This window comes from Streptomyces sp. NPDC058812, assembly GCF_042744565.1.
Classification (GTDB): Bacteria; Actinomycetota; Actinomycetes; order Streptomycetales; family Streptomycetaceae; genus Streptomyces; species Streptomyces thinghirensis.
In genome coordinates this window covers 227,606-282,957 of record NZ_JBHYOB010000004.1, presented here as the reverse complement: position 1 = coordinate 282,957, position 55,352 = coordinate 227,606, and the positions used below count along the sequence as shown (strand labels likewise).

At 71.3% G+C, this 55,352-nt stretch carries 55 protein-coding genes, 3 tRNA genes and 1 riboswitch (2 of these 59 running past the window's edge); of the genes, 37 read left to right on the top strand and 21 right to left on the bottom strand.

Going from position 1 to position 55,352, the window contains the following annotated elements:
• From ACFW48_RS10860 to ACFW48_RS10845, 4 genes are all read left to right on the top strand, one after another.
• Positions 1-784: the final stretch of a lipopolysaccharide biosynthesis protein gene (locus ACFW48_RS10860; RefSeq protein WP_386312636.1), read on the top strand. The gene continues 1,748 nt to the left of window position 1, outside the view; 784 of the gene's 2,532 nt are visible here — the last part of the coding sequence; its start codon lies off the left edge, out of view; its stop codon occupies positions 782-784.
• A gap of 291 nt (positions 785-1,075) precedes the next feature.
• Positions 1,076-2,917 (top strand): glycosyltransferase, encoded by a 1,842-nt coding sequence (locus tag ACFW48_RS10855; RefSeq protein ID WP_386312633.1) that lies wholly within the window; start codon positions 1,076-1,078, stop codon positions 2,915-2,917.
• Positions 2,918-2,936: 19 nt separating this feature from the next.
• Positions 2,937-3,446 (top strand): hypothetical protein, encoded by a 510-nt coding sequence (locus ACFW48_RS10850; protein WP_386312631.1) that lies wholly within the window; start codon positions 2,937-2,939, stop codon positions 3,444-3,446.
• Positions 3,443-4,582, top strand: a complete 1,140-nt coding sequence (locus ACFW48_RS10845) for a glycosyl hydrolase (protein ID WP_386312628.1) — start codon at positions 3,443-3,445, stop codon at positions 4,580-4,582. The genes ACFW48_RS10850 and ACFW48_RS10845 overlap by 4 nt, the downstream gene beginning before the upstream one ends.
• A gap of 6 nt (positions 4,583-4,588) precedes the next feature.
• Here the strand turns inward: ACFW48_RS10845 and ACFW48_RS10840 are convergent, their stop codons facing one another.
• The 4 genes from ACFW48_RS10840 to ACFW48_RS10825 all read right to left on the bottom strand — a co-directional run bounded on the left by ACFW48_RS10840 (position 4,589) and on the right by ACFW48_RS10825 (position 8,414).
• A complete protein-coding gene (locus ACFW48_RS10840; protein WP_386312625.1) occupies positions 4,589-5,344 on the bottom strand; it encodes a polysaccharide deacetylase family protein in 756 nt (251 codons plus the stop codon).
• A 302-nt stretch (positions 5,345-5,646) separates the two neighbouring features.
• On the bottom strand, positions 5,647-6,978 hold the full coding sequence (locus ACFW48_RS10835; RefSeq protein ID WP_386312622.1) for a glycosyltransferase: 1,332 nt from the start codon (positions 6,976-6,978) through the stop codon (positions 5,647-5,649).
• A gap of 29 nt (positions 6,979-7,007) precedes the next feature.
• A complete protein-coding gene (locus tag ACFW48_RS10830) occupies positions 7,008-8,072 on the bottom strand; it encodes a GNAT family N-acetyltransferase (RefSeq protein ID WP_386313056.1) in 1,065 nt (354 codons plus the stop codon).
• Between the two features lie 135 nt (positions 8,073-8,207).
• Positions 8,208-8,414 (bottom strand): hypothetical protein, encoded by a 207-nt coding sequence (locus ACFW48_RS10825; RefSeq protein ID WP_386312619.1) that lies wholly within the window; start codon positions 8,412-8,414, stop codon positions 8,208-8,210.
• Here ACFW48_RS10825 and ACFW48_RS10820 point away from each other — a divergent pair.
• Positions 8,413-9,222 (top strand): HAD family hydrolase, encoded by an 810-nt coding sequence (locus tag ACFW48_RS10820; RefSeq protein ID WP_386312616.1) that lies wholly within the window; start codon positions 8,413-8,415, stop codon positions 9,220-9,222. The two genes, ACFW48_RS10825 and ACFW48_RS10820, sit on opposite strands and share 2 nt — an antisense overlap.
• Before the next feature lie 58 nt (positions 9,223-9,280).
• On the opposite strand, the gene ACFW48_RS10815 is transcribed toward ACFW48_RS10820, so the two are convergent.
• Positions 9,281-9,781 (bottom strand): transglycosylase SLT domain-containing protein, encoded by a 501-nt coding sequence (locus ACFW48_RS10815; protein ID WP_386312614.1) that lies wholly within the window; start codon positions 9,779-9,781, stop codon positions 9,281-9,283.
• Positions 9,782-9,786: 5 nt separating this feature from the next.
• A riboswitch (cyclic di-AMP (ydaO/yuaA leader) is annotated at positions 9,787-9,954 on the bottom strand.
• A gap of 690 nt (positions 9,955-10,644) precedes the next feature.
• Here ACFW48_RS10815 and ACFW48_RS10810 point away from each other — a divergent pair.
• The 4 genes from ACFW48_RS10810 (at position 10,645) to ACFW48_RS10795 (ending at position 15,142) form a co-directional block, all read left to right on the top strand.
• Positions 10,645-11,655: a polyprenyl synthetase family protein gene (locus ACFW48_RS10810; RefSeq protein ID WP_121748595.1), complete on the top strand. Its 1,011-nt coding sequence runs from the start codon at positions 10,645-10,647 to the stop codon at positions 11,653-11,655.
• A gap of 234 nt (positions 11,656-11,889) precedes the next feature.
• On the top strand, positions 11,890-13,137 hold the full coding sequence (locus tag ACFW48_RS10805; protein WP_386312611.1) for an outer membrane lipoprotein carrier protein LolA: 1,248 nt from the start codon (positions 11,890-11,892) through the stop codon (positions 13,135-13,137).
• Positions 13,138-13,194: 57 nt separating this feature from the next.
• Positions 13,195-14,181 (top strand): ABC transporter ATP-binding protein, encoded by a 987-nt coding sequence (locus ACFW48_RS10800; RefSeq protein WP_386312608.1) that lies wholly within the window; start codon positions 13,195-13,197, stop codon positions 14,179-14,181.
• On the top strand, positions 14,168-15,142 hold the full coding sequence (locus ACFW48_RS10795) for an ABC transporter permease (RefSeq protein WP_386312605.1): 975 nt from the start codon (positions 14,168-14,170) through the stop codon (positions 15,140-15,142). The genes ACFW48_RS10800 and ACFW48_RS10795 overlap by 14 nt, the downstream gene beginning before the upstream one ends.
• A 22-nt stretch (positions 15,143-15,164) precedes the next feature.
• On the opposite strand, the gene ACFW48_RS10790 is transcribed toward ACFW48_RS10795, so the two are convergent.
• Together ACFW48_RS10790 and ACFW48_RS10785 are read right to left on the bottom strand one after the other, a co-directional pair.
• Positions 15,165-15,767, bottom strand: coding sequence for a flavodoxin family protein (locus ACFW48_RS10790; protein ID WP_386312602.1), 603 nt, complete (start codon positions 15,765-15,767; stop codon positions 15,165-15,167).
• A 97-nt stretch (positions 15,768-15,864) separates the two neighbouring features.
• Positions 15,865-16,437: a DUF6668 family protein gene (locus tag ACFW48_RS10785; RefSeq protein WP_386312599.1), complete on the bottom strand. Its 573-nt coding sequence runs from the start codon at positions 16,435-16,437 to the stop codon at positions 15,865-15,867.
• Between the two features lie 227 nt (positions 16,438-16,664).
• Between ACFW48_RS10785 and ACFW48_RS10780 the strand changes: the two genes are divergently transcribed.
• The gene (locus tag ACFW48_RS10780) at positions 16,665-17,891 is read left to right on the top strand and encodes a tetratricopeptide repeat protein (RefSeq protein WP_386312596.1); all 1,227 of its coding nucleotides are present in this window, start codon (positions 16,665-16,667) and stop codon (positions 17,889-17,891) included.
• A gap of 229 nt (positions 17,892-18,120) precedes the next feature.
• On the opposite strand, the gene ACFW48_RS10775 is transcribed toward ACFW48_RS10780, so the two are convergent.
• Both ACFW48_RS10775 and ACFW48_RS10770 read right to left on the bottom strand, forming a co-directional pair.
• Complete coding sequence (locus tag ACFW48_RS10775; protein ID WP_386312593.1) at positions 18,121-19,080, bottom strand: M28 family metallopeptidase; 960 nt, start codon at positions 19,078-19,080, stop codon at positions 18,121-18,123.
• Between the two features lie 172 nt (positions 19,081-19,252).
• A complete protein-coding gene (locus ACFW48_RS10770) occupies positions 19,253-19,723 on the bottom strand; it encodes a VOC family protein (RefSeq protein ID WP_386312590.1) in 471 nt (156 codons plus the stop codon).
• Positions 19,724-19,759: 36 nt separating this feature from the next.
• Between ACFW48_RS10770 and ACFW48_RS10765 the strand changes: the two genes are divergently transcribed.
• Positions 19,760-20,395, top strand: a complete 636-nt coding sequence (locus ACFW48_RS10765; RefSeq protein ID WP_386313053.1) for a CGNR zinc finger domain-containing protein — start codon at positions 19,760-19,762, stop codon at positions 20,393-20,395.
• A gap of 29 nt (positions 20,396-20,424) precedes the next feature.
• On the opposite strand, the gene rarD is transcribed toward ACFW48_RS10765, so the two are convergent.
• The 7 genes from rarD to ACFW48_RS10730 form a co-directional block, all read right to left on the bottom strand.
• Positions 20,425-21,471: an EamA family transporter RarD gene (gene rarD / locus ACFW48_RS10760; RefSeq protein WP_386312587.1), complete on the bottom strand. Its 1,047-nt coding sequence runs from the start codon at positions 21,469-21,471 to the stop codon at positions 20,425-20,427.
• Positions 21,472-21,613: 142 nt separating this feature from the next.
• Positions 21,614-22,468, bottom strand: coding sequence for an SDR family oxidoreductase (locus ACFW48_RS10755; RefSeq protein WP_386312584.1), 855 nt, complete (start codon positions 22,466-22,468; stop codon positions 21,614-21,616).
• 202 nt (positions 22,469-22,670) lie between these two features.
• Complete coding sequence (locus ACFW48_RS10750) at positions 22,671-23,768, bottom strand: 2-oxoacid:ferredoxin oxidoreductase subunit beta (RefSeq protein ID WP_386312581.1); 1,098 nt, start codon at positions 23,766-23,768, stop codon at positions 22,671-22,673.
• Entirely contained in the window at positions 23,761-25,698 is a 1,938-nt protein-coding gene (locus tag ACFW48_RS10745; RefSeq protein ID WP_386312578.1) for a 2-oxoacid:acceptor oxidoreductase subunit alpha, read from the bottom strand. The genes ACFW48_RS10750 and ACFW48_RS10745 overlap by 8 nt, the downstream gene beginning before the upstream one ends.
• A gap of 280 nt (positions 25,699-25,978) precedes the next feature.
• A complete protein-coding gene (locus ACFW48_RS10740; RefSeq protein WP_121748685.1) occupies positions 25,979-26,650 on the bottom strand; it encodes a response regulator transcription factor in 672 nt (223 codons plus the stop codon).
• 379 nt (positions 26,651-27,029) lie between these two features.
• Positions 27,030-28,397, bottom strand: a complete 1,368-nt coding sequence (locus tag ACFW48_RS10735; RefSeq protein WP_386312575.1) for a sensor histidine kinase — start codon at positions 28,395-28,397, stop codon at positions 27,030-27,032.
• A gap of 163 nt (positions 28,398-28,560) precedes the next feature.
• Complete coding sequence (locus tag ACFW48_RS10730) at positions 28,561-29,790, bottom strand: sensor histidine kinase (RefSeq protein ID WP_386312573.1); 1,230 nt, start codon at positions 29,788-29,790, stop codon at positions 28,561-28,563.
• Between the two features lie 186 nt (positions 29,791-29,976).
• Here ACFW48_RS10730 and ACFW48_RS10725 point away from each other — a divergent pair, with 186 nt between their 5' ends.
• The 14 genes from ACFW48_RS10725 (at position 29,977) to ACFW48_RS10660 (ending at position 43,378) form a co-directional block, all read left to right on the top strand.
• A complete protein-coding gene (locus ACFW48_RS10725; RefSeq protein WP_386312570.1) occupies positions 29,977-30,372 on the top strand; it encodes an NADH-quinone oxidoreductase subunit A in 396 nt (131 codons plus the stop codon).
• Positions 30,363-31,094, top strand: a complete 732-nt coding sequence (locus ACFW48_RS10720) for an NADH-quinone oxidoreductase subunit B (protein ID WP_386312567.1) — start codon at positions 30,363-30,365, stop codon at positions 31,092-31,094. The genes ACFW48_RS10725 and ACFW48_RS10720 overlap by 10 nt, the downstream gene beginning before the upstream one ends.
• The gene (locus tag ACFW48_RS10715; RefSeq protein ID WP_386312565.1) at positions 31,091-32,800 is read left to right on the top strand and encodes an NADH-quinone oxidoreductase subunit C; all 1,710 of its coding nucleotides are present in this window, start codon (positions 31,091-31,093) and stop codon (positions 32,798-32,800) included. The genes ACFW48_RS10720 and ACFW48_RS10715 overlap by 4 nt, the downstream gene beginning before the upstream one ends.
• On the top strand, positions 32,797-33,765 hold the full coding sequence (locus ACFW48_RS10710) for an NADH-quinone oxidoreductase subunit H (RefSeq protein WP_375913296.1): 969 nt from the start codon (positions 32,797-32,799) through the stop codon (positions 33,763-33,765). Before ACFW48_RS10715 ends, ACFW48_RS10710 begins: the two co-directional genes overlap by 4 nt.
• A 2-nt stretch (positions 33,766-33,767) precedes the next feature.
• The gene (locus ACFW48_RS10705; protein ID WP_386312562.1) at positions 33,768-34,370 is read left to right on the top strand and encodes a 4Fe-4S binding protein; all 603 of its coding nucleotides are present in this window, start codon (positions 33,768-33,770) and stop codon (positions 34,368-34,370) included.
• On the top strand, positions 34,367-35,098 hold the full coding sequence (locus tag ACFW48_RS10700; RefSeq protein ID WP_386312559.1) for an NADH-quinone oxidoreductase subunit J: 732 nt from the start codon (positions 34,367-34,369) through the stop codon (positions 35,096-35,098). Before ACFW48_RS10705 ends, ACFW48_RS10700 begins: the two co-directional genes overlap by 4 nt.
• Positions 35,098-35,490, top strand: coding sequence for an NADH-quinone oxidoreductase subunit NuoK (gene nuoK / locus ACFW48_RS10695; protein WP_310871773.1), 393 nt, complete (start codon positions 35,098-35,100; stop codon positions 35,488-35,490). The genes ACFW48_RS10700 and nuoK overlap by 1 nt, the downstream gene beginning before the upstream one ends.
• Complete coding sequence (locus ACFW48_RS10690) at positions 35,487-37,481, top strand: NADH-quinone oxidoreductase subunit L (protein ID WP_386312556.1); 1,995 nt, start codon at positions 35,487-35,489, stop codon at positions 37,479-37,481. The genes nuoK and ACFW48_RS10690 overlap by 4 nt, the downstream gene beginning before the upstream one ends.
• A gap of 6 nt (positions 37,482-37,487) precedes the next feature.
• Complete coding sequence (locus ACFW48_RS10685) at positions 37,488-39,062, top strand: NuoM family protein (RefSeq protein WP_386312553.1); 1,575 nt, start codon at positions 37,488-37,490, stop codon at positions 39,060-39,062.
• Positions 39,059-40,594, top strand: a complete 1,536-nt coding sequence (locus tag ACFW48_RS10680) for an NADH-quinone oxidoreductase subunit N (protein WP_386312551.1) — start codon at positions 39,059-39,061, stop codon at positions 40,592-40,594. Before ACFW48_RS10685 ends, ACFW48_RS10680 begins: the two co-directional genes overlap by 4 nt.
• Before the next feature lie 263 nt (positions 40,595-40,857).
• Positions 40,858-41,721, top strand: coding sequence for a zinc metalloprotease HtpX (htpX, locus tag ACFW48_RS10675; protein ID WP_210957975.1), 864 nt, complete (start codon positions 40,858-40,860; stop codon positions 41,719-41,721).
• Positions 41,718-42,134 (top strand): YccF domain-containing protein, encoded by a 417-nt coding sequence (locus ACFW48_RS10670; RefSeq protein ID WP_386312548.1) that lies wholly within the window; start codon positions 41,718-41,720, stop codon positions 42,132-42,134. The genes htpX and ACFW48_RS10670 overlap by 4 nt, the downstream gene beginning before the upstream one ends.
• A gap of 74 nt (positions 42,135-42,208) precedes the next feature.
• A complete protein-coding gene (locus ACFW48_RS10665; protein ID WP_386312545.1) occupies positions 42,209-42,802 on the top strand; it encodes an SMI1/KNR4 family protein in 594 nt (197 codons plus the stop codon).
• Between the two features lie 309 nt (positions 42,803-43,111).
• Entirely contained in the window at positions 43,112-43,378 is a 267-nt protein-coding gene (locus ACFW48_RS10660; protein WP_386312542.1) for a GlsB/YeaQ/YmgE family stress response membrane protein, read from the top strand.
• Positions 43,379-43,515: 137 nt separating this feature from the next.
• Here ACFW48_RS10660 and ACFW48_RS10655 read toward each other — a convergent pair whose 3' ends face one another.
• Entirely contained in the window at positions 43,516-44,004 is a 489-nt protein-coding gene (locus ACFW48_RS10655) for a YajQ family cyclic di-GMP-binding protein (protein WP_386312539.1), read from the bottom strand.
• Positions 44,005-44,240: 236 nt separating this feature from the next.
• Here ACFW48_RS10655 and ACFW48_RS10650 point away from each other — a divergent pair.
• Positions 44,241-44,322, top strand: a tRNA-Tyr gene (locus ACFW48_RS10650).
• A 102-nt stretch (positions 44,323-44,424) separates the two neighbouring features.
• On the top strand, positions 44,425-44,643 hold the full coding sequence (locus ACFW48_RS10645; RefSeq protein WP_386312537.1) for a hypothetical protein: 219 nt from the start codon (positions 44,425-44,427) through the stop codon (positions 44,641-44,643).
• Between the two features lie 47 nt (positions 44,644-44,690).
• Here the strand turns inward: ACFW48_RS10645 and ACFW48_RS10640 are convergent, their stop codons facing one another.
• The gene (locus ACFW48_RS10640) at positions 44,691-45,347 is read right to left on the bottom strand and encodes an SDR family oxidoreductase (protein WP_386312534.1); all 657 of its coding nucleotides are present in this window, start codon (positions 45,345-45,347) and stop codon (positions 44,691-44,693) included.
• Between the two features lie 99 nt (positions 45,348-45,446).
• Positions 45,447-46,733, bottom strand: coding sequence for an amidohydrolase family protein (locus tag ACFW48_RS10635; RefSeq protein ID WP_386312531.1), 1,287 nt, complete (start codon positions 46,731-46,733; stop codon positions 45,447-45,449).
• A 350-nt stretch (positions 46,734-47,083) separates the two neighbouring features.
• On the opposite strand from ACFW48_RS10635, the gene ACFW48_RS10630 reads away from it, so the two are divergent.
• The 9 genes from ACFW48_RS10630 to ACFW48_RS10590 all read left to right on the top strand — a co-directional run bounded on the left by ACFW48_RS10630 (position 47,084) and on the right by ACFW48_RS10590 (position 52,773).
• Positions 47,084-47,156: transfer RNA gene (locus tag ACFW48_RS10630), tRNA-Thr, on the top strand.
• Positions 47,157-47,202: 46 nt separating this feature from the next.
• Positions 47,203-47,275: transfer RNA gene (locus ACFW48_RS10625), tRNA-Met, on the top strand.
• 91 nt (positions 47,276-47,366) lie between these two features.
• Positions 47,367-47,531 (top strand): 50S ribosomal protein L33, encoded by a 165-nt coding sequence (gene rpmG / locus ACFW48_RS10620; RefSeq protein WP_003948671.1) that lies wholly within the window; start codon positions 47,367-47,369, stop codon positions 47,529-47,531.
• 117 nt (positions 47,532-47,648) lie between these two features.
• Positions 47,649-48,101, top strand: a complete 453-nt coding sequence (locus tag ACFW48_RS10615) for a MaoC family dehydratase N-terminal domain-containing protein (RefSeq protein WP_383552243.1) — start codon at positions 47,649-47,651, stop codon at positions 48,099-48,101.
• A gap of 7 nt (positions 48,102-48,108) precedes the next feature.
• Positions 48,109-48,537, top strand: a complete 429-nt coding sequence (locus ACFW48_RS10610) for a MaoC family dehydratase (protein WP_386312528.1) — start codon at positions 48,109-48,111, stop codon at positions 48,535-48,537.
• 170 nt (positions 48,538-48,707) lie between these two features.
• Positions 48,708-49,328 carry a dihydrofolate reductase family protein gene (locus ACFW48_RS10605; RefSeq protein WP_386312526.1) on the top strand — a complete coding sequence of 207 codons (621 nt, stop codon included), beginning with the start codon at positions 48,708-48,710 and terminating at the stop codon, positions 49,326-49,328.
• 51 nt (positions 49,329-49,379) lie between these two features.
• Positions 49,380-49,952 carry a TetR/AcrR family transcriptional regulator gene (locus ACFW48_RS10600; RefSeq protein WP_386312523.1) on the top strand — a complete coding sequence of 191 codons (573 nt, stop codon included), beginning with the start codon at positions 49,380-49,382 and terminating at the stop codon, positions 49,950-49,952.
• 124 nt (positions 49,953-50,076) lie between these two features.
• Complete coding sequence (locus tag ACFW48_RS10595) at positions 50,077-51,546, top strand: MFS transporter (protein WP_386312521.1); 1,470 nt, start codon at positions 50,077-50,079, stop codon at positions 51,544-51,546.
• Positions 51,547-51,717: 171 nt separating this feature from the next.
• The gene (locus tag ACFW48_RS10590) at positions 51,718-52,773 is read left to right on the top strand and encodes a UDP-N-acetylmuramate dehydrogenase (RefSeq protein WP_386312518.1); all 1,056 of its coding nucleotides are present in this window, start codon (positions 51,718-51,720) and stop codon (positions 52,771-52,773) included.
• Between the two features lie 233 nt (positions 52,774-53,006).
• On the opposite strand, the gene ACFW48_RS10585 is transcribed toward ACFW48_RS10590, so the two are convergent.
• Positions 53,007-53,639: an NAD(P)-dependent oxidoreductase gene (locus tag ACFW48_RS10585; RefSeq protein ID WP_386312515.1), complete on the bottom strand. Its 633-nt coding sequence runs from the start codon at positions 53,637-53,639 to the stop codon at positions 53,007-53,009.
• Between the two features lie 131 nt (positions 53,640-53,770).
• On the opposite strand from ACFW48_RS10585, the gene ACFW48_RS10580 reads away from it, so the two are divergent.
• On the top strand, positions 53,771-54,367 hold the full coding sequence (locus tag ACFW48_RS10580; RefSeq protein WP_386312512.1) for a TetR/AcrR family transcriptional regulator: 597 nt from the start codon (positions 53,771-53,773) through the stop codon (positions 54,365-54,367).
• 200 nt (positions 54,368-54,567) lie between these two features.
• On the opposite strand, the gene ACFW48_RS10575 is transcribed toward ACFW48_RS10580, so the two are convergent.
• Positions 54,568-55,352 carry the 3' portion of an adenosine deaminase gene (locus ACFW48_RS10575; RefSeq protein WP_337304278.1) on the bottom strand. The gene runs 247 nt beyond the window's last position, so 785 of the gene's 1,032 nt are visible here — the last part of the coding sequence; its start codon lies beyond the right edge, outside the window; the stop codon is at positions 54,568-54,570.

Here is a 55,352-nt window from a genome sequence, read left to right as displayed (position 1 = left end):
CCCCGGCTGCGGAGAGGGTGACGACGGCGGGGTCGGGGCGATCCCCGAGCGGCTTCTGCGGCCTGCCCTGTGGCTGCTGCTCGGCGTCGCCACCATCGTCTTCCTGGTGGCGTTGCGCGACTTGCCGTGGCTGGGTGGCACCTCCGAGGTCGGGGCCGAACTCACCGGGCAGGAGCTGCTGCGGGGGATTCCTCTGCCGGCGCTGGTCGCTGGGGCCCTGGTGCTCGTGGTGTTCGTGGCGTCCGTGACGTTGTGCGCCTCGCCCGACCCGTGGCTGCCCGGTGGCGCACTGGGCGTCGCCGTCCTGGCCCTGCACGCGGCGCCCGTGGCGCTCGGCCGGGAACCGGAGGCGGTCGGTGGGACGTTATACACCGAGACGGCAGGATTTATCGCGGAAGCGGTGGGGTTCGACGGGCCCGGCCCACTGCTGCGCTGGACTCCGCTCGTCCTGCATCTGCTGTGTCTCGTACCGCTGTGGCTGCTGCTCGCGAAGGCGGGCGGTCGGCTGCCGTGGCAGGGACGCTGGGGGGTTCTGTATCTCGTCGCCGTGGGGGGCTGGGTCTGGCGTCAGGAGCTCGCGCCGATCGCACCGCCGCTTCTCCTGCTGCTCGTCCTCGCCGTCCTGCTCCTGTCCCTGCGCCGCCCGTCCTTCGCGACGGACGCGACGGACGCGACGGACGCGACGGACGCGACGGTCGCGACGGTCGCGACGGTCGCGGCAGACGCGATAGACGCGACGGACCCCCCGCACCGCACCAGACCGAACGGCATGTCCAGGGACTGATCAAGCACAGAGCCGAATCGCCAGGGGGGAACCGTCGTGCGTCCGCCAGCAACTCCACGGGAGAGATCCGCACCAGAGCCCGCGCCCGGGCAGGAAACCCGGGACGCGTCGAACCGGGACGCGCCGGAGGCAGCCGGGGAGCCCCGCACCTCGCAGGAGCCGCCCCGCACTTCGCAGGAGTCGGCCACCACGACCTCGGACGAAGCGTCCGCCCGGCCGGGCCGGAGGAGTACCGCACGCGCCCACCGCCCCTCTACCCCGGAGCCCTCCGGCTCCGCCGCCGAGCTGCCCGTGACGGATCTGTCCGACCTCACTCCGGCCGCCTGGCCGGCCCGCGCGGCCGCCGCCTGGCCGGCCGTGCCCCTCCTCGTCGCCCTCGCCCTGTGGGGCTACGCGATGCGGCACACCGACGTGTCCGCCCTGGACGACTACGGCCTGGTCAGCGCCCTGCACCCCACTTTCTGGGCCGGCCTCGCCGTGCTCACCGCGGGTTTCTGGTGCACGGTCCGCGACCCGCGCCGTCCCAACGGCTGGTCCCTCGCGTACGTCCTGGGCCTGCTGGTGATGGAGCGGGCCACCCAGGCCGTTCTCTACCCGACCCCGCTCTACGCGTGGGCGTGGAAGCACGACGCGGTCATCGACCACCTGCTGACGTCCGGCGGTCTCCAGACCGCGGACCGGCTCGGCGACATGGCCGTCTACGACCAGTGGCCCGGCTTCTTCGCCGCCCAGGCGGCGCTGGTGCGGCTGCTGGGTGTGGACAACGCCGCGATGTACATGGCCTGGTGGCCGTTGGTCTCCAGCGTGCTGCTGCTGCTCCCGCTGCTGCTGATCTACCGGACCTTCACCGAGGACCGGCGGCTGATCTGGACCGCCGTGTGGCTGTTCTGCGTCGCCAACTGGGTGGGCCAGGACTACTTCTCCCCGCAGTCCGTCGCCTTCGTGCTGCACCTGGGCGTCATCGCGGTCGTACTGCGCCGCTACGGCCGCTCCGGCGGGCGGGACGGCCGGCAAGGGCAGGCCGTGTGGACCGTACTGCTCAGCGTGCTGGTAACCGCCATCGTCGTCTCGCACCAGCTGACACCCGGCATGCTCGTCGTCACGCTCGTCGCGCTGGCCTTCACGCGCCGCTACCGCCACTGGGTCCCGGCGGTCACGACGGTCGTGATCTTCCTGGCCTGGTGCCTCACGGCCGCGCTGCCCTTCCTGTCCGCCGCCATGCCGGACATGATTCGCTCCATCGGCGACGTCGGAGCCAACGTCGAGACCGGGTACGGGGCCACCCCCACCGGCACCGGAGCGGTGGCGACCTCCTGGGTGGCCCGGTTGCTTTCGGGTTCCGTGCTCCTGCTCGCGCTGGTGGGTGTGGTGCGCCAGCGGGTGCTGCGGCACCGGGCGCTGCCGCTGCTGCTGGTCGCCGCGGCGCCGCTGCCGATGTTCGTGGCGAGCAGCTACGGCAGCGAGATGATCTTCCGGGTCCTGATGTTCACGCTGCCCGGCGCGGCCTTCTTCGCCGCCGCCGCGCTGCTGCCCAAGGTCCGCACGCTGGCCGCCGACGCCGCCGCGCGGGAGACGGGCGGACGCTCGCCGGCCGCCGCGCGCTCGTCCGCCCGGCGCCGCCGCTTGCGACTGCCTTCCCTGCCCCCGCTGCGGTACGGCGCGTGGGTGCCGCTGCTCGTGCTGCTCGCCGGGACCCTCGCCTTCGTACCGAGTTACTCGGGCAAGGACCGCATCAACTACTTCCCGCCCCGCGAAGTCGCCCTCGTCCAGCAGCTCTTCGACCAGGCGCCCGACGACTCCCTGGTCGTCGCCGCCAACCGGAACTACCCGCTCGCCTACGAGCAGTACTGGAGAGTCGACCACTACTGGTTCCTCGACGACGACCGACGCCACGTCGACGAGATCGTCCGAGACCCGGCCGCCGTCCTGGCCCGCGACATGGCCGCCGTGGAAGCACCGGCACGCGCCTATTTCCTGCTCACCCAGGGGCAGACGGCCAACTCGGAGATGAACGGCCAGTTGGACGAGGCGCAGTTGGAGCGCGTACGGGAGTCCGTGGCGGCGTCACCGAGGTTCGAGCTGATCGCCGAGAACAGCGCCGGCGTGCTCTACGTCCTGAATCCGGCGAGCTGAGAAGGGGAGTGAGTCAGCCATGACATCGCAGGACGCCATGACATCGCAGGACGCCATGACACGGCAGGTCGCCGTGACACCGCAGGACCTCGTGATCCGTATGCTGCCCCCGTTCGCGGGCTGGCTGGCGCTCGCCGCGCTCGCCCTGCCCGGCGGCTCACCACTGCGCGGCGCGGCCGTCGCCGCGTTCCTGGCCGTCGGCCCGGGCGCCGCCCTGGTCGGGATCTGCGGCCCCGCGCTGCGGGCCCGCCGTGCCGAAGCCCCCGTCGAGCGCCGGGACGCGGACTTCGAACGCCACTCCGACCTGCTGGAACGGCTGATGCTTGCCGTCCTGCTGAGCGTGAGCGCCGCGATGCTCGTCGCCACGGTACTGATAGCCGCGCACGCCTTCAGCGGGGACCGCGTCCTGCTGACGCTCACCCTGCTGACCACGCTCGCCGCGTTCTGCCCGCGCCTGCGTGCCTCCCCGCCGACGCCCAGCACGGCGCCGGGGGCGGCGCCGAGGACACGGAAGGGTTCCACTCTGTGAGGTTCGCCCGTCCCGCTCGCCGCACGGCCGGAGACTCGACGACGACCGGACAGCACCGCCGGCCCAAGGCCCCCGGGGACCGCGGGGGACCGGGCCGGCGCCGACTGCTGATCACATCCATCACGGCCACCTGCGCGGTCCTGGTCGCGGTGCTCGCCCTGCGCGACGCCTCCGGCCCCGCCGACCCGGCCGACGACCCGAGGTGCCGCCCGACCGCGCTCCTCGAACCGCCCTGTGGCGCCTGGTTCGGCGCCTTCGTGCCGCACGACAAGTCCGACCTGGCCGAGAAGGTGCACGCGTACGAGAAGAACGTCGGGCGCGAGCTCGACATCGTGTACACGTACCACGACATGTCCGCGATCACGGACACCCGCCTGGAAGGTCAGCTCCTGACCGAGCAGGAACAGCGCGTCGGCGAGGACCGCATGCTGCTGCTGTCCTGGGAGAGCAAGTGGTGGGGCGGCACTAAGCAGCAGCAGCCCACCTGGAAACAGATAGCCGCCGGCGACCTGGACGACTCCGTGATCGACGTGCAGGCGCAGCGCGTCAAGGACTACGGGCAGCGCACGGGGAAGAAGGTCTTCCTCTCCTTCGACCTGGAGATGGACACCCGCACCCCGGACAACGGCACACCGGCCGACTACGTGCGGGCCTACCGGCACATCCACGACCGGTTCCGCGAGCTGGGCGTCGACAACGTCGTGTGGACCTGGATCATCACCGGCTACCTGGACCACGCCGACCTGTTCGAGAAGATGTACCCGGGGGACGAGTACGTCGACTGGATCGGTTACAACCAGTACAACTACTACCTCTGCCACAAGACGGACTGGCTGAGCTTCGCGCAGACGCAGCACGCCACCCACGACTGGATCCGCGCCAACCTCTCCGACGACAAGCCCCTGATGCTCTCGGAGTTCGGCAGTGCCTCCGACCCGAAGCGAGCGGACCGGCAGGCGGACTGGTACGCGCAGGTGCCCCGCGTGCTCAAGGAGCTGGAGGGCGTCAAGGCCGCCCTCCAGTGGAACTACCGCGACCCGGGACCGAACTGCGATCTGGCCGTGGCCAATGACCGGGCGTGGGCCAGCCTGCGCAAGATGGTCGCCGACCCGCACCTCAACCAGCCCCTCGAGTGACCGTGGTCAGCCGGCGAACTCGGGCCCCCGCACCATGGCACGCCCCCGCCGGTACCACCGCCACGCGACCGTCTTCGGCCCGTCGCGGTAGGGGGCGATCCGGACGCCCTCTCCCGTCAGCCACGCCTCGACGTCGGCGACCGTGTGGCTGCGCCGCACGATGAGCCGGGCGATGCGGTACCGCTCGTCGCGGTCGGAGCTGAGCGCGTGCCGCACGGCGGTCGCCGTCTCGTACCCGGCACGGGCCGACGACGACCGCACCTTCGCGCTGTTGTAGCCGTGCGGGTAGGCGAGGTGGCGGACCGGGTGCCCGAGGGCGTCCTCCAGCATGTCCTTGGACGTGCGCAGTTCGTACGCCAGCCCTTTGGCGGACAGCGTGTCGAGCTGGGCGTGGGTGACGGTGTGGCTGCCGATCTCCATGCCGGAACGTTCCAGCTCCGCCGCCGCGTCCAGGGTCATCATCGGGGCCGGGGGGAGCAGACTGCGACCGCCCGGGGCGATGGCCCCGGTGGTGAGATAGGCGGTGGCGGGCAGCGCGCGCTCGGCCAGCGCCTCGGCCGTGGGACCGGGCAGGTCGGCGAAGCCGTCGTCGAAGGTGAGCAGCACCGGCCGGGGCGGCAGGGGCGCCCGGCCGGCGAAGTGGTCGGCGAGCACGCTGATCGTGACCGGCGTCATGCCGCTGTCCACGATCGCGTCCAGATGGGCGGCGAACTCCTTCGGAGTGACGGTGAACTCGGCGATCCACGAGGGCGGATCGTCCATCACCGCGTGATAGAGGAAGACGGGTATGTGCCCACCGTTCCAACCCGGCTTGCCAGTCCCACCGGGCTCGCCAGTCCCACCGGTCCCGCCCGTCCCACGGGGCTCGCCCGTCCCGCCAGAATCGGCAGTCCCACTGGGCCCGGCCGTCCCACCGGTCCAGCCCGCCCTATCGGTCCCACCAGTCCCACCAGTCCCACCAGTCCCACCGGTCCCACCTGGCTCGGCCGTCCCGTCCAGCCGCCCGCCTGCCGCGGGGACCCCCTCCCGCGCCCCGGCCGCTCTCGGAGCCTCCGCCGCCTCGCTCATCGCGCCTCCAGCCCGACCGTACGCAGGGCGCGACGGGCCCGCAGATAGCCGACGGGGCCGTACAGCATGCCCCGGCGCTGCAACCGGGACAGGCGCCGCGGCCAGGGATGCGTACGGGAGTCGTGCCCGCCCGGCCCCTCCGCCGCCGCCTCCGCACCTTCACCGGTCGCGCGTACGGCGGTCAGCCCCCGCGCGTGCGCCAGTCCGCCTGGCACCCGGGCGAGGAAGGCCGGCAGCAGCGCGGGTCGGTTCACCAGGATCGCCGTGAGATACGCGGTGAGGCCCGCGCCGTAGCCATAGGCCTGGGTCTCCAGGTCCCGCCACGTCTCCCGGTGGTGGTGCCAGACCAGTGCGTGCGGGGTGTAGCGCAGTCGCTGCCCCTGGGCGAGGACGCGGACGAAGCCGTACAGGTCGTCGCCGCCCCGCGCGCGCGTGCCCGCGCCGGTCGCGGGGTCGAAGCCGCCGACCGCCCGCAGCACGGCCGTACGGAAGGCCATGTTGGCGCCGGAGCCGAACCGGCCCGCCGTGAACGGGAACAGCGGCTCGTCGGCGGGCGGGTGCTCGGGGTCGTACGTCCGCGGGGTGAACCCCTTCGCGAAGCCGCCGTGGCTCTCCAGGAGCACCTGGGCGGGGGTGCGCAGCCGCGCGGGCAGGATCAGCCCCGTGGCGCAGCCCAAGCGCGGGTCGGCGGCGAAGGGCGCGGTCAGCTCGGTGAGCCAGCGGGGGTCGGCGACCACGTCGTCGTCGGTGAAGGCGCTCACCTCGCCCCGTACGGCCGCGAGGCCCCGGTTGTGGGCGACGGCGAGTCCGGGCACCGGTTCGCACACGTACCGCACCCGCTCGCCGTACTTGCGCTCGACCAGCTCCCGGGTCTCCTCGGTCACCGGCGCGTTGTCGACGACGACGATCTCGAAGTCCGGGTGGTCCTGCGCGAGCAGCGAGTCCAGCGCGCGGGCGAGCTGGTCCGCGCGTTCCCGGGTGGCGACCACGACGCTGGCGGACGGCGGCCGGGGCAACGGCTCGGGCGGCGCCCCTTGCGGCAGTCTCCGGGCGAGCCCGGACAGCACCTCCGCGGGATCCGCGCCCTCGGGTATCTGTCCGAGCACGGTACCGACGGGTCGGCCCGCCCGTCTGACCAGGAGGAACACCGCGCCGGTCGTCACCGGTGGGCTGCCCGGACCGGGTCTCGGCTCCGCCCTCTCGGCACCCGCAGCCCTCCCGTCTTCCTCGGGGCCGAGATCCAGCTCGGCGACCTGTACCGGCCCGATGCTCAGGAACCCTTCTATCTCCTGCCGTGTCTCTCGCAACGCACGCCGCCCACCGGCCATGCGCCCACCCCCCTCGTGGTTGCCCTCCGTCACGACCGGCGCAGCCGGGCCGCGCCCCTCAACGTCCGTACCGCCAGCGACGCCAGCCGGGGCCGGTCGCGCACGAAGCCGTGCGCGCGGCGGGCCGGCTCGCGGCCGAGCCAGTGCAGCGCGGCGCCCGCCCCCACTCGCGTCGCCGCTCCCTCGTACACGGGCAGGTCACCGGTCTTCAGCGAGTCCTTGTACTCCGCCGGACCGCGACCCATGTCGAGCATGCCGATGCCCTCGGCGGCGGCGGCCTCGGCCATCCGCAGATGCAGTACAAGACCCGGCGAGTACTTGGCGAAGTCCGGGTCGTACGCCGGGAACCAGCACGCCAGGACCGTCGCCGAGCGCAGTCCGAAGTGGGCGGCGACCGGCCGGCCGTCGGCGTAGAGCGCGGACAGCGTGCCGGTGCACTCCGGTGCCCGGGTCCTGGCGAGCCGCCCCACGAGCCGGGTGATCCACTCCTGCGCGAACCGGTCCCGGCGTCCCGTCCTGCGGTACTGCGCCGACTTCCACGCCATGAGCGTGCGCAGCGCGGCCGGGTCCCGCTCGTCGAACACGAAGCGCACGTCCCCGACCTGACGGCCGAGCCTGCGTTCCTTGGCGAGGGTGGTCTTGAGGAACTTCGGCGACCGGTCGCGCAGCACGCTCTCGTACGCCTCGTACCCCTTCTCCACGTCGATGACGTAGGTGGTGTGCTCCTCTGCGGCGTGCGGCACGAACAGCCCCTGCTCCGCCTCCAGGTTGTCGAAGGCGAAGCTCGACAGGGAGCAGGCCCGCAGCAGTTCGCGGGTGTCCGGGGTGAGGCCGGGGCGCAGCACCGCGCCCTGGCAGTCCGACACCCCGAGTCCGATCGCCCGCCCCTGCCCCAGCGGTCCGCGCTCGTGCGGCAGGAATCCAGCCGCCTCACCGCCGTCGTACACCACCGCGACCCGTGCCCGCGGCCGCACCCGGCCCACGACATCGGTGAATTCCGGTTCCATGAACGGATTGCGTGGTGCCGCCGACTTGGCGCGCAGCTCGCGCCAGTGCTCCCGTTCCCCCTCGCCCAGTTCCTCCGGCCTGAGCACGCGCACACGTCCGCTGTTCAACCCGACCCCCCGATCAAGTCCCCCTGGACAAAAGGAAGGTACCCCCGGGGGCCGTCCGGCCGGTAGGTAGCGGACCATGTTGTTGCCAATCGGTGCACAGGCCGTTAACCGGCTTTAGCCGATGAAGCCGATGAAGCCGATGAAGCCGATGAAGCCGATGAAGCCGATGAAGCCGATGATGTGCCAGGTTTCGGACACGAACGTGCGTCCTCGTGCGCACTCGTGCCGTACTCGTGCGGACTCGTGCCGACCTCGCGCCTCCTCGTTCGGAAGCGATCGCGGGTGAGGCGGACAGGTGCGGTGTCCGTATTCTCTGATCATGGACCGCACCGCGTATTCACTCGTCGCCACCGACCTCGACGGCACGCTGCTCCGCGGCGACGACACCGTGTCCGACCGGTCACTGGCCGCGCTGGCGCGGGTGGCCCGGGCCGGTGCGCGGCATCTGGTGGTGACGGGGCGGCCGGCGCCCCGGGTGCGGCCCCTGCTCGACCGCCTCGGCTGCACGGGGCTCGCGGTGTGCGGTCAGGGCGCCCAGGTGTACGACGCGGGCGCGCACCGGATGCTGTGGTCGGTCACCCTGGACCGGGAGCTGGCCGAGACCGCGCTCGGCAAGATCGAGGCCGAGGTGGGGCAGGTGCACGCAGCGGTCGACCAGGACGGTGTCGACGGCCTGACGCTCATCGAGCCGGGATACCTGATGCCTCACCCGACGCTGCCCGCGGTGCGGGTCGAGCGGCGCGACGAGCTGTGGAGCGCGCCGATCAGCAAGGTGCTGCTGCGCCATCCCGAGCTGTCCGACGACGAGTTGGCGGCGACGGCGCGCGCGGTGGTCGGTTCCCTCGCCACGGTCACGATGTCGGGGCCGGGGACGGTGGAGCTCCAGCCGTGCGGCATCACCAAGGCCACCGGCCTGGCGCTGGCCGCCGAGCGCCTGGGCCTGAGCCGGCGGCGGACGATCGCCTTCGGGGACATGCCCAACGACATCCCCATGTTCGACTGGGCGGCCCACGGTGTCGCCATGGCGGGCGCCCACCCCGAACTCAAGGCGGTGGCCGACGAGGTCACCCTGACGAACGAGGACGACGGCGTGGCCGTCGTCCTCGAACGGATCTTCAGAGCCTCGTAGTACGGCGCAGAGCCCCGTGCTACGGCGCAGAGCCCCGTGCTACGGCTCAGAGTGCGACTCAGTACGCGCCGAAGACGTTGTCCATCGAGCCGTACCGGTCGGCCGCGTAGTTGCAGGCGGCGGTGATGTTGGCGACCGGGTCGTACGGGTCCCAGGAGGTGCCGGGCACGTGGTACGCCTGGAAGGTCGGGTCGATCACCTGGAGCAGGCCCTTGGACGGGGTGCCGTTGATGGCGTTGATGTCCCAGTTGTTGATGGCGAGCGGGTTGCCGGACGACTCCCGCATGATGTTGCGGTGGATGCCCTCGTACGACCCGGGGATGCCGTGCTGGGCCATGACGTCGAGCGACTCCCGGATCCAGCCGTCGAGGTTGTCCGGGTACGTCGTCGCCGCGGTGGAGGCGGTCGCGGCGGCCGTGGTGGCGGCCGGGGTGGCCGCGGAGGCGCTGGTGGCCCCGATGAGCGGCAGGGCGAGCACGGCGGCGCCGGTGCCGGCCACGGCGAGCTTCCGGGCGAGGCGGGCGGTGCGGGCGTGACGGTTCTGACCGTTGGCAGACATGCTTGAGTCCCTCTCCTTACGCCTGCGAGGTGAGCTGTCGGGTTCGGGCGGGGAGGTGCCCGGCCGGGCCCTGACGGGCACGGCTTCACCCCGAGCCGCTCCGGTGGTGACCGGTGCGGCGACTTACCTGGGTCCCCCGCTCCTGCCTGCGAGTTTGTTGGCGGATGACTGTGCGTCCGGGCGGTGGCAGGATTCGGCGTCCGCCCGACAGGCCGGGAACGTATGCGAGAGCACATGTCCGAAACAAGTGCAGGAATCACCCAACGCGCCTGTTGACCTTGGTCTGAGGTGTTTGAGGCGCTTGATCCTTTGCGGCTGCCAAGGCTCAACTGGCTTGCGGGGCAAAGGGAGGGCACAGTCGGCGGCAGGGTTGCCTACAGGTGGGGTGAAGTGAGCCAACTCACTGGCCTCAACAAGGATGGCAAATCGGGCATTAGGGCCAACTTGGAGTCAATCGGCCGCAGGTGTGGAGGGCTTCGGGTCTCGACCGGTGGCCGGGTGGGCCCGCCGCCGCGCGTGTGCTCGTCTCCGGCCCCGTCCTGGCCGGTGTTTCCGCGCGTCGTGCGGGCATCCGTTCGGGACGGGATCGGGTGACCCGAGCGGGTGACGTATTCGGAGTGCGGGCCGTTGGGAGGGGTGATGTGATCTTCGGTGGCGGGATCCGGCCCCTGGTGATGGCGATCAATATCTGCTCATATCACCTGATCAAAAACATACCGTGCATGATCCGATACCGACCGGCCTGTAACGGTGGGCGCTAGCGGTGATCGAAAGGTGACCGGATACGCTGACTTGAGTGGTGGCAGCGACCTATCGACAAACCAGGTAATCGCCAGTAGACACCAGCAGACAGGAGACCCCTCGTGACCGTCGTCGGGCCGTTCGGGCTGAGCGTGCGGGACCAGGCTCTGGAAGCCGATGTCCAGGCCGGATTGGTCGCGGTCGAGGAAGGGTTGCTTGAGGCAACCAAAAGCGAGGTTCCGTTCATCACGGAGGCCGCCCAGCATCTGGTGCGGGCCGGCGGTAAGCGTTTCCGGCCACTGCTGGTGATGCTCTCCGCTCAGTTCGGCGACCGCTACGCCCCCGGGATCGTGCCCTCGGCCGTCGTCGTGGAGCTGACCCACCTCGCCACCCTGTACCACGACGACGTGATGGACGAGGCCGCCGTACGGCGCGGCGTGCCCAGCGCCAACACCCGCTGGGACAACTCGGTCGCGGTCCTCACCGGCGACTTCCTGTTCGCCCGCGCCTCGCAGATCCTCGCCGACCTCGGTCCCGAGGCGGTCCGCGTGCAGGCCCTGGCGTTCGAGCGGCTCGTCACCGGCCAGATCCTGGAGACGGCGGGCCCGCAGGACGGCCGGGACCCGGTCGACCACTACCTGGACGTGCTGGGCGGCAAGACGGGCTCGCTGGTGGCGGTCTCCTGTCGGTTCGGCGCGATGATGTCCGGCGCCGACGAGACGGTCGTGGACGTGCTCACCCAGTACGGCGAGCGACTCGGCGTCGCCTTCCAGCTCGCGGACGACGTCCTGGACATCGCCTCCGACTCCCACGAGTCGGGGAAGACGCCCGGGACCGACCTGCGTGAGGGCATCCCCACCCTCCCGGTGCTGCGGCTGCGCGAGCGGGCGGCCCGGCTGGGGCTCGCCGAGGACATCGCCCTGTGCGAGCTGCTGGACTCCGACCTGAGCGACGACGCGCGGCACGCGGAGGCGCTGCGGCTGCTGCGCGCCCACCCCGCGCTGGAGCAGGCGCGGCGGGACACCGTGCGGTACGCCAAGGACGCCCGGGCGGCGCTGGCCCCGCTCAAGGAGTGCGAGGCGAAGTCCGCGCTGGTGGAACTGTGCGACGCCGTGGTGCACCGGGCCGGCTGAGCGCCCGGCCGCGTACCCGCCCCCTACGGGCCGGGGGAGTCGCGACCCCTCCGTGTCATCCCGCAGGAGTAGGCGGAGTTGAGCCCGCGGTCTGACGATTCCGCTTGGCCGATTTGGTCAGATGGACACCACGGAAACACCAATCCTCACCGATTCGGGTGAGAATGGCGGCTCACGGGTGAACGAGCGCGAGGTCGTGAGACAGCCGCCGCCGACGACGGAGGTAGGGCACACATGGCACCGATCGATTCCGACGACAACACGACCGCCGGGGAGGACGAGGGGCTGCGCGCCGGACGGCGCAGGGCCGCGCGGTACGTCGTCCCGGTCGCGGTGATGGGAGTGGCGGCCGCGACGATCGGGCTCGTCCCCGCGCTCGCCGACTCCGGGGACCCCGACCTTCCGAAGGTCACGGCGGAGCAGCTCATAGAGAAGATCGCCAAGTCGGACGTCGAGCAGTTGTCCGGCACGGTCAAGATCAGCACCGATCTGGGTCTGCCGGACCTCGGCGGCCTGGAGAGCGGCCTGATGTCCGGTATGTCCGGCGGCCCGGGTTCGGGCGGGGACGAGGACGGCTCCGCCGCCGACCCGTCGGCCAAGCTCACCGAGCTGGTGTCCGGTACCCACACGCTGCGGGTCGCCGCCGACGGCCCCGACCGGCAGAAGCTGTCGCTGCTGGAGAACGCCGCCGAGTACAGCCTGATCCACGACGGCAAGGACGTCTGGGGCTACGACAGCAAGTCCAACGAGGTCTACCACTCCACCACGTCCGGCAGCGCCGAGCAGCCGGAGAAGGAGGTGCCGGCCACCCCGAAGGACTTCGCCGACCAGGCCCTCAAGGCGGTCGACGACACCACGTCCGTGACCGTCGACGGCACCGCGCAGGTGGCCGGCCGGGACGCGTACCGACTGGTGATCAAGCCCAAGCAGGACGGTTCCACGGTCGGCGCCATCAGCGTCGCGGTGGACGCCGAGACCGGCATGCCGCTGAAGTTCACGCTGACCCCGTCGAGCGGCGGCGCCGCCGTCGTGGACGCGGGCTTCACCAAGGTCAGCTTCGCGAAGCCGGACGCGTCGACGTTCGACTTCACCCCGCCCAAGGGTGCGAAGGTCACCGAGGCCGACGAGGCGGCCAAGGCGCCGGAGCACGGGCGGAAGGCCGAGGGCGACCTCGCCAAGGAGCTGGACGGCCTGAAGGGGACGGACGGCCTCAAGGGGACGGACGGTCTGAAGGTCATCGGCGAGGGCTGGAATTCGATCGCCACCTTCGACACCGGCGGCCAGGGCCTGCCCACGGCCTCCGCGGGCGGTGACCTCGGCGGCTTCCTCGGCTCCTTCGGCGACCAGGTCAAGGGCGACTTCGGCTCCGGCACGGTCTTCAAGACCCGCCTGGTCAACGCCCTGATCACGGACGACGGCAAGGTCTACGCCGGTGCGGTCACCAAGGGCGCGCTGGTGAAGGCGGCCGACGCGGCCCAGTAGGCGCCGGCACGGAAGCCGTTGTCCGCACGGAGCAGTAGGGACGAAGTGAGGGAGCCGATGGCCGAACCGTCCGCCACGGAAGCGGGGAGCCCGGACCAGGGGGACGGCGCGGACGACGCCGTCATCGCCACCCGGGCGCTCACCAAGCGCTACCGCGGTGGACAGCTCGCCGTCGACGGTCTGGATCTGACCGTCCCGGCGGGCAGCGTCTTCGGCTTCCTCGGCCCCAACGGCTCCGGCAAGACCACCACCATCCGCATGCTGATGGGCCTGATCGAGCCCACCTCGGGCACGGCCCGGGTCCTGGGCCGGCCCATGCCGCGCGCGGCCCGCACCGTACTGCCCCAGGTCGGCGCCCTCATCGAGGGCCCCGCCCTGTACGGCTTCCTCTCCGGACGCGAGAACCTCCTGCGCTACGACGCCGCCGACCCGGCCGCCGACCCGCGCACCCGGCGGGAGCGCGTCGCGGCGGCGCTGGACCGGGTGGGCCTCGCGGCCGCCGCCGGCAAGAAGGCGAAGGCGTACTCGCTCGGCATGAAGCAGCGCCTCGGGCTCGCCGCGGCGCTGCTCCAGCCGCGCCGCCTGCTCGTCCTGGACGAGCCGACCAACGGGCTCGACCCCCAGGGCATGCGCGAGATCCGCGCGCTCGTGCGCGAACTCGCCTCCGACGGCACCACCGTCTTCCTCTCCTCCCACCTGCTGGACGAGATCGAGCAGGTATGCACGCACGCCGCCGTGATGGCCCAGGGGCGGCTGATCAGCCAGGGCGCGGTCGCCGACCTGGCGGCCGGGGCGCGCGGCCGGCTGGTGGTGACCACGCCGGACGCGGGGGAGGCGGCCAGGGTGCTGAAGGAGCAGGGGGCCGGGGACGTGGTCGTCGCCGAGGACCGGGTGACGGCGGAGCCACCGGACCGCGACCTCGCCGACCTGAACGCCGCCCTGGTCACGGCCGGTGTCCGCGTCCGAGGCTTCGGAGTGGAGCGCGCCTCCCTGGAGGACGCGTTCGTGGCGCTTACCGGGGAGGGCTTCGATGTCGCGGGCTGATACGTCGCGGGCTGACACGTCGTCGCGGGCCGAGTCGCCGCGGGCTGAGGTGCCGCGGGCTGGGGTGCCGAGCGCGGTGCGCGCTCCGAGTCCGCTGTGGTCCTTCGGGCTGCTCCGCAGCGAACTGCTGATCACCTTCCGGCGCTGGCGCACCCTCGCCCTGCTGGGCGTGCTGGCCGCCGTGCCGGTCCTGGTGGGGATCGCCGTGAAGATCGAGACGAGCGACGGGGCGTCGTTCGGCGGTGGCGGTGGCGGTGGCGGTGGCGGTGGTGGTGGCGGAGGCGGCGAGGGCCCGGCGTTCATCTCGCAGATCAGCAACAACGGCCTGTTCCTGGTCTTCACCGCGCTCGCCGCGACCCTCCCCTTCTTCCTGCCGATGGCCATCGGCGTCGTCGCGGGCGACGCGATCGCGGGCGAGGCGAACGCGGGTACGCTCCGCTACCTCCTGGTCGCCCCGGCCGGCCGCACCCGGCTGCTGCTCACCAAGTACGCCACGGTGATCACCTTCTGTCTCGCCGCCACCCTGGTGGTCGCGGTCTCGGCGCTCGCGGTCGGGGCGCTGCTGTTCCCGGTCGGTGAACTGACCACCATCTCCGGCACCCGGATCACCTACGCCGAGGGCCTGGGCCGCGCCCTGCTCATCGCCCTGGTCGTGGCCGCCTCGCTCGTCGGTGTCGCGGCCCTCGGCCTGTTCGTCTCGACCCTGACCGGCAGTGGCATCGCGGCGATGGCGACCACCGTGGGGCTGCTGATCACCGTCCAGATCCTCGACCAGATCCCGCAGCTCGACGCGCTCCAGCCGTACTTCTTCTCGCACTACTGGCTGTCCTTCGCCGACCTGATGCGCGAACCGGTCTACTGGGACGACCTGGTGAAGAACCTCGGCCTCCAGGCCCTCTACGCGGCGGTGTTCGGCTCGGCGGCCTGGGCGCGGTTCACGGCGAAGGACATCACCTCGTAGGCAAGGACGGTAGGCAAGGCCATCACCTCGTAGGCACGGTGTCCGTCTGCTCGTACGGGAAACGGGCGAGCGGCGCCTCCCGCGCGAAGAAGGTCTTGGCGCCTGCCAGCGCCTCGGTGTCCTTCAGGATGTCACCGGGCTTGCTGCCGTTGCCCAGCAGCACCCCGCCGAAACGCATACCCATGTAGGCCGCCGAGTTGCTCAGGCTGCCGATCAGCGGGTCGGCGACCTCCTGCTCCTGGTGCGCGAGCGCGGTGACGCCCCACAGCGTGCGGCCGGCCAGGGTCGCCTTGAAGTCGAGGCCGGGGGTGCGCAGCCAGCCGGACCAGTAGTCGAGGTAGCGCTTGACCGGTGCGGACAGCGAGTACCAGTACAGCGGTGAGGCGATCACGATGTCCGTGGCGGCGAGAGTGGCGTCGAGCAGCAGGCCCGCGTTGCCCTCCGTGGGCCGGACGTGGTCGCTGTCGTGCCGCAGGTCCTCGAAATCGGGCAGCGGGTGCTCGGCCAGGTCGATCCACCGCTGCTCGACGTCCGTGGGCAGTTGTTCGGCGGCGCGGCGGGCGAGCAGTTCGGTGTTGCCGTCGGGTCGGCTGCTGCCCAGCAGGAAGAGGTAGTGGCGGGTCATGGGGTTCCCCTGAATGGTTGGTGTGCGCGGATACCAGCACATGCATTATATGCACACGCAAGTACCTGTCCACTGGGTTCCACTGGGAGCGAGCGGCTCAGCGCACCCGCCCGGTGAGGCGGACCAGGGGGCCGGTGCCCCGTGGAGGACTTCCGCTCGTCTCGCCGAGGCGCCGGGCGGGGACCCACGGAACGCGATGGACGTCCACGGCCGCCTCCAGCAGTTTCACGCGCTGGGCGAGTGGCCGGGGCAGTCGTCCGGGCGCGTCCGCGACGAGGACGACGCAGTCGAGGTCGAGCCCCGCCGGAGCCTGTCCATGCCGGAAGGCCGCCACGGCACGGTGGGCCGCCGCCAGCCCGGCCGCGTGCGTACGGGCGACGAGCAGCACCGACGGCGGGTCGCCGGGACCGGGCCAGCCGCGTCCGCAGTCCTGTCCGCCGTACACGGCGGCGAGCGTCGAGACGCCGGCGCCGCCGTGCGCGCCGACCCAGGAGAAGCGCCGTGGGATGGGCCGTTCCGAGTGCGGTGGCGCCGGGGCGGGCTGCCCTGGGTCGGGCTGCCCTGTCGCGGCGGGCGCGGGCCCGGGCAGCGCTGAGGCGGGTGGCGTCGGGGTGGGCGGCTCCGGTAGGGCCACCGGTCCGCGGATCCAGATCTCCGGTCCCTCTCGCATGCCCGTCCGCCTGCCCGGCCCCCTCCCGTGTCACGCCCCCGCGTGCCCGCCCCGTATCGACCCGCCGATACGGGCGTGACCTCCTGGAACGAGCCTGTGACACCCCGGTGACGTGAGAATCGCGAGCGAGCGGAGAGACTCGACAGTAGGTGTACGACAGGCATGACAGGCTCTGGACGGCAGGGAATCGAAACCGCCGACGGAAGCCGCCGATGAGTGGGGGAACGATGTCTCGACTCGCCCGTGAGAAGCAGCGGGACCACGAGGGCGCCGAGCGCTCGCCCGCGCCTGCGGCGACGCCGATCGACGTCCGCGTGCCGGTGGCCGATTCCGACGTACGCGGCGCTTCGATCGACGGCTCGCTGGTCGTCGCGGCCCCCGGCGAGGAGATCCAGAACGCCGTCCTGAACCGCCTCCACCGCCTCGCCCTCGCCGCCGGCCACCCCGTCCTCGCCACGATCCACGACGAGCGCATCGGCTATTCCGTCCCGCTCCGCGTAGACCCGGACGGCTCCAGCCACCTCGCCGCGGAGCCGGTCCCGACGGTTCCCGAGGAACCGGCCGTACGGCGCGACCAGCACACCCACGTTCTGCGGACGGAGGAGCCGGTACGGGGCAGCGCCCAGACGTTCCGCCTCCCGAAGGTGCCCGAGTCGCAGCGGGTGCCGGCCGGCGAGTCCGCGCCGACGTTCACGCTGCGCGCCCTGCCGGAACCGGCCCAGGGCGCGGCCCTCGGTACGGTGGCGCCGCCGACGGGAGAGTTCGGTCCGCCGCCCCGAATGGACGGCGCTTCCGCGACCGGCGCCCGCGAAGGCGCGGCACCGCAGCCCGCGCCCGGGCCGGTCAGGCCGGTCGCCGCTCCGAAGCCGCCCCCGGCCCCCGAGCCGGTCGCCGACCTCGACCCCGGCCCCAAGCCCACCCCCACCCCCGCCCGCGGTTTCGACGCCGTGGCCGAGGCCGTACTCGGGGACGAACCGCTCACCGCACCCGGCGACGCCACCGCCCCCGCGCTCCTCGCGGAGCCGACGGCCCGCATCAACGAGGCCGTCAAGGAGGGCCGAACGGAGGCGGCCGCGCAACTGGCGGAGCGGTCCGTGGCCGAAGCCTCGGGGACGCTGGGGCCGGAGCACCCGGAGGTTCTCCGGCTCCGCGAACTCACCGCGTACATCGCGTATTTGTCAGGCGATCCGGACCGCGCCTTCCGCCTCTCCGTCGACCTGTCCCGGATACACCGCCGCGCGGGCGACGCGGAGGCCGCGTACGGCAACGTCCAGAGCGCGGCCACCGCCTGGCGCGCCGTACGGGATCCGGCACGGGGGCTGGAGCTGGGGCACGAGCTGGTCGGCCTGTGGAGCGAACTCGCCGCCGAGGGGGGCCCGGCCGCGGAGGACTCCGAGCAACTGGAGTCCGCCCGCAGCCGCATGGGCCGCCTCACCGAACGTGCCCGCGCCTAGGGGGTGTCGTTCGGATCCTGCCGGGGTCGCGGGGCATGGCACGCGCATCTGCGGCGTTGTCGTCGGTTGCCAGGGCTCCGCCCTGCCGCCCTCCTCCGCCGTGCGGCTGCACGCACCACGCCCCGCTCGGCTCCGTTCCCAGGCGCCGTCCCTTGGAACCGACCTGATCCAAACGACACCCCCCGGACCGGCTGACCGGGCGGGCGCCGAGGGGGGCGGCGCGTCGGACCTACTGCGACAGTTCCCACATCGCGTACGCGACGGCGTCGCTGTTGCGGTTCAGGGCCGTGTCGTTGATGTTGGCTGTCGTGTCGCAGGACGAGTGGTAGCAGCGGTCGAACGGCTGGCCCACGGTGCCGCCCCACTTGGCCGCCTGTGCGGACGTCTTCCGGTACCCGGCGCCGGTGAAGAGGCCGCCGACGGGAACGCCCGCGTTCTTGAAGGGCGCGTGGTCGGAGCGGCCGTCGCCCTCGGTCTCGATCTCCGTGGAGATGCCGAGGCCGGCGAAGTAGTCCTTGAAGGTCTTCTCGATGGTGGGATCGTCGTCGTAGACGAAGTATCCGGGGTTGGGCGAGCCGATCATGTCGAAGTTCAGGTAGCCGCTGATCTTCGCGCGGCCCGTGGAGCCGAGGCTGTTGACGTAGTAGCGGGAGCCGACCAGCCCCAACTCCTCCGCGCCCCACCAGGCGAACCGCAGGTGTTTGGTGGGCTGGTGGCCGGATCGGGCGACGGCGAGCGCGGTCTCCAGGACGGCTGCCGAGCCGGAGCCGTTGTCGTTGATGCCGGGGCCGGAGGAGACGCTGTCCAGGTGTGACCCGGCCATGACAACCTGATTTGCGTCGCCGCCCGGCCAGTCGGCTATCAGGTTGTAGCCGGTGCGGCCGGAGGCGGTGAAGCGCTGGACGGTGGTGGTGAACCCGGCCGCGTCCAGCTTGGCCTTCACGTAGTCGAGCGAGGCCTGGTAGCCGGGGCGGCCGTGGGCGCGGTTGCCGCCGTTCGCCGTGGCGATGGACTGGAGTTGCGTCAGGTGGGCCTTGACGTTGGCTATCGGTATGTCGGGCGCGGCGGCGGCCGCGGGCGTGGAGCGCTCGGTGACGGGCGTGGCGCCGGCCACCGATCCGCCGGTGATCAGCGTGGCGACCGCGACGGCACCGGCCGCCAGCGCACGCCCGGAGTGGGGGAGCTTCATGTGGGGGGCTCCGAATTCCTAGGGAATCCCTGGGGAGGGGACTCCACAGTGAATGGGGTGCCTGGATGGTGGGTCCGGTACTGACCGGTCGTCAAGACCGTTATCCGGCCACGGTTTCGCGTATATCGGAAGCCCTTGGAGAGTGCGCTCTGTTGGGCGTGGAGTGTGCGCTCTAGTGAACGCAGAACTCGTTCCCCTCCGGATCCGCCATCATCACCCACTCCCCGCCCGGCTCCTTCACCTGCCGCAGGACGCTCGCTCCCAGCGCCTCCAGCCGGGCGACCTCCGCCTCGCGCCGGCCCTCGCCCGGGTGCAGGTCGAGGTGGAGCCGGTTCTTGCCGGCCTTGGCCTCCGGTACGCGCTGGAACAGCAGCCGCCGCCCCAGCCCGGCGCCGCTCTCCTCCTGGTAGGGGTCGTCGGGATGCCGTACGGCAGCCAGGTCCCGCCAGGCGCGGCGGTCGTGGGACTCGACGGTCAGCTCGGCCGGTACGGCCCCGAAACCCAGCAGCTTTTCGATGAGTGCGCTGTTGTCCTCCACCTCGTAGTGGAGGGCGGCGGCCCAGAAGTCCGCCTGCGTGTGCGGGGCGGCGGCGTCGATGACGATCTTGAAGTGAAGGGGAGCCGGTCCGGCGGTCGATGTCATGTAACCAGTTATAATGGTTACATGAGTGAGCGGGCAATGGAATCGCCGAAACCGCCTCCCGGTCCCGCCGGTCCCGCCGGTCCTCCAGGACTGACGCTGCGATCGCACGAGGGCAAGCCGTACCGCTTCGACCCCGGCGCCCTGTGCCTCGAACTGCTGACGACGGGCGGGCCGGGTGCCTACGCACGCTGGGAGGTGCTGCACGAGCCCGCCGACCTGGCCGCCTGGGCCGACCGCAGCCGCCTGCCGGACGGACTGGATCTGGCCGTGGACCGGACCGATGTGGAGCGGGCCCGGACACTGCGCGACGCCCTCTTCCTGCTCACGGCGGATCGCGCGCACGGGCATCCGCTCCAGCCCGACCACCTGGACGCGGTCAACGCCGCCGCGGCCGAGCCCCCGCTCGTCGCGCGCGTCGAGGCGGACGGCACCCGCGGCTGGGCCCCCGGTGCCACGGGCGCCCGCCTGCTGTCGACGGTCGCGCGCGACGCGATCGAGCTGTTCACCGGCCCTTACGCCGATCGCATCCGGGAGTGCGGCGCCCACAACTGCCGTCTGCTCTTCGTCGACACCTCACGCCCGGGTCGCCGCCGCTGGTGCGCGATGGAGCACTGCGGCAACCGGGAGAAGGCCCGGGCGCACCGCGCGCGGCGGGCGCCCGAAAAGGGCTGACGAAGGACGGTGGCGGGGCGGTCGGGCCGTTACGGCTTGCCTGTCGCCGTGTCGAGCTGTTCGGACCCGGCGGAACCAGGGGCCGGCACTCCGGAGGCCACGATTCCCGACTCCCGTGCGGCGCTCTCCTTGACCGGCGTCACGCCGCTGCCCGCTCGGTCCAACTGCGCCCTGAGCGTCCGGGCGGTTCGGCGGGCGGTGCGCAGGGCGTCCCAGGTGAGCAACGCGAGCGCCAGCCACACCAGCCCGAAGCCGGCCCAGCGCTCGGGCGGCATGGCCTCGCCGAAGTAGAGGACGCCGAGCACGAACTGGAAGACCGGGGCCAGGTACTGCAGCAGCCCCAGCGTGGACAGCGGCACGCGGATCGCCGCCGCGCCGAAGCAGACCAGGGGGATGGCGGTGACCACGCCGGTCGCGGCGAGCAGGGCCGCGTGTCCCGCGCCCTCGGTGGTGAAGGTGGAGTCGCCCTGCGCGCCCAGCCACAGCAGGTAGCCGAGCGCGGGCAGGAACTGGATCGCCGTCTCGGCGGCCAGCGACTCGACGCCGCCGAGGTTGACCTTCTTCTTCACCAGGCCGTACGTGGCGAAGGTGAAGGCGAGGCAGAGGGAGATCCATGGCGGCTGGCCGTAGCCGATGGTGAGGACGAGAACGGCCGCGAAGCCGGTCCCGACCGCCGCCCACTGTGCGGGCCGCAGCCGCTCCTTCAGCAGCAGCACCCCCATCGCGATGGTGACCAGCGGGTTGATGAAGTACCCGAGGGAGGCCTCGACGACATGACCGCTGTTCACGGCCCAGATGTAGACGCCCCAGTTGACGGTGATGACCGCGGCGGCCACGGTGACCAGGGCGAGTCTGCGTGGCTGCCGCAGCAGCTCGCCGGCCCAGGCCCAGCGTCGTACGACGAGCAGGGCGGCGGCGACGAAGACGAGGGACCACGCCATCCGGTGGGCGAGGATCTCCCCGGCCCCGGCGGGCTTGAGCAACGGCCAGAACAGCGGGACGAGCCCCCACATCCCGTACGCCGCGAAGCCGTTCAGCAGGCCTATTCGCTGCTCACTCCTGGACGACCCGGCCACGGGCACCTCCTTCTCGCACTCGGCACGCCGGACGGATGCATGCCACGACGAAGGTAGCGCCGCACCCGGCCGCCTGTCATGCCCGTATCGCCATACGGTCATGACAGGCGGGGGGGGGTGTTGTGGAGGCGGGCGGTGAGGGTCAGCTCTTGAGCGCGGCGGCGACGGCCTCGGCGAGCGGTGTGGTCGGGCGGCCGATCAGGCGGGACAGGTCACCGGTGGAGACGGCCAGCTCGCCCTTCTCGATGGCGGCGTCCACGCCCGCGAGGACGGCGGCCAGCTGCCCGGGCAGCCCGGCGTCGGTGAGGATGCCGGTGTAGGTCTCGGTGGAGACGGGGTTGTAGACGATCTCCTTGCCGGTCTGCCGGCTCAGTTCAGCCGCGTACTCGGCGAAACTCCAGGCCTCGTCGCCGCCCAGCTCGTACGCCGTGTTCTCGTGGCCCTCGCCGGTCAGTACGGCGACGGCGGCGGCCGCGTAGTCGGCGCGGGAGGCCGAGGAGATCCGGCCCTCGCCGGCCGCCTGCACGACGGCACCGTGCTCCAGGACCGGGGCAAGCTGCTCGGTGTAGTTCTCGTGGTACCAGCCGTTGCCCAGCAGTACGTACGGCACACCCGAGCCGACCAGCACCTCCTCGGTGGCGCGGTGATCGTCGGCGAGTGCGGCCGTGAGGCTGCTGGGGGCGCTGGTGTAGGCGAGCAGGGCGACACCGGCCTTCTTGGCCGCGTCGATCACGACCGTGTGCTGCTGTACGCGGCCCTTGTCGAACTCGTTGCCGGAGATCAGCAGCACCCGGTCGCCGGTCGCGAAAAGGCCGTCGAAGGTCTCGGGCGCGTTGTAGTCGGCGACCGCGAGCCGTACGCCGCGGGCGGCGATGTCGGCGGCCCTGTCGCGGTCCCGGACGACCGCGGTGACCTGGTCGGCCGGCACCTTCTCCAGTAGCTGGCGCACGACGTGGCGGCCGAGGTGTCCGGTGGCTCCGGTGACGACGATGCTCATGGCTTCAGTACTCCTTGTGGGGTGGGATGCCACTAACCCTAGGATGTGCGCTTTCTAAAAGAAAGTGCATACTTTGAAGTAAGGTACTCACGCCTGAGTAAGTCCTGCGTGGAGCCCTGCGTGACCTTGGGCCCGGACGGCATGCGAAGAGGCCCGGACGTTTCCGCCCGGGCCTCTTCGAAGCCGTGAACCGCCGCCGGCCTCAGCCGACGACCGTCCAGGTGTCGCCGCCGGCCAGCAGCGCGGCGAGGTCGCCCTTGCCGTTCTGCTCGATGGCGGTGTCGAGCTGGTCGGACATGAGGGTGTCGTAGACGGGCCGGTCGACGGAGCGCAGGACGCCGATGGGGGTGTGGTGCAGGGTGTCCGGGTCGGCGAGGCGGGACAGGGCGAAGGCGGTGGTGGGGGAGGCGGCGTGGGCGTCGTGGACCAGGATGCCGGCCTCGTTGTCCGGCGTGACGGTGACGACCTCCAGGTCACCGGTCTGCGGGTCGCGTACGACGCCCTTGGAGCCGTCGGCGCCGAAGCGGATCGGCTGTCCGTGTTCCAGGCGGATCACGGCTTCCTCGGCCTGTTGTTTGTCTTTGAGGGCGTCGAAGGCGCCGTCGTTGAAGATGTTGCAGTTCTGGTAGATCTCGATGAGGGCGGTGCCGGGGTGTTCGGCGGCCTGGCGCAGGACCTCGGTGAGGTGTTTGCGGTCCGAGTCGACGGTGCGGGCGACGAAGGTGGCTTCGGCACCGAGGGCGAGGGAGACCGGGTTGAAGGGTGCGTCCAGTGATCCCATCGGCGTCGACTTGGTGATCTTGCCGACCTCGGAGGTGGGGGAGTACTGCCCCTTCGTCAGGCCGTAGATCCGGTTGTTGAACAGGAGGATCTTGAGGTTGACGTTGCGGCGCAGGGCGTGGATGAGGTGGTTGCCGCCGATGGAGAGGGCGTCGCCGTCGCCGGTGACGACCCAGACGGACAGGTCGCGGCGGGAGGTGGCGAGTCCGGTGGCGATGGCGGGGGCGCGGCCGTGGATGGAGTGCATCCCGTAGGTGTTCATGTAGTACGGGAAGCGGGAGGAGCAGCCGATGCCGGAGACGAAGACGATGTTCTCCTTCGCCAGGCCGAGCTGGGGCATGAAGCCCTGCACGGCGGCGAGTACGGCGTAGTCGCCGCAGCCGGGACACCAGCGCACTTCCTGGTCGGACTTGAAGTCCTTCATGGACTGCTTGCCCTCGGCCTTGGGGACGAGGGACAGCGCCTCGATCGTGCTCTTGCCGGTGCCCGTCGGCTTCTCTTCCGTGGACGTCTCAGGCATCGATGGCCTCCTTCAGGACCGTGGCGAGCTGTTCCGCTTTGAACGGCATGCCGTTGACCTGGTTGTACGACTGCGCGTCCACCAGGTACTTCGCCCGGACGAGGGTGGCGAGCTGGCCGAGGTTCATCTCGGGGATCACGACCTTGTCGTAACTCTTCAGCACCGCGCCGAGGTTGCTCGGGAACGGGTTGAGGTGACGCAGGTGCGCCTGCGCGACAACCTCACCGGCGGCGCGCAGCCGGCGTACGGCGGCGGTGATGGGCCCGTATGTCGAGCCCCAGCCCAGGACCAGGGTCTTCGCGCCGTCCGGGTCGTCGACGTCGAGGTCGGGGACTGTGATGCCGTCGATTTTGGCTTGGCGGGTGCGAACCATGTGGTCGTGGTTGGCCGGGTCGTAGGAGATGTTCCCGGTGCCGTCCTGCTTCTCGATGCCGCCGATCCGGTGTTCGAGGCCGGGGGTGCCCGGGACGGCCCAGGGGCGGGCGAGGGTGTGCGGGTCGCGCTTGTAGGGCCAGAACGCTTCGGTGCCGTCGTCCAGGGTGTGGTTCGGGCTCTGCGTGAACTGCACGGCGAGGTCGGGCAGCTCGTCTGGGTCCGGGATCCGCCACGGCTCCGAGCCGTTGGCCAGGTAGCCGTCGGAGAGGAGGAAGACGGGGGTGCGGTAGGCGAGTGCGATCCGGGCCGCTTCCAGGGCGGCGTCGAAGCAGTCGGCGGGCGTGCGGGGGGCGATGACGGGGACGGGTGCCTCGCCGTTGCGGCCGTACATGGCCTGGAGCAGGTCGGCCTGTTCCGTCTTGGTCGGCAGGCCGGTGGAGGGGCCGCCGCGCTGGATGTCCACGACCAGCAGGGGCAGTTCCAGGGAGACCGCGAGTCCGATCGTCTCGCTCTTGAGCGCCACGCCCGGGCCGCTGGTTGTTGTCACGGCCAGGGAGCCGCCGAAGGCGGCTCCCAGTGCGGCGCCGATGCCGGCGATCTCGTCCTCGGCCTGGAAGGTGCGTACGCCGAAGTTCTTGTGGCGGCTGAGTTCGTGCAGGACGTCGGAGGCGGGGGTGATGGGGTAGGAGCCGAGGAAGAGGGGGAGGTCGGCCTGGCGGGAGGCGGCGATCAGGCCGTAGGCCAGGGCCAGGTTCCCGGAGATGTTGCGGTACACGCCGGGCGGGAACGCGGTGGCGGCGGGGGCGACCTCGTAGGAGACCGCGAAGTCCTCGGTGGTCTCGCCGAAGTTCCAGCCGGCCCGGTAGGCGGCGATGTTCGCGGCGGCGATGTCGGGTTTCTTCGCGAACTTGGCCTTCAGGAATTTCTCGGTGCCCTCGGTGGGCCGGTGGTACATCCAGCTCAGCAGCCCGAGCGCGAACATGTTCTTGCTGCGTTCGGCTTCCTTGCGGGTGAGGTCGAACTCCTTGAGGGCCTCCACGGTCAGCGTGGTCAGCGGTACCGGGTGCAGGTGGTAGCCGTCGAGTGACCCGTCTTCCAGGGGCGAGGCGTCGTAGCCGACCTTGTGCATGGCCCGTTTGGTGAACTCGTCGGTGTTGACGATGATCTCCGCGCCGCGTGGCAGGTCGTCGATGTTGGCTTTGAGTGCGGCCGGGTTCATCGCGACGAGCACGTTGGGGGCGTCGCCGGGGGTGAGGATGTCGTGGTCGGCGAAGTGCAGCTGGAAGGAGGAGACGCCCGGGAGAGTGCCGGCGGGTGCCCGGATCTCGGCGGGGAAGTTCGGCAGCGTGGAGAGGTCGTTGCCGAACGACGCGGTCTCCGAGGTGAAACGGTCACCGGTGAGCTGCATTCCGTCACCCGAGTCCCCCGCGAACCTGATGATCACCCGGTCCAGCCGGCGGACGTCCTTCGCCCCGACCGGTTTGCGCTGCGCTCCCACGACGGTCTCGTCGGTTCCGTCGGCCTGTTCCGCTGGGCTGCTGACCTGGCTGGTCACTGAACTGGACCTCCCTCGAGGCGGCTGTCCGGGGACCGGTCTCCCACCGACCGTCCCGGGATCAACCCTACGTCCGCAGGCGTTGACTTCCGGTGGACATTCGCATGATGGACACGACCTCGAGGTGGCCCGTCGCCCCTGAACCCCACGTTTCCCCGCCCCCCCCGGCACTGGTGACATTCGTGAAGACGCACTCTGCTCGTGCATCGGTTTCTCATTCGTTCGGATGAGTACCCAGGCCGCCGGGCCGGCGGCCGTTCCGACGAGTGGGCCGCTGATGTCAGGAATTGAGATACGTCAGCACGGCGAGCACCCGCCGGTGATCACCGTCGCTCGGGGACAGTCCCAGCTTCATGAAGATGTTGCTGACGTGCTTCTCGACGGCCCCGTCGCTCACGACGAGCTGGCGGGCGATCGCCGAGTTCGTCCGGCCCTCGGCCATGAGCCCCAGAACCTCCCGCTCCCGCGGCGTGAGTCCCGCCAGCACGTCCTGCTTGCGGCTGCGCCCGAGCAACTGCGCGACGACCTCCGGGTCCAGCGCCGTACCGCCCTCCGCCACACGCACCACCGCGTCCACGAACTCACGTACCTCGGCCACCCGGTCCTTGAGCAGATAACCGACGCCGCGGCTGGAACCGGCCAGCAGCTCCGTGGCGTACCGCTCCTCCACGTACTGGGACAGCACCAGTACGCCGAGGCCCGGGTGAGCCTTGCGCAACTGCACCGAGGCGCGCACGCCCTCGTCGGTGTGCGTCGGTGGCATCCGTACGTCCGCCACCACGACGTCCGGCAGCTCGCCCTGCGCGTCCAGCTCCGTGATGGTCTTGATCAGTGCCTCGCCGTCGCCGACACCGGCCACGACCTCGTGCCCGCGGTCGGTCAGCAACCGGGTCAGCCCCTCTCGGAGCAGCACTGAATCCTCGGCGATGACCACCCGCACCCTGTCCTCCACGATCCTCGGCCCCCCACAGCCCGTCCACCCCACGGCCCGCGCGGCCCACGCCGCGTCCACGAACCGTCCGTGCGACAGGTCCAGCATTCCAGCATCGGAGGCCGGATGCGTTCGGGCAATGGGAAGAGAGCGGGAAGATCGGGGCGCCAGTCAGGGTCCGGCCGCTCGGTGGCCGGTTTTCGATCACGTCTCCAGCCCCCGGGCGAGGAGAGAGCCCGGGGCTGTCGGTCGACGGCGCGGCGCGGAAGGGCACCGCGCCGCACGGTGCACGCGGTGCCGGGTGGTGCACGCGGCGCCGGGTGGTGCGGGCCGCTCCAGGCGGTGCGACCGTCTCAGGGTGCGGCTCTCGCGGTGGCTCTCGCGGTGGCCCTCGCGGCGGTTACCTGGCCACCGGCTCGTTCCGCCACGGCAGCTCCGCCGTCACCCGCGTCGGTCCGCCGGCCGGCGAGTCCACCACGAGGATCCCGTCCACCGCGTCGAGTCGCTCCGCAAGTCCCGCCAGTCCCGACCCGGCCGACGCAGCCGCCCCGCCCACGCCGTTGTCCACGACCTGAAGCATCAGCCGGTTCTCCACCCGCCAGACCTCCACGGCGGCCGACGTGGCCCGCGCGTGCTTGCTGATGTTCTGCAGCAGCTCCGACACCGTGAAGTACGAGATCCCCTCGATCGCCGACGCCGGCCGCTCCGCCAGGTCGACCTCCACCCGCACCGGCACGGTGCAGCGCGAGGCGACCGCCGACAGCGCCGCGTCCAGACCGCGGTCGGTCAGCACCGCGGGATGGATGCCCCGGGCCAGGTCCCGCAGCTCCTGGAGCGCCGTCTTCACCTCGCCGTGCGCCTCGTCCACCATGACCGCCGCCGCCCGCGGGTCCTCCCGCAGCTTCTCCTTGGCCAGGCCCAGATCCATGGCCAGGTTGACCAGGCGGGCCTGTGCCCCGTCGTGCAGGTCGCGCTCGATGCGCCGCAGGTCGGCCGCGGCCGTGTCGACCACGACCCCCCGGTCCGACTCCAGCTCCACCACCCGCGTCGCCAGCCGCGACGCTCCGAGCAGCCCGTGCACCATCAGCCGGTCCACCGTCGTCAGCGCCCGGACGATCCATGGAGTCGCCAGCGTGAACAGCAGCCCGACCAGCGCGGTCACGGTGATCTCGAAGGGGTTGTCCAAGTAGATCCGGTGCGACTGGTCGCCGTACAGCTGGAGCCCGTCCTGGCCGGCGTACATCGGGAACACCCAGAACCACAGCGGGTACGTCAGCATCGCCCAGCCGACCGCCCAGACGTTCACGGCCACGACGAACGAGAACACCGACCACGGGAACTGCAGCACCGCGTACAGCAGGCTCCGCCAGGAGGCGCCGCTTTTGAGTACGGCACCTATCCATCCCATCGCGCCCTGCTTCTTCAGCCGCAGCGGATCCGGGTCGGACACCCGCAGCCCCAGCAGGGCACGGGCCCGCGCCCGTTCCATCGCGCCGAAGCCGCGGCACCCGGCGAGTGCCGCCGCCAGCACCGGGACCCCCAGGAACGTCACCAACAGGCCCGCTCCCAGCGACGTCATCGTGACGGCGTACGTGAAGAGCAGGATGCCGATCGGCAGGCTGAGCAGCACATAGCCGAACTCGCGCCAGCTGCGTGCCTCGAACGGTGCCCGCAGCCCCGCCGGCAGCCGGTGACGTCGCGCACCGGTGTCCCCGGGGAGGCCGGGCCCGCTCCCCAACCCGTAATCCTGTCCGTATTCCGTGGCCATCGGTGCCGTCCTTCTCCTCGTCCTACGGCTGTGCTGTCGTAACTCCACCCTCGTCGACCGCACATCCACGGGCCATGGAGCTCGTCGGCGTCTCAAGAGGGGGGTTTTCCCCACCCCCTGGGGCTGGGAGGTGGCCCCTGTCAGCCAGTTGCCTCGTCGTATGTCACTTCGGGCCCGAGGTACGGGAGGTGGTGTTGGCGTCGTCCCGGTCGCGCCACGGCAGCTCGGCCGTCACCGTCGTCGGGCCGCCCTCCGGCGAGTCGACGACGAAGAGACCGTCGACGGCGGTCAGCCGGTCGGCGAGTCCCTTCATCCCCGTACCACCGTCGAGGCGCGCGCCTCCGCGGCCGTCGTCCCCCACCTGTATGAGCAGTCGGTCGGACGACCGCCACACCTCCACGGAGGCGGACCTCGCCGCGCTGTGCTTGCTGACGTTCTGGAGCAGCTCCGAGACGGTGAAGTAGGCGATGCCCTCGATGGCCGCCGCGGGGCGCTCCGCCAGGTCGACGGTCACCCTGACCGGCACGGTGCAGCGGGAGGCGACCGAGGAGAGCGCCGCGTCCAGGCCGCGGTCGGTCAGAACGGCGGGATGGATGCCGCGCGCCAGGTCCCGCAGCTCCTGCAGGGCCAGCTTCACCTCGCCGTGCGCCTCGTCGACCATGGCCGCCGCCGCGTCGGGGTCCTCCAGGAGTTTCTCCTTGGCCAGGCCCAGACCCATGGCCAGGTTGACCAGGCGGGCCTGTGCCCCGTCGTGCAGGTCGCGCTCGATGCGCCGCAGGTCGGCCGCGGCCGTGTCGACCACGACCCCCCGGTCCGACTCCAGCTCGGCGATCCGCCGCTCCAGTTCGTCGGACGGGGACAACAGGCCGCGCACCATCGCCCGGTCCGCGTTGGCCAGACCCCGCGCGATGAAGGGCAGCACCGGCCACAGTACGAACAACGACGTCAGCGTGATGACGAAGGTGAGGACGCCCCAGGGGAGCCGTATGAAGTTGTACAGGACCGTGCGCCAGCCCACCGCATCCTTCAGCGCCATCCACAACTGTGGGAAGAACCCGCCCTTGCCCCGCAGCGGCAGCCGGCTCGGCTCGTCCACCCGCACCCCGAGCAGTGCCCGGGCCCGAGCCCGCTCCAGCTTGCCCAACTGCCGCGCACCCAGCAGGCCGGCCGCCAGCAGCGGGAACCCGACCACCGTGACCGTCAACCCGACGCCCACGGACAGCATCGTCACGACGTAGACGAATCCGAGCAGCGCCGCCGGGAGATTCGCCAGCAGGTGGGCGATCTCCTTCCAGGTGTGCCGGTCGTAGGCGAAACGGGCCGGCGGCAGGTGGTCCCCGGTCGCTGCGCCGGTGGTCCCGGCGGGATTCGATGTCGAGAGGCGTTCGGTCATACGAGTCAGCGTGCCGTGCGGCGCGGCGCCGCGCCATGAGGTGGACCGCCAGGATCCACTGAGGAAAACCCCACCCCCGCGTCCCAAGGTGTGACGGGCTGCTTACCGTCTCTTTATCAGGCCCTAGACTCCCGTACGCACAGATCGTCGAACAGCAGCGTTCAGGACAGGGAGCGAGGGACGCACGTGCCGGAACCGACCGTCGGACTCGCCGCGGACTATTTCCAGTCCTACTCGGTCGTCGGGCTGCTCGCCGTCGTGGGCGTGCTCTTCGTCGCCGTGGCGTTCGGGGCCGGGCGCCTGCTGCGGCCCGTGGTCCCGACCCCCGAGAAACTGCTGACGTACGAGTGCGGTGTCGACCCCGTCGGCGACGGCTGGGCCCACACCCAGGTCCGCTACTACGTCTACGCGTTCCTCTACGTCATTTTCGCGGTCGACTCGATCTTCCTCTTCCCCTGGGCGACGGTCTTCGCCGATCCTGGTTACGGAGCGACAACCCTCGTGGAGATGTTCATCTTCCTCGGATTCCTCGCCGTGGGGCTGTTGTACGCATACAGGAAGGGCGTCCTGTCGTGGACGTGAACCCCGCCGACCCGAACCCCACCGGACCGAGCCCCGCCGGACCGAGCCCCGCCGGACCGAGCCCCGCCGGACCCGTGCCGCTCCCGGAGCCCAAGCGGCTCGGCGCGCTCGCCCGTCTTGCCCCGGAGCCCATGAAGGTCGTCCTGAACTGGGGCCGCCGGTACTCCCTGTGGGTCTTCAACTTCGGCCTCGCCTGCTGCGCGATCGAGTTCATCGCCGCGTCGATGGCGCGGCACGACTTCATCCGGCTCGGCGTCATCCCGTTCGCGCCGGGCCCCCGCCAGGCCGACCTGATGGTGGTCTCGGGCACGGTCACCGACAAGATGGCGCCGGCCGTCAAGCGCCTGTACGAGCAGATGCCCGAGCCGAAGTACGTCATCTCCTTCGGCGCCTGCTCCAACTGCGGCGGCCCCTACTGGGACTCCTACTCCGTGACGAAGGGCGTCGACCAGATCATCCCGGTCGACGTCTACGTCCCCGGCTGCCCGCCGCGCCCCGAGGCGCTGCTCCAGGGGATCCTGAAGCTTCAGGAGAAGATCGCGCGGGAGTCGCTGGGGGAGCGGTACGGCACCTCGCCCCGGCCGTCGACGGCCGCGCTGCAGAGCGGCCTGGTGCGGCCACCTGCCCCTGACGTGTCCTCGGCCTCGGGCGCGTCCTCGGCCTCGGGCGCGGCCTCGGACTCCGCCGCGGACCAGGCCTCGGGTCCGGGGGAGGCCCGATGACCGCGGTCGGCTGGCTGCCCGCCGATGCCGAGGAACTCTTCGGCGCACAGGCCACGGCCGAGGAGTCGTACGACGTCCTGACCGTGGACGTGCCGCCGGCGTCCTGGATCTCCGCCCTGGAGACGGCGCGTGACCGGCTGGGCTGCACGTACTTCGACTGGCTGAGCGCGGTCGACGAACCGGGCACGGGTTTCCGTGTCGCCGCGCACGTCGTGGCCCTCGGCCCCGTACGCCGGCTGCTACTGCGTACGACCGTCCCGCACGAGACCCCGGTCCTGCCCACCGCCGTCGCGGTGTACGCGGGTGCGGCCTGGCACGAGCGCGAGACACACGAGATGTTCGGCGTCGCCTTCGAGGACCACCCGGCGCTGGACCACCTGCTCCTGCCGGAGGGGTTCGAGGGACACCCCCTGCGGAAGGACTTCGTCCTCGCCGCCCGCGTCGCCAAGGCCTGGCCCGGGGCCAAGGAGCCGGGCGAGTCCGAGCACGGCGGCCCCCGGCGCCGCCAGATGCTGCCGCCGGGCGTCCCCGACCCCAACGAGTGGGGCCCGCTGAAGGGCCAGCTGCCTCCCGCTCCGGCCCGCCCGGCCCGCGGGGCGGGGCGCGCGGCCGGCGAGCGTCCGGCCCGCGCGGCAGGTGACCGCCCGGCCCGTCGGACCCGCACGGCCGGCGAGGGCTCCGCCGGCCAGACGGCGCCTGGCCCCGACGCCCCCGCCACTCCCCGACGCTCCCGCACGGCGGCGGAGGGCTCCGCCAGCCAGACGGCCCCGGTTGCCGAACCCTCGGCCGCTCCGCCGACCCGGCGTGCGCGAAGCGCGAGCGAGGGCTCCGCGTCCCAGCGGACGGGCGCTACGACGGACGAGCCCACGGCGGAGACGGCGACCGGGAAGGAATCGGCCGGGAAGGAGTCGGCCGGGGAGGGATCGGCTGAGCAGGGGTCGGCCGGACAGGGATCAGCTGAGCAGGGATACGCCGGACAAGGAGCGACTACTGGGCAGGATGTCGGTGGGCCGACCGCCCCGCCGACTCGACGCGCGCGCAGCGCCGGTGAGGGCTCGGCGTCGCAGCGAGCAGGAACGGGCGGCACAGGGGCGCCCCGGCGCGCCCGGAGTGCGTCCGAGGGCTCGGCGAACATGCGCCCCACCTCCGACACCGGGACGCCGGACGAGACGGCCGCCGGCCCCGTCACCCCCGTCGGCGACGACACCGCCACGTCCCCACGCACGGAGGAACCGGCCCCGAAGGCAACCCCCTCCACACCGCGCAGCCCGGACGCCCCGTGGCACCACGCCCGCCCTGCCTTCGACGAGGCCGAGCCCGAGTCGCGTCACGGGACGGAACCTGGGGCGAGCAGGACCCCGGACGACACGACGGAAGAGAAGCCCGTGCAGGGGCAGGGGCAGGGGCAGAGGCAGGCATTGGAGTCGGAATCCGGGCAGGGACAGGAGCCGGAATCCGGGCAGGACGCCGAGGTGTCGCCAGGCCCCAAGCCTGCCGCAAGCCCTGATCAGGCCCCCCGAGCCCACGACACGTCCGACGATGCTGGTCCCCCCAACGACACCGGCCTCCCTGACGACGGCACCGAAGCCTCCGACAACTCCGAAGCCTCCGACGACACCGAAGCCCCCGGCGACACCGAAGCCCCCGACGACATCGGCACCCCCAAGAACCACAACCGCCCGAACCCCCCAGGAGGCCCGCAGTGAACGACGCGCTCGACGTCACCCTGCGCCTCCTCGTCGTCTTCGTCGTCTTCCTCACCTTCCCCCTGCTCGTCGGCCAGACCGAGCACAAGGTGATGGCCCACATGCAGGGCCGCCTCGGCCCGATGTACGCAGGTGGCTTCCACGGCTGGGCCCAGCTCGTCGCGGACGGCGTGAAGTTCGCGCAGAAGGAGGACGTGGTCCCCGCCGACGCGGACCGCCGCATCTTCCAGCTCGCTCCCGCCGTGGCCCTCCTGCCGTACCTCCTGGTTCTTCTGGCCATTCCCATCGGCCCGGGAGAGGGCGCGGTCGGCCAGGTCGTCGACGCGGGCATCTTCTTCGTCCTCGCCGTCATGGGCGTGGGCGTCCTCGGCTCGCTCATGGCCGGCTGGGCCTCCGCCAACAAGTACTCCCTCCTCGGCGGCCTGCGGACCGCCGCCCAACTCCTCGCGTACGAACTCCCGATGCTGCTCACCGCGGCCTCGGTCGCGATGGCGGCCGGCACCGTCTCGCTCGTCGGCATCCTCGACGCCTTCGAGTGGTGGTGGCTGCCCTGGCAGATCGTCGGCGCGATCGTCTTCTTCGTCGCCGGGCTGGCCGAACTGCAACGGCCCCCCTTCGACATGCCGGTCGCCGACTCGGAGATCATCTTCGGCGCCTACACCGAGTACACCGGCCTGCGCTTCGCCCTGTTCCTCCTCGCCGAGTACGCCGGCATCGTCGTCCTGTGCGGCCTGACCACCGTCCTCTTCCTGGGCGGCTGGCACGGCCCCTGGGGCGCCGACGGCCTCGGCTGGGTGTGGACCCTGCTGAAGACGGCCGTCCTCGCCTTCGTCGTGATCTGGCTGCGCGTGACCTACCCGCGCCTGCGCGAGGACCAGCTCCAGAAACTGTCCTGGACGCTCCTCGTCCCCCTGTCCCTCGCCCAGATCGCCCTCACCGGCATCGTCAAGGTGGTGATTCAGTAACCATGGCCCCCATCCCCGGCAGCGGCCTGGCCAAGGGTCTGGCCGTCACCCTGCGCACGATGACGAAGAAGACCGTCACCGAGCAGTACCCGGACGCCCAGCCCGAACTCCCGCCCCGTACCCGCGGTGTGATCGGCCTGTTCGAGGAGAACTGCACGGTCTGCATGCTGTGCGCCCGCGAGTGCCCGGACTGGTGCATCTACATCGACTCCCACAAGGAGACGGTCCCGGCGGCGACCCCCGGCGGACGCGACCGCAGCCGCAACGTCCTCGACCGCTTCGCCATCGACTTCTCTCTGTGCATGTACTGCGGTATCTGCATCGAGGTCTGTCCTTTCGACGCCCTGTTCTGGTCCCCGGAGTTCGAGTACTCCGAGACCGACATCCGTGATCTCACCCACGAACGCGACAAGCTCCGCGAGTGGATGTGGACGGTTCCGGCCCCGCCCGCCCTCGACCCCGGCGCGGAGGAACCGAAGGAACTCGCCGCCGCCCGCAAGGCCGCCGACAAGCTGGCCGCCCAACAGGAGACGGACCGGCCGAGGCCGACGTCGGGCCAGTCGAAGCCCACATCGGACCAGCCGGATCAGGAGGGCCGGGAATGACCCTCGCCACGACCGTCGGTCACCTCGCCGCGTCCACGACCAAGGCCGCCGAATCCCACGGCTTCCTCTCCCCGACCGGCGTCGAGATCGCCTTCCTCCTCGTCGGCCTCGTCACCCTCGGCGCCGCCGTCGTCACCGTCACCACCCGGCAGCTCGTCCATGCCGCCCTGTGGCTGGTCGTGGCCCTCGGCGGCCTCGCCGTCGAGTACCTCCTGCTCACCGCCGAGTTCATCGCGTGGGTACAGGTCCTCATCTACGTCGGTGCCGTCGTCGTCCTCATCCTGTTCGGCCTGATGCTCACCAGGGCGCCCATCGGCCGGTCCCCGGACGCGGACTCCGGCAACCGCTGGGCCGCCCTCACCGTGGCCGTGGCCGCCGCCGCGGCCCTGGTGTGGGTCGTCGTCGATGCCTTCCGTACCACCTGGATCGACCTGGACGGCCCGGCCGCCGGCTCCACAGCCGTGACCGGAGCGAGCCTCTTCCAGAACTGGGTCCTCCCCTTCGAGGCCCTCTCCGTCCTCCTCCTCGCCGCCCTGGTCGGCGCCATCGTCCTGTCCCGCAAGGCCAAGGCGGACCGCGCGGCCGGTCCGGACCGCACAGCCGGCACCGGCCGCGCAGCCGGCACGGGGCGCGCAGCCGGCACGGGGCGCGCAGCCGGCACCGGCCGTACGACCGAAACCGACCGGCCCGCAGACCCGAACGGTGCCGACGAGGGTGGTGTCCGCTGATGCACCTCGCCTACCCCGCCGTTCTCTCCGTCCTTCTGTTCTGCACGGGCCTGTACGGCGTCCTCGCCCGCCGCAACGCGATCCTGGTCCTGATGTCGGTCGAGCTGATGCTCAACGCCGTCAACCTCAACCTCGTCGCCTTCGACGTCTGGCTCAGCAAGGCCGCCGAGGAGACCCTGCACTCCGGCCAGGCCCTGACCCTGTTCACGATCGCCATCGCGGCCGCCGAGATCGGCATCGGCCTGGCGATCGTGCTCGCCGTCCACCGCAACCGCGGCACCTCGGACATCGACAAGCTCCGAGACACCGCCGAGGGCCATGAGCCGGACGGCCCCGACACCGATGCCCCCGCGACCGGGACGGCCGCCGAGAAGGCTGAGGCCACCGCGTGACCACGACTACCCTCGCCGTACTCGTCCCCCTCCTCCCCTTCCTCGGGGCAGCCGCCGGCCTCCTGCTGGGCCGTACGGTGCCCGGATTCGTCCGCCCGCTCGCCGTCCTGCCGACGCTGGCGGCCCTCGTCCTCGCCGTAGTGGTCGCGGCCCGTCAGGGCGGCGGCCGGGCCGTCGACGCCGTCACGGAGCTGACACCCACCGGTTCCGTCCCCGTCGAACTCGCCCTGCACATCGACGGCTTCGCCGCCCTCGTCGCCGTACTGGTCGGCACCGTCGCCACCTGTGTGCAGATCTACTCGACGGGCTATCTGCGCGACGACCCGCGCTACCCCTCGTACGCCGCTCTCGTCTCCCTCTTCACCTCCGCCATGTTCCTCGTCGTCTACTCCGGCGACCTGATGGTGCTGCTGGTCGGCTGGGAGATCATGGGCATCTGCTCGTACTTCCTGGTGGGCCACTACTGGGAGACCCCGGAGGCCCGCGCCGCCTCCCTCAAGGCCTTCCTGGTGACCAAGCTCGGTGACGTCCCCTTCCTGATCGGCCTGCTGGCGCTGGCCACCGAGGCCGGCTCCTTTCGCATCACCAAGATCCTCGGCGCGGTCGCGAACGGCTCGCTCGACCATCCGACACTGATCGCCCTGCTGCTCCTGGCCGGTGTCGCGGGCAAGTCGGCCCAGTTCCCCCTGCACACCTGGCTCCCCGACGCGATGGCGGGCCCGACACCCGTCTCCGCGCTGATCCACGCCGCGACGATGGTCGCCGCCGGCGTCTACTTCGTCGCCCGGCTCCTTCCGCTCTTCCAGGCCTCGCACGCCGCGATGGTCGTCCTCGCCGTCATGGCCGCGGTCACGATGGTCGGCTCGGCGCTCGCCGCGCTCGCGCAGGACGACATCAAACGCGTCCTCGCCTACTCGACCATCGGGCAGCTCGGCTACATGACCGGCGCCCTCGCCGCCGGCGACCGCGGTGCCGCCGTCTTCCACCTCATCTCGCACGGCGCCTTCAAGGCGCTGCTGTTCCTCGCCGCCGGCGTGATCATCCACGCCGCCGGCACCAACTCGCTGGCCGCCATGTCCCGCATGCGGGGCCTGCGCGACCGCGTACCGGACGCCTACTGGACGATGACCGTGGCGCTGTTGGCCCTCGCCGCGATCCCGCCTTTCAGCGGCTTCTTCTCCAAGGAGTCCGTCCTCGTCGCCGCGGAGCACGTCGCCACCGGCCACACCGAGCACGCGCCCGGTGCCGCGGGCTGGACCGTCCTCGTCGCCGGCCTGCTCACGGCCCTGCTCACCGCCGCATACGCGACGCGTCTGTGGCTGCTGGCCTTCCGCGGGCGGGGTGCCGAGGCTCCCGACCACGGCAGGCAGCCGGTGGTCATGAACGCCGTGCTCTGGGCCCTGGCCATCCCCTCACTCGCCCTCGGTGGACTCGCCTTCCGTCTGCTGCCCGACTGGTTCGACGGACGGGACCTCACCCCCACCCTCACCACCTCCGTGCTCGGCACGGGTGTGGCCCTGGTCGGCGGCATCGTCACCTACGCCGCCTGGCGCCACACCACTGCGCTCGCGGACCGCACCCCGCTGGGCGCCGTCGCGGCCCACCCGGAGGGCGACGCCGCCCTCGTGGAGGCCGAGGCCATCGCGAGCCACAAGCCCGCCTACGGAGACATCGCCTATGCCCCCGACCCGTCGGACCCCGGACGGCTCCTGCTGGGGCCGCTGCACCGGCACGCGGCCGTCGGCTTCCACCTGGACGCGGTGTACAGGACCCTCTTCGTCCGTCCGGTCCAGGCCGGCGCGAGCCTCGTCCGGTTCCTCGACCGCGAGGTCGTCGACACCTACGTGCGCGGGGCGGGCACCCTGCCCCGCTGGCTCGGGGCCGCCGTACGCCGGGCCCAGACCGGCAATGTGCAGACCTATGTGAGCGCGCTGCTCGCCGGCACCGTCGTCCTCACGGTCGCCGCCGTCCTCGTCGCCACGGGAGCGTGAGCAGGCGTGATCGATATCAACGAGTCCGTGATGCAGTTCCTTCTGGCGTTGATCGTCGTCGGCCCGCTCCTGGGCGCCGCCGCCGCTCTCCTGCCGGCCCCGCCCGGGCTGAAGGGGAAGTCACCCGACCAAGCGGTCCTCCGGCACGGCGTCACCGTCACCGGCGCCGTCCTCATCGCCGCGATCGTCCTCGTGCTCGGCTTCGACCACGACCACCCGTCGAAGATGCAGGCCAGCACGGACATCAGCTGGATCCCCGCACTCGACGTGCGCATCCACCTCGGCATCGACGGCATCTCCCTCCCCCTGCTGGTCCTGACCGCGCTGCTGACGTTCCTCTGCGCGCTCTACTCGTACTTCAAGATGCCCGCGGGCCCGAGCCCGAAGGCCTTCGTCGCGCTGCTGCTCGTCCTGGAGTCCGGCACCCTCGCCACCTTCGCCGTCCTCGACCTGATCCTGTTCTTCCTCGCCTTCGAGATGGTCCTCATCCCGATGTACTTCCTCATCGCCCGATGGGGCGGCGAGGGACGGGCCGGGGCGGCCTGGAAGTTCATCCTCTACACGCTCCTCGGCTCCGTCGTCATGCTGCTCGGCCTGCTCCTGATCGGAATCACGGCGGGCACATTCGACATGGTGGCACTCGCCACTGACAACGGCCGGTCACTGACCACATCCGTGCAGGTCATCGCCGTTCTGGCGATCGGGATCGGGCTAGCGGTCAAGACCCCGATGTGGCCGCTGCACAGCTGGCTGCCCGACGCCCACACCGCCGCGCCGACCGTCGGTTCGGTCCTGCTGGCGGGCGTCCTGCTGAAGATGGGTACGTACGGATTCGTCCGGATCCTCCTCCCGGCCGCACCGGACGGTTTCCAGACCTTCGCGCCCTACCTCGCCGCGTTCGCCGTCGTCGGCATCATCTACGGTTCCCTGGCCTGCCTGGCCCTCGCCAAACGGGGTGCGAAGGGCGACCTCAAGCGCCTCATCGCCTACTCCTCCGTCGGCCACATGGGCTTCGTCCTGCTCGGCATCTCGACGATGACCCCGACCGGCGTGAACGGCGCCCTGTTCGCCAACGTCGCCCACGGTCTCATCACCGGCCTGCTCTTCTTCGTGGTCGGCGCGCTCAAGGACCGCACCGGCACCACCGACCTCGACACCCTCGCCGAGGAGACCGGGGCCGCCCTGTACGGCAAGGCCCCGCGCCTCGGCGGTCTGCTCGCCTTCGCCGCGGTCGCCTCGCTCGGACTGCCGGGACTGGCCGGATTCTGGGGCGAGATGCTTGCCCTGTTCGGCGCCTTCGACCCCCACGACGACCTCAGTCGCCCCGCCTATCTCACCTTCATGGCCGTCGCCGCGTTCGGCACACTGCTGACAGCCGCGTACATGCTGATCGTGGTCCGCCGCGTCTGCATGGGCGCCGTATCGCAGGAAGCCCCGAAGCTCACCGACGTGCACACGTACGAGTTCGCCGCCTGGACGCCGCTCGTCGCCCTCACCGTCGTCGCCGGACTCTGGCCCAAGGTCCTCCTCGGGCTGACCGACCCGGCCGTGCAGCAGCTCCTCTCAGGAGGCACCCGATGAGCTCCCCGGCCCAGGTCGTGGCGGCGCCACTGGCCCAGAACCTCGTCCAGTCCGTCGACTGGCTCGCCATCGCACCGCCCACCATCGCGGCCGTCGTCGGACTCGTCGTCCTCGTCACCGACCTCTTCGTCAAGGACGCCCGCAAGTCGCTGCTCGGCTGGATGTCGGTCGCCGGACTCGCCGCCGCCGCGCTCATGCTGCTGCCCCTGGTGAACGGCGACCGCTCGACGTTCTGCCTGGCCGGCGACGCCGACGTCTGCAGCTACACCGCGGACACCTTCACCCTCGCCATCCAGTTCCTGGTCCTCGGCGGCGCCCTCGTGACCGCCCTGCTCTCGGTCACCGCCGTGAAGGACGCCGACCGCGGGCTCCCGGAGGGCGAGTTCTGGTTCTTGCTGCTCTCCTCCGCGGCCGGCGCCGCGCTCCTGCCCGCCTCCCGCGACCTCGCGACCCTCATCGTCGCCCTGGAGGTCGCCTCGCTGCCCGCCTTCGCCCTGGTGGGCCTACGCCAGGGTGACCGACGGTCCTCCGAAGCGGCGCTGAAGTTCTTCCTGTCGTCGGTCACCGCGACCGCCGTCAGCCTCATGGGCATCAGCTTCGTGTACGCCTCCACCGGCACCCTCTACCTCACCCAGGTGGCCGAACGCATCCAGCACGTCGACGGGCAGCTCACCACGCTCGCCCAGACCGGCGTCGTCCTCACCCTCGTCGGCTTCGCCTTCAAGACGGCCGCCGTGCCCTTCCACTTCTGGGTGCCCGACACCTATGTGGGTGCGCCCCTGCCGATCGCGGCCTACCTGTCCGTGATCGGCAAGGCGGTCGGCTTCTCCGGCCTGATCCTCGTCACCGTCATCGCCCTCCCGTCCTACGCCGACGTCTGGGGGCCGGCCCTCGCGGCACTGGCCGCGCTCACCATGACCGTCGGCAACGTCGGAGCCCTCCGCCAGCAGGCCACGCGCGCGTACAGCGCGGTACGCCTGCTCGCCTGGTCGTCCGTCGGCCAGGCGGGCTACCTCCTCGTCCCGATCGCCGCCGCCGCGTACTCCGACGACCCCGAACGCTCCATCGGCTCCACCGTCGCCTACGCCCTCATGTACGCCGCGGTGAACCTCGGCGCCTTCGCGGTGGCCGCACTGGTGGGCCGTACGAAGTCTCTCAACCGCGTCGCCGACTACCGCGGCCTGTACGCGTCCAACCCGCTGGCGGCCCTGCTCCTGGCGTTCTTCCTGCTCTGCCTCGCCGGACTGCCGCCCGGCATCATCGGCCTCTTCGCCAAGGTCACCGTCTTCTCCGCGGCCGTCGACGCGGGTCTCGGTTGGCTGGCCGTCGTCATGGCCGTCAACGTCGTCATCGCGCTGTTCTACTACCTCCAATGGACGGCCCTGCTGTTCCGGGCGCCCGAGGGCGCGACCGTGAAGCACCGCGTCCCCGCCCCCCTCACGGCCGCGATCACCGTCACCGCGGTCCTCGCCGTCGCCCTCTCGGGAGCACCCCAGCTGATTCTGCGCTTCGCCGACACCGGACTCTTCTGAGCGGCATCCGCTTCGGGCACGCGCGCGTGCGGCACCCGGCCTCCACGCGCGCGCGTCGCCCGCCGCGGCCGTCACCCGTTCGGACCAAGCGCGCTGCCGTGGGCGCCAGGGAACTGGTGGCTCTCGCCTGGCGTTGACCAGTACAGAAGGGTCCACTGGACGTGATGCCACGGCACCGGTGGCGTCGGAGACCAGGAAGCAACCACAGCGAGCGACACCAGCAAGCAAAGGGTTCCCCTGCTGCACCACTTGGAGGGCGTACCGTGCACCGCCGGCACAACGGGCTCAGGACCGCAGTACTCCTCGGGGGACTGTCCGCGCTCATCATCGTCATCGGCAGCTTCTTCGGCCGAGCGGGGCTCGTCGTCGCCGTCCTCATCGCCCTGGGCACGAACGCGTACGCGTACTGGAACAGCGACAAGCTCGCACTGCGCGCGATGCGCGCCCGCCCGGTCAGCGAGTTCGAGGCCCCGGCGCTGTACCGCATGGTCCGCGAGCTCTCCACCCAGGCCCGCCAGCCCATGCCCCGCCTGTACATCTCGCCGACGGAGGCACCGAACGCCTTCGCGACCGGCCGCAACCCGCGCAACGCGGCCGTGTGCTGCACCGAGGGCATCATGCGCCTGCTCGACGAGCGGGAACTGCGCGGCGTCATCGGACACGAACTCAGCCACGTCTACAACCGCGACATCCTGATCTCCTCCGTCGCCGGCGCACTGGCCTCCGTGATCATGTTCCTGGTCAACTTCGCCTGGCTGATCCCCATCGGACGCTCCAACGACGATGACGGACCCGGTCTGCTGGGCATGCTCCTCATCATGATCCTCGGTCCGCTCGCCGCCACCGTCATCCAACTGGCGATCAGCCGCTCCAGGGAGTACGAGGCCGACGCCTCCGGCGCCCAGCTCACCGGTGACCCGATCGCCCTCGCCGGCGCCCTGCGCAAGCTCGAGATGGGCACGAAGCAGCTCCCGCTGCCCCCGGAGCCCCGGATCGAGACCGCCAGCCACATGATGATCGCGAACCCCTTCCGGCCGGGACAGGGGCTCTCGAAGATGTTCTCCACCCACCCGCCGATGGCGGAGCGAATCGCCCGACTCGAAAAGATGGCAGGTCGTCAGCAGTGAAGACCATCCTCAACGTCATTTGGCTCGTGCTCAGCGGCTTCTGGCTGTTCCTCGGCTACCTGGTCGCGGGCGCGCTGCTCTGCATCACGATCATCGGCATACCGTTCGGCATCGCGGCCTTCCGCATCGGTGTCTACGCTCTGTGGCCCTTCGGGTATACGGCCGTGGAGCGCCGCGACGCGGGGGCACCCTCCTGCATCGGCAACGTGCTCTGGCTGATCCTCGCCGGCTGGTGGCTTGCCATCGGCCACATCGTCACCGGCATCGCGCTGTGCGTCACGATCATCGGCATTCCGCTCGGCATCGCCAACTTCAAGCTGATCCCTGTCTCGCTGCTCCCGATGGGGCGCGAGATCGTGCGGACGGACCAGCCGTTCACGGCCACCGGCACCACGCAGCGGGCCGGCTGGTAGGAGCCCTGTTCTCCACAGCCCAAAGTTGTCCACAGGCCCGCTCGGTTGTCAGTGGCGACCTGCATCATGAACCCATGACCGAGATCGAGCAGTTGCTGGCACGGGTGGCCGCCAAGGCACGCAACACCCGTCCGTGGGGCTGGGCTTCCCTGCCCGAGCCCGTCGACGAGGCGACGCCCGCCCGCGCCGAGGCCGCCCTGGGCTTCTCCCTGCCTCCGCTGCTCGCCGAGCTCTACCTGCGGATAGGAGACGGCGGGTTCGGCCCCGAGTACGGCTTGTTGCCCCTGCTCGACAGCCCGCCTTCCGGCGAGCCCGCCGCGGTCTCCCAGTACCTCGCCAACCGGGAGGAAGGACGGAAAGACCCCGACTGGCCCTGGCCCGAGGGAGTCCTCCCGATATCCCACTGGGGCTGCGCGATGTACGCGTGCGTGGACTGCCGCTCCCCGCAGGCCACCGTCCTGCTCTTCGAGCCCAACCCCGGCAACGCCGACCAGGCCTGGTTCATCGACGCCCCGAGCCTCCCGGACTGGCTGCGCGCCTGGGTCGACGGCACGGGCTGGTACGAGGAGGCCAACGGTGGGCTTGAGCTGGCCTCGTGGACCGACTTCCCCATACGCGCGACGAGTAGGCTCACGACGACGGGCACAACATCCGAACGAGCGTCCTGAGAGGCGATACGGCCAGCAGGTGCCCGCTGAGCAGTAGCGCCGCCCCGGCCGCGCGGGCCGTGATCGCCAGGGCCGCGAAGACCCCGGCGCCGCTCATCGAATCCAGCCCACACGACCTCGGCGTCGCCGACGTCGAGGGAGCGTCGGAGCTGCGAACCCGCAGGTGTGATGGGTCGCACCCCTACTGATCAGCGCAACCACCGGGCGCGATCGGAACGTCTTCCCACCAAGAGGGCATGAACACGCGCGGAGGAACGAGCCCACAGCACTGGGACAGCGCGGGCACAGGAGAAAGGGCAGGTTCACGGCATGACCGTTATCGGCTGGATCATCCTCGGACTGTTGGCCGGAGCCATCGCCAAATTCCTGCTGCCGGGCCGCGACCCGGGAGGGCTCGTCGGCACGACCGTCATCGGCATCGCGGGGGCGTTCATCGGCGGCTGGATATCGGCCCGCTGGCTGGACCACCCGGTCAGCAAGGACTTCTATGACGGCGCCACTTGGGCGGCGGCGATAGGCGGTTCCCTGGTGCTTCTGGTCGCCTACCGGCTCCTGTTCGGCAACTCGCGCGACTGAACGCGGTGGGACCACGGCCCGCGGATGAACGGCGGACGATGAGGGTGGGCACCGTACGGTGCCCACCCTCATCGTCCGCAGGAGGCGTCCAACGCGTCGTCGCATCGTCGGCTCAGTCGTGTCGTCGGCTCAGCAGGTCACCGGTAGTTCACGAACTGCAGAGCGAAGTCGAAGTCCTGGCCCTTCAGCAGGGCGATCACGGTCTGCAGGTCGTCCCGGCTCTTGGAGCTGACCCGCAGTTCCTCGCCTTGCACCTGGGCCTTCACGCCCTTGGGGCCCTCGTCGCGGATGAGCTTGGCCACCTTCTTCGCGTTCTCCTGGGAAATACCCTCCTCGATCGACGCGAAGATCTTGTACTCCTTGCCGGAGAGCTGGGGCTCGCCCGCGTCCAGAGCCTTCAGCGAGATGCCGCGCTTGATCAGCTTGGACTGGAAGACGTCGAGGACAGCGTTCACCCGGTCCTCGGAGTTGGCCTCCATGAGGATCTTCTCCCCGGACCAGGAGATCGAGGCGCCCACGCCCTTGAAGTCGTAGCGCTGCGAGATCTCCTTGGCGGCCTGGTTGAGGGCGTTGTCGACCTCCTGCCGCTCGACCTTCGAGACGATGTCGAAACTGGAGTCGGCCATGTCCTGTGGCTCCTTGTATCTGGGTGCGTGTCGGGCCGCGTATCGGCTCCGTACCGGCGTACAACGGCGGCCGGCGGGCCCCGCAGGGGGCCTCGGCCGCATCCGGACCAGCCTAGCCACCCGCCGCCCCCCGAGCGGCGATCAATCGGGTGGCGAAGCACCCCTCCACATCAGGTATTGTTTACGTCGTTGCCACGGAGCACCGCCGAAAAGCGGTTCGACGGGCAGCGAACCCCGGCGGTGTGCCCGAGCGGCCAAAGGGAGCAGACTGTAAATCTGCCGGCTCAGCCTTCCCAGGTTCGAATCCTGGCGCCGCCACACGGGAATGAAAGACCCCGTGACCTGTCCAAACGGCAGGTCACGGGGTCTTCGTCATGTGCCGGCCCGAGAGAGGGCTCGCGCTGCGGGCAGACTGGTGACATGGTCTCGTCCTCCCGTCGCAGAACCTGCCCCGAGTGCCGTCGCGAGATCGCCGTCGTCGCGGGGCGGTACGCGCGTCACGACCCGCCCGGGACGCGGGAGAGCGGCGAGCTCGTCTCCTGCCCGGGGTCGCGTCGCACGGCGCATCTCGGAGCGGTGCAGCCGTCCCTGGACGGGTACGCCGTCCCCGACTTTCCCGGGCAGTTGCCGCTGTTCTGACAGTGCGTGCCGAGGCGCGCCTCTCGCGCCCCACGCGCCCCGCGCCCTCAGTTCCCGGCCACCGACTTCACCGCCACCGACACGGGCGTGGAACCGCTGATCAGCTCCAGGGTCAGGCCGTTCGTGGCCGGGGTGTCGACCAGTTCCGCCAGTACGGCGGCCACGTCGTCGCGCGGGACCGGGCCCCGGCCGGTGTGTGCCTCCAGGCGTACGAGGCCGGTACCGGCGTCGTCCGTCAGTGCGCCGGGGCGCAGGATCGTCCAGTCCAGCTCGCCCAGCGAGCGCACGTACGCGTCGGCCTCGCCCTTGGCGCGCTGGTAGACGTCGAAGATCTCGTCCCCCTGGTGACTCGGGTCGGCGCCCATGGAGGACACGACGACGAAGCGCCGTACGCCCGCCCGGACCGCCGCGTCCGCGAAGAGGACCGCCGCCGCCTTGTCCACCGTGTCCTTGCGGGCCGCTCCGCTGCCCGGGCCCGCGCCCGCCGCGAAGACCGCCGCGTCCGCGCCCCGCAGCCGCTCCGCGACCTCGTCGACCGAGGCCGACTCCAGGTCGAGCACGACCGGTTCGGCACCGGCCGCACGCAGATCGTCGGCCTGCTCGGCCTTGCGGATGATGCCCGCCACCTCGTCACCACGCGCGGCGAGCAAGCGCTCCAGCCGCAGCGCGATCTGACCATGACCACCAGCGATGACAATGCGCATGTCTTCGACCGTACGCCCCGACGGCCGCCCGCGCCGCACGACTTCGGTCGCACCCCATCGGACTTCGGCCGCATCCCACCGGACGCGCGTCGCGCTCCATCAGGAGGCCTCCCCGCGCCCCGCATGCCCCGCAGGCCCCCCGCGCCCCTGCCGCGGCAGCCCCAGGTCCGTCGCGGTCGTCGAGTCGCCGTACTCCCGTACAGCGCTGGTCCGTGACACAACGCGCCCCTGGTGCACCACGATCCGGCTGTACGCCAGCGACAGCGCCCCCGCCAGCCGGTCCCCGCGTACCGCGAGGAGTTCGGCCGGGAAGCCCGCCTCGACCCGTACCTCGGGCAGCCCCAGGGCCGCCCGCGCCGCCGCGCTCACCGCGTCGTACGCGTCCTCGGGGCGCAGCCCGTGGCACGCGGCCAGCAGGTAGGCCGCCTCCAGGGGGTCACCGCGCCCGACCGGGTTGGACACGTCCCGCAGCGCACCGCTCCCGGCGGCCACCCGTACCCCGGCCGCGCGCAACAGCCGTACCGGAGCGGTGCCGTCGCGGCGGTCGACGCCACCGCAGGCGCCCTGCGGCAGGCACACCACCGTCACCCCGGCCGCCGCGAGCCGGTCGGCGGCCTGGGAGGCCGCGTCCGCGGGCAGCCGACCCAGCCCGTCGCAGGGGCCGAGGGTCACTCCGGGGCGCAGCCCGCCCGCCATCGCCGCCATCCGGGCCAGCCGTGCCGGGTCGGCGGCGTCCGTGTGCAGGTCGACCGGGCAGCCGTGCTCGGCGGCGACCTCCAGGGCCGCCTCCACGTACCCGGTCGGATCGGGATCCAGGTCCGGGCACCCGCCCACCACGTCCGCGCCCATCTTGACCGCGTCCCGCAGCATCGCCAGCCCGTCCGCCCCGGCCACCCCGGTCAGCACTCTCGGCATCGCCACCGCGGTCAGCTCTGCCAGCCCGCGCAGCGAGCGCCGCGCCCGCAGTACGGCGGTCAGCGCGCCCAGCCCGGCGACGTCGCCCACGCGCACGTGTGCCCGCAGCGCGGTCGCCCCGTGTCCCAGCTGGAGCAGGGCGGCCTCGGTGGCCCGGCGCTGGACGTCCTGGGGGTCGTAGGAGACGGGGCCGGGGGCGTCGGCCGTCAGCGCCGTGTCGCCGTGGACGTGGGGGTCGGCGGGGGCGGGGAGGAGCAGGTAGCCGGTGAGGTCCACGCGGGTGCCGGGGCCGGGTGCGCGGGCCGCCGTCAGGCTGCCGGCCGTGCCGACCGCCTCGATGCGCCCACCGCGCAGTCGTACGTCCACGGTCCGGCCGTCGGTGAGCCGCGCCCCGGACAGCAGGAGCGAGCCGCGGTCGGCGGAGCCCGAGGGAGAGGGCGAGTGGGGCGGCTGCGGCTGGCTGTCGGGCATCGCGCTCCTCTGGGCTCGGGACTGCGCAGTGGGGGACGCAAGATCACGCAGAGTGGGTCGAGCCTAGGACGGTGATCAGTCCGTGGCGCGGAGGAGCGCAATAGTCGTACCGGCGCGGTCCACAGTGCCGAGGTCCTGCTGGAGGCCTCGGTGGAGGCCCAGAGGGAGGCCCAGAGGGAGGCCCAGAGGGAGGCCCCGTTGGAGCACCGATGGAGCACCGCTGGAGGTCCCCTGGGCGTGCGTGCGGGAAGGCCGACGGTCCCGGAGACGGGGCGGGGGACGGGTCGGGGCAGGGGCGGCGAAACGGATTTGGGCGAACGGCGGGCGACCGTGTAATGTCTTCATCGCTCGCCCCAATAGCTCAGTCGGCAGAGCGTCTCCATGGTAAGGAGAAGGTCAACGGTTCGATTCCGTTTTGGGGCTCTGGTGTGAGAGGTTCCCGTCGCAAGGCGGGGCCCGATCGCATCACAGCGGTGTAGCTCAGTCGGTAGAGCAAGCGGCTCATAATCGCTGTGTCACCGGTTCAAGTCCGGTCACCGCTACTTTCAGTAGCCGATTGCGGGGTCGGTCCTTCAATCGGCTACTCTTTCTTGCGTTAATACCATCAATCCGTTCGTCAAGGAGTGCACTCACGTGGCTGCCACCGACGTCCGCCCGAAGATCACGCTGGCCTGCGTGGAGTGCAAGGAGCGGAACTACATCACCAAGAAGAACCGGCGTAACAACCCGGACCGACTGGAGATGAAGAAGCACTGCCCGCGTTGCAACGCGCACACCGCGCACCGCGAAACGCGATAGAAACAGGCTCGTACACGAGGCCGTCCCCGAGGTTTGGGGGCGGCCTCGTGTCGTTTGGTTCAGCGGTACCCGAGACGGCACCCACAGCCGCACAGAGCAGCAGGAGGTTGCGAGCCCATGGCGCTCGACCAGTCGTTCGTGGGGCGGACCTATCCGCCCACCGAGCCCTACGAGGTGGGCCGGGAGAAGATCCGCGAGTTCGCGGAGGCGGTGGGTGACGCCAATCCGGCGTACACGGACACGGAGGCCGCGAAGGCGCTCGGCCATCCGGATGTGATCGCTCCGCCGACCTTCGTGTTCTCGATCACGTTCAAGGCGGCCGGTCGGGTCATCGAGGACCCGCAGCTCGGCCTGGACTACAGCCGGGTGGTGCACGGCGACCAGAAGTTCGCGTACGTCCGTCCGGTGCGGGCCGGTGACCGGCTCACGGTGACCTCGACCATCGAGGCGATCAAGTCGATGGCGGGCAACGATATCCTGGACATCCGCGGCGAGGTCCACGACGAGGCCGGCGAGCACGTCGTGACCGCCTGGACCAAGCTCGTGGCCCGCGCGGCCGAGGAGGCGTGAGCATCCCATGACGGCGAAGGTCGCTTACAGCGACGTCGAGGTCGGCACCGAACTGCCCGCGCGGAGTTTCCCTGTGAACCGCGCCACTCTCGTGCGGTACGCGGGTGCCTCCGGCGACTTCAACCCGATCCACTGGAACGAGAAGTTCGCCAAGGAGGTCGGTCTGCCGGACGTCATCGCGCACGGCATGTTCACGATGGCCGAGGCGATCCGCGTGGTCACCGACTGGATCGGCGACCCGGGCGCGGTCGTGGAGTACGGCGTCCGGTTCACCAGGCCCGTCGTGGTCCCGAACGACGACCACGGTGCCGTGATCGAGGTCAGCGGCAAGGTCGCGGCCAAGCTCGACGACAACACCGTCCGCATCGACCTCACGGCCACCAGCGCCGGCCAGAAGGTCCTCGGCATGTCCCGGGCGGTCGTACGACTCGCCTGAGACCGAGCGGCCGGTCCTCGTCCCCGGTAAGCCCGGCCTGCCCCGGTGGGCCCGGCCTCCCGGGGGGCATGCCGGGGCTGCTGGGAGGCGACGGAGGCGGGCCGGGGCCCGTCCGGCACCCGTTTCATGCCTGAGCGATGAGTCCGGGGGGCGGATCGGGTCTGTTCTGTATGACCCGAATCATCGCTGACATCTCGGTCTCCCTCGACGGTTTCGTCACCGGGCCCGACCCCGGCCCGGACAGCGGTCTGGGCGCCGGCGGGGAGGCCCTGCACACCTGGGCGTTCTCCGACGACCCCGACGACCGTCGGATCCTGCGCGAGGCGACCGCACGCTCGGGTGCCGTCGTCCTCGGCCGCCGGCTCTTCGACGTGGTCGACGGGCCGTACGGCTGGGACGACACGTCCGGCTATGGCGCCGGCGAGGTCGGCAAGCCCGCGTTCGTCGTCGTGACGAGCTCGCGGCCGGAGTCGGTGCGACTCGCCCACCTCGACTGGACGTTCGTCACCACCGGTCTGCCCGACGCCCTCACCGCCGCGCGGGAGCGCGCCGAGGCGGCGTCGTCGGACAGCGGCAAGGACCTCGACGTCGTCCTCATGGGCGGCGGTGCCACGATCGGCTCGGCGCTCGACGCCGGGCTGGTCGACGGCCTGTCGCTGCACCTCGCACCCGTAGTGCTGGGCGCCGGGACGCCGCTGTTCACCGGCGGAGCGCCGCGCACGCTCGTGCAGCGCAGCGTGACCCGGACATCGACCGCGACGCACCTGATCTACGACGTCCCACCCGACTGAGGACCAGGTGTCCTCTTGACCCAGTTAGTGATTGAGTACTAACTTACTTTCATGGTCAGGATGAGTGCAGAGGAGCGGCGCGAGAGTGTCATCCGCGCGGCGACGAGCGAGTTCGCCCGGGGTGGCTACTACGGCACGTCCACGGACACCATCGCCAAGCGGGTGGGAGTCTCCCAGCCGTATCTCTTCCGGCTCTTCCCGGGCAAGAAAGCGATCTTCCTCGCGGCGGCGGAACGCTGCCTGCAGGACACGCGCCGGGTCTTCGAGGTGGCGTCCGAGGGCCTGCACGGCGAAGAGGCCCTGCAGGCCATGGCCGCGGCGTACACGCGACTGATCGACGAGCAGCCCGAGCGGCTCCAGATGCAGTTGCAGGTGTACGTCACGGTCGCGGCGGCGGAGGCGGAGGGGGATCACGAGTTCGGTGAGATGGTCCGCAGGGGCTGGCTGGATCTCTGGGAGGCCGTACGTCTGCCCCTTGGTGGCGACGTCGCCGAGACGACGGCGTTCATGGCGTACGGAATGCTCATCAACGCCCTGGCGGGCATGGGCTTCCCGCCCGGACACCGGATCTGGGACGGTCTCCACGTCTCGGCGCAAGTCAGGCGGGACGGGGAGGACGCGTAGGAGCGCACGGGTGCGTGCGGGTGCGCAGGGCGTGCTCGGGTGGGCGCTTCCGTATGTCCCAGCAAGTTAGTTAGTAATCACTAATCAAATCGATCGCAATCAGTGGACACCCTCTGGGGGAGAGATGTCGCAGCAAAGCGCACGTCGTGGGGGAGCAGGCTGGGCCCTCGTCATCACCAGCGTCGCCGGTTTCATGGCGGCACTGGACAATCTCGTCGTCACCACCGCCCTGCCCGCCATCCGGGAGGATCTGGGCGGAGCGCTGCACGACCTGGAATGGACGGTGAGTGCCTACACGCTCACCTTCGCGGTGCTGCTGATGTTCGGCGCGGCCCTCGGTGACCGCTTCGGCCGCCGCAGGCTCTTCGTGGTCGGCCTCACCGTCTTCACCGCTGCCTCCGCCGCCGCGGCCCTGGCGCCCGGCATCGACTCGCTCATCGCCGCCCGCGCGGTCCAGGGCGTCGGCGCGGCGATCATGATGCCGCTGACGCTGACCCTGCTGACGGCCGCCGTGCCCGCCGAACGGCGCGGAATGGCGTACGGGATCTGGGGCGCCGTCAACGGGCTCGCCGTGGCCTCCGGTCCGCTGGTCGGCGGCAGCCTCACCGAGCACATCTCCTGGCAGTGGATCTTCTGGCTGAACGTTCCGCTGGGTCTGGCCGTGCTACCGCTCGCCCGCCTTCGCCTCGCCGAGTCCTACGGCACCGGCGCCCCGCTCGACCTCCGCGGCACCCTGCTCGCCAGCGGCGGACTCTTCGGCATCGTCTACGGCCTGGTCCGCGGACCCGTGGACGGCTGGGACGGCCCCGTGGTGCTGACCGCCCTGTTCGCCGGTGCCGCGCTGCTGGTCGGCTTCGTCCATCACGGCATCAACCACAAGAACCCCATGCTGCCCATGAGGCTCTTCCGCTCCCGCGCCTTCTCCGGCATCAGCGCCGCGAGCCTGCTGATGTTCCTGGGGATGTTCGGTTCGATCTTCCTGCTCAGCCAGTACATGCAGGGCGTCCTCGGCTACTCGCCCACCGAGGCGGGCCTGCGCATGCTGCCCTGGACGGGGATGCCGATGCTGGTCGCTCCGATCGCCGGCATCCTCTCGGACCGGATCGGAGGGCGCCCGGTCGTCGCCGCCGGACTCTTCCTCCAGGCGGCGGGCCTCGGCTACCTCGCCTCCGTGATCACGGCCGACGCCTCCTACGCCGTCCAGCTGCCCGGTCTGATCATCAGCGGAATCGGCATGGCCCTGTTCTTCGCTCCCGCCTCCGCCCTGGTGATGTCCAGCGTCGTCCCGAAGGAGCAGGGCATCGCGTCGGGCGCGAACAACGCCCTGCGTGAGGTGGGCGGTGCGCTCGGCATCGCGATCATGGGCTCGATCTTCGCGGCGCAGGGCGGTTACGAGTCGGGGCAGTCCTTCGTCGACGGGCTGCGGCCCGCGGTCGCGGCGGGTGCCGGCGTGGTGGCCCTCGGAGGCTTCGCGGCGCTCATGATCCCGGCCCGCCGCCGGGACGACCAGGCGTCCACCGACGGGCCCGGGGCCGGACCGGCACCGACAGCCGAACCCGCGCTCGTCACGACCGGGGAAACGGCCTCCCGCTGACCGCACGACAAGTGCGAAGCGACGCACGAGCACCAGCTGGGCGGAGGCACGAGAGCGCCTGAGCCGAGGGCCGGGTGCGGACGGACAGGAGGACAGGAAACGCCCCGGCCGGACGGTCGGGGCGTTTCCCGCTGCTCGGGGCTGTCAGTGCCGTCTCGTAGTCTTGAGCGCGTGCAGGAACTCCACGACGCCCCCCTCGCCCCGCTGACCACCTTCCGGCTGGGAGGACCGGCGACCCGGCTGGTCACGGCCACGACCGACGCCGAGGTGATCGCCGCTGTCCGCGAGGCCGACGACACCGGCACGCCCCTGCTGCTCATCGGCGGCGGATCCAACCTGGTCATCGGCGACAAGGGCTTCGACGGCACCGCCCTGCACATCGCCACACGCGGCGTGTCCCTCGACGGCACGACCCTGGAGCTGGCGGCCGGGGAGATCTGGACCGACGCCGTCGCCCGCACCGTCGAGGCCGGACTCGCCGGCGTCGAGTGCCTGGCCGGCATCCCCGGCTCGGCGGGCGCGACGCCCATCCAGAACGTCGGCGCGTACGGCCAGGAGGTCTCCTCGACGATCACCGAGGTGATCGCGTACGACCGCAGATCCGGCGAGACGGTCACTCTCACCAACAGCGACTGCGGCTTCTCCTACCGCCACAGCCGCTTCAAGGCCGAGCCCGAGCGGTATGTCGTCCTGCGCGTCCGCTTCGGGCTGGAGGATGCCGACGGACTCTCCGCGCCCCTCCGCTACGCCGAGACGGCCCGCGCCCTCGGCGTAGAGCCCGGCGAGCGGGTACCGCTGGCCGAAGCCCGTGACACCGTGTTGAAGCTGCGCGCCGGCAAGGGCATGGTCCTGGACCCCGAGGACCACGACACCTGGTCGGCCGGGTCGTTCTTCACCAACCCGATCCTCACGGACGAGGAGTTCGCCGTGTTCCGCGCGCGCGTGGACGAGCGCCTCGGTACCGGCGCCGAGCCGCCCGCCTTCCCGGCCGGGGAGGGCCGCATCAAGACCTCCGCGGCCTGGCTGATCGACAAGGCCGGTTTCACCAAGGGCTACGGCACCGGGTCCGCCCGCATCTCCACCAAGCACACCCTCGCCCTCACCAACCGCGGCGACGCGACCACGGAGGACCTGCTCGCCCTGGCCCGCGAGGTCGTCGCCGGAGTCCGCGAGGCCTTCGGCGTCACACTGGTCAACGAACCGGTGACGGTCGGCGTCAGCCTCTAGCCGAAGCCGAAGCCGAAGCCGAAGCCGAAGCCGAAGCCGAAGCCGAAGCCGAAGCCGAGCCCGCCGCCGAAGTCGGAGACGGAGCCCGAAGCCGAGCCCGCCGCCGAAGTCGGAGACGGAGCCCGAAGCCGAGCCCGCCGCCGAAGTCGGAGACGGAGCCCGGAGACGGAGCCCGAAGCCGGAGCCCGAAGCCGGAGCCCGGAGCCCGAAGCCCGAAGCCCGAAGTCAGGGCATCAGTACGCCATACCCACCCCCTGCTTCACGGTCCCCGCGTCCCCGGTCATCGCGAGCATCGCGTGGGCGACGTCGGCGCGGCCCATGAGACGGCCCTTGGGCGGGAAGCCGCCGACCACCGTCCGGTACCGGCCGGACACCGGCTTGTCCTGCAGCCGCGGCGGCCGGACGACCGTCCAGTCGGTGGCACTGCGCGCCAGTTCGGCCTCCATGGCGCGCAGATCGGCGTAGATGCCCTTGAGGACGGCGGAGACGACGCCGCGCACGCCCCGGTCCAGCAGTCCGGCGTCCTGCGGCTCGGGCCCGACCGGGGCGGCACTGACGACCAGCAGCCTGCGCACGCCCTCTGCCTCCATCGCGCCGAGTACCGTCCGGGTCAGCCTGGTCGCGATCCCGGCGTCGGCGCGGCGACGTGCGCCGAGCCCGGACAGCACGGCGTCCCGCCCGGCCACCGCCGGCCGCACCGCTGCCGGGTCGCTCAGGTCCGCGCGGAACACCTCCAGGCGCTCGCCGGTGACGGACAGCCGCGCCGGGTCCCGTACGACGGCCGTGACCTGGTGGCCGGCGTCGAGTGCCTGCCGGACGACTTCCTGGCCGATGCCTCCGGTGGCACCGAAGACGGTGAGCTTCATGGCGTACTCCGTTCCGCACGGCGGCGTGGCTGCGCTCTGATGAGGGACCCGGTGGGTGAATACTCACTCACCGCGTCTTCCTCTAGGGTGAGTAAGTACTCACCCACACGTCAAGCCCCGCTGGAGCAGCCATGCCGTCCGCCAAGCCGGCCCGGGAACGCATCCTGGACGCCGCCCACGAGCTGATGCTGACCGTCGGGCTGGCCCGCGCCACCACCAAGGAGATCGCCAAGGGAGCCGGCTGCTCCGAGGCCGCGCTGTACAAGCACTTCGCGAGCAAGGAAGAGCTCTTCATCCGCGTCCTGTCCGAACGGCTGCCGCGGCTGACGCCCTTGCTGCACGGCCTCGCCGCGGAGCCGGGCCGTGCCTCCCTGGAGGAGAACCTCACGGAGATCACCCGTCAGGCCGCGCTCTTCTACGAGCAGAGCTTCCCGATCGCCGCCTCGCTGTACGCCCAGACGCAGCTCAAGCGGCGGCACGACGACGCGATGCGGGAGCTCGGCACCGGGCCGCACCTGCCGATCGAGGGCCTCGACGCCTACCTGCGCACCGAGCAGGCCGCAGGGCGCGTCCGCGCCGACGCGGACACCTTCGCCGCCGCGTCGCTCCTGCTGGGCGCCTGCTCGCAGCGGGCGTTCGCGTACGACGCGACGCGGAGCGGCGTCCGCCCACCGGTGGACGACTTCGCGCGGCGACTGGCCCGGACACTGCTCGCGGGGATCTGCTGAACTGTCGCCCGGCGCGGGGTTGGGACGCGCGGCCACCCGGCGCTACGGCGCTACGGGTTGCCCCCACTCTCGGCTCCGGGCCGTTCCGGCACCGGGAGAGGCGCGACCGCCCGCAGCCGGGCGGGACGAGCCCGACCACACCACCGGGTGGGACGAGCCCCGACCACACCACCACCGAACGCGAGACGACCTCTACTCGGTTACTCGGTCAGCCAGTCGTCCACCCCCGCCAGCAGCCTCCCCTTCACATCCTCCGGTGCCGCCGACCCCCGCACCGACTGGCGTGCCAGTTCCGCCAGTTCAGCGTCCGTGAACCCGTGGTGGTCCCGTGCGATCTCGTACTGGGCGGCCAGCCGCGCCCCGAACAGCAGCGGATCGTCCGCGCCCAGCGCCATCGGCACCCCCGCCTCGAACAGGGTCCGCAGCGGCACGTCCTCGGGCTTCTCGTACACGCCCAGGGCGACATTCGACGCCGGACACACCTCGCACGTCACCTGCCGGTCCGCCAGCCGCTTCATCAGCCGGGGGTCCTCCGCCGCCCGCACCCCGTGCCCGATCCGGTCGGCCTCCAGGTCGTCCAGGCAGTCCCGCACGGACAGCGGCCCGGTCAGCTCGCCCCCGTGCGGTGCGGACAGCAGCCCCCCGTCCCGCGCGATCGCGAAGGCCCGGTCGAAGTCCCGGGCCATGCCCCGCCGCTCGTCGTTGGACAGCCCGAACCCGACCACGCCCCGGTCCGCGTACCGCACCGCGAGCCGGGCCAGCGTCCGCGCGTCCAGCGGATGCTTCATCCGGTTCGCGGCGACCAGCACCCGCATCCCGATCCCGGTGTCCCGCACGGTCGTCTCCACCGCGTCCAGGATGATCTCCAGCGCCGGAATCAGCCCGCCCAGCCGCGGCGCGTACGACGTCGGGTCCACCTGGATCTCCAGCCACCCCGACCCGTCCCGCAGGTCCTCCTCCGCGGCCTCGCGGACCAGCCGCTGGA

Coding starts and splice junctions, on each gene's coding strand:
- ACFW48_RS10820 (WP_386312616.1), top strand. CDS start 8,413: ATGGACCGCACCGCGTATTCACTCGTCGCCACCGACCTCGACGGCACG.
- ACFW48_RS10775 (WP_386312593.1), bottom strand. CDS start 19,080: ATGAAGCTCCCCCACTCCGGGCGTGCGCTGGCGGCCGGTGCCGTCGCG.
- ACFW48_RS10645 (WP_386312537.1), top strand. CDS start 44,425: ATGGTCTCGTCCTCCCGTCGCAGAACCTGCCCCGAGTGCCGTCGCGAG.
- ACFW48_RS10840 (WP_386312625.1), bottom strand. CDS start 5,344: ATGGACGATCCGCCCTCGTGGATCGCCGAGTTCACCGTCACTCCGAAG.
- ACFW48_RS10655 (WP_386312539.1), bottom strand. CDS start 44,004: ATGGCCGACTCCAGTTTCGACATCGTCTCGAAGGTCGAGCGGCAGGAG.
- ACFW48_RS10605 (WP_386312526.1), top strand. CDS start 48,708: ATGACCCGAATCATCGCTGACATCTCGGTCTCCCTCGACGGTTTCGTC.
- nuoK (WP_310871773.1), top strand. CDS start 35,098: ATGCACCTCGCCTACCCCGCCGTTCTCTCCGTCCTTCTGTTCTGCACG.
- ACFW48_RS10780 (WP_386312596.1), top strand. CDS start 16,665: ATGTCTCGACTCGCCCGTGAGAAGCAGCGGGACCACGAGGGCGCCGAG.
- ACFW48_RS10795 (WP_386312605.1), top strand. CDS start 14,168: ATGTCGCGGGCTGATACGTCGCGGGCTGACACGTCGTCGCGGGCCGAG.
- ACFW48_RS10640 (WP_386312534.1), bottom strand. CDS start 45,347: ATGCGCATTGTCATCGCTGGTGGTCATGGTCAGATCGCGCTGCGGCTG.
- ACFW48_RS10580 (WP_386312512.1), top strand. CDS start 53,771: ATGCCGTCCGCCAAGCCGGCCCGGGAACGCATCCTGGACGCCGCCCAC.
- ACFW48_RS10765 (WP_386313053.1), top strand. CDS start 19,760: ATGGAATCGCCGAAACCGCCTCCCGGTCCCGCCGGTCCCGCCGGTCCT.
- ACFW48_RS10785 (WP_386312599.1), bottom strand. CDS start 16,437: ATGCGAGAGGGACCGGAGATCTGGATCCGCGGACCGGTGGCCCTACCG.
- ACFW48_RS10770 (WP_386312590.1), bottom strand. CDS start 19,723: ATGACATCGACCGCCGGACCGGCTCCCCTTCACTTCAAGATCGTCATC.
- ACFW48_RS10730 (WP_386312573.1), bottom strand. CDS start 29,790: ATGACCGAACGCCTCTCGACATCGAATCCCGCCGGGACCACCGGCGCA.
- ACFW48_RS10615 (WP_383552243.1), top strand. CDS start 47,649: ATGGCGCTCGACCAGTCGTTCGTGGGGCGGACCTATCCGCCCACCGAG.
- ACFW48_RS10800 (WP_386312608.1), top strand. CDS start 13,195: ATGGCCGAACCGTCCGCCACGGAAGCGGGGAGCCCGGACCAGGGGGAC.
- ACFW48_RS10755 (WP_386312584.1), bottom strand. CDS start 22,468: ATGAGCATCGTCGTCACCGGAGCCACCGGACACCTCGGCCGCCACGTC.
- ACFW48_RS10805 (WP_386312611.1), top strand. CDS start 11,890: ATGGCACCGATCGATTCCGACGACAACACGACCGCCGGGGAGGACGAG.
- ACFW48_RS10790 (WP_386312602.1), bottom strand. CDS start 15,767: ATGACCCGCCACTACCTCTTCCTGCTGGGCAGCAGCCGACCCGACGGC.
- ACFW48_RS10850 (WP_386312631.1), top strand. CDS start 2,937: ATGACATCGCAGGACGCCATGACATCGCAGGACGCCATGACACGGCAG.
- ACFW48_RS10585 (WP_386312515.1), bottom strand. CDS start 53,639: ATGAAGCTCACCGTCTTCGGTGCCACCGGAGGCATCGGCCAGGAAGTC.
- ACFW48_RS10600 (WP_386312523.1), top strand. CDS start 49,380: ATGGTCAGGATGAGTGCAGAGGAGCGGCGCGAGAGTGTCATCCGCGCG.
- ACFW48_RS10815 (WP_386312614.1), bottom strand. CDS start 9,781: ATGTCTGCCAACGGTCAGAACCGTCACGCCCGCACCGCCCGCCTCGCC.
- ACFW48_RS10835 (WP_386312622.1), bottom strand. CDS start 6,978: ATGGCCGGTGGGCGGCGTGCGTTGCGAGAGACACGGCAGGAGATAGAA.
- ACFW48_RS10660 (WP_386312542.1), top strand. CDS start 43,112: ATGACCGTTATCGGCTGGATCATCCTCGGACTGTTGGCCGGAGCCATC.
- ACFW48_RS10715 (WP_386312565.1), top strand. CDS start 31,091: ATGACCGCGGTCGGCTGGCTGCCCGCCGATGCCGAGGAACTCTTCGGC.
- ACFW48_RS10750 (WP_386312581.1), bottom strand. CDS start 23,768: ATGCCTGAGACGTCCACGGAAGAGAAGCCGACGGGCACCGGCAAGAGC.
- ACFW48_RS10595 (WP_386312521.1), top strand. CDS start 50,077: ATGTCGCAGCAAAGCGCACGTCGTGGGGGAGCAGGCTGGGCCCTCGTC.
- ACFW48_RS10610 (WP_386312528.1), top strand. CDS start 48,109: ATGACGGCGAAGGTCGCTTACAGCGACGTCGAGGTCGGCACCGAACTG.
- ACFW48_RS10705 (WP_386312562.1), top strand. CDS start 33,768: ATGGCCCCCATCCCCGGCAGCGGCCTGGCCAAGGGTCTGGCCGTCACC.
- ACFW48_RS10665 (WP_386312545.1), top strand. CDS start 42,209: ATGACCGAGATCGAGCAGTTGCTGGCACGGGTGGCCGCCAAGGCACGC.
- ACFW48_RS10680 (WP_386312551.1), top strand. CDS start 39,059: ATGAGCTCCCCGGCCCAGGTCGTGGCGGCGCCACTGGCCCAGAACCTC.
- ACFW48_RS10735 (WP_386312575.1), bottom strand. CDS start 28,397: ATGGCCACGGAATACGGACAGGATTACGGGTTGGGGAGCGGGCCCGGC.
- ACFW48_RS10635 (WP_386312531.1), bottom strand. CDS start 46,733: ATGCCCGACAGCCAGCCGCAGCCGCCCCACTCGCCCTCTCCCTCGGGC.
- ACFW48_RS10700 (WP_386312559.1), top strand. CDS start 34,367: ATGACCCTCGCCACGACCGTCGGTCACCTCGCCGCGTCCACGACCAAG.
- ACFW48_RS10825 (WP_386312619.1), bottom strand. CDS start 8,414: ATGATCAGAGAATACGGACACCGCACCTGTCCGCCTCACCCGCGATCG.